The organism is Mesorhizobium sp. M1406, from assembly GCF_040317555.1.
Classification (GTDB): domain Bacteria; phylum Pseudomonadota; class Alphaproteobacteria; order Rhizobiales; family Rhizobiaceae; genus Mesorhizobium.
The window spans coordinates 1-54644 of sequence record NZ_JAMYKW010000003.1; the positions used below are offsets into that span (position 1 = coordinate 1).

Consider the following 54644-nt stretch of genomic DNA (forward strand, 5'->3'; position numbering starts at 1 on the left):
AGATCCAGGGCCGCGTTGCCCAGATCAAGCAGCAGATCGAAGAGACCACTTCGGACTACGACAAGGAGAAGCTGCAGGAACGTCTCGCGAAGCTCGCGGGCGGCGTTGCGGTGATCCGCGTCGGCGGTGCGACGGAAGTCGAAGTCAAGGAAAAGAAGGACCGCGTCGATGACGCCCTCAACGCGACCCGCGCGGCCGTCGAAGAAGGCATCGTTGCTGGTGGTGGCGTAGCCCTGCTGCGCGCTTCGGCCAACATCAAGGCCACCGGCGTCAATGCCGACCAGGCCGCCGGCATCAACATCGTTCGTCGTGCGCTGCAGGCTCCGGCCCGCCAGATCGCGGCCAACGCTGGTGCGGAAGCATCGATCGTTGCCGGCAAGATCCTTGAGAACAAGGGCGCGACCTTCGGCTACAACGCCCAGACCGGCGAATATGGCGACATGATCGCCATGGGTATCGTCGATCCGGTCAAGGTCGTTCGTACCGCTCTCCAGGACGCGGCCTCGGTCGCCGGCCTGCTGGTCACCACCGAAGCCATGATCGCGGAGGCTCCGAAGAAGGAGTCGGCTGGCGGCGGCATGCCTGGCGGCATGGGCGGCGGCGGCATGGGCGGCATGGGCGGCATGGACTTCTAAGAAGTCCATAAAGCACGCCCATGAATCCAAGTTGCTCAAGCCCGCAAGCGGGCTTGAGTGGTGGTATGGATTTCTAATCCACGCTTCCATCAGCTTTCAGCTACGGAAAGGGCGGCAGAGATGCCGCCCTTTTTGTTTGGGGCGACCTCGGTCGCCGCGCCTCTGTCAGTCGTCAGACGGCGGCATCGCGCGTTGCCTAACGGCTCGGCGCTCCGCCGAAACGGCCGAGATCATGCGTCGCTTCAACGACGTGTTTCAGCGCCACGACCCGTCGCCGCTAGACGGACTGGTGGCGGAAGACTGCGTGATCGAGAACACCACGCTGGCGCCGGACGGTGCCCGCCACGCCGGCAAGGCCGCCTGTGTCGAATTGTGATCGGCGATCGCGACGGACTCGGCACGCGCTTCGACCTCGAAGAGACCTTCGTCGCTGGCGACCGGGCGACGATCCGCTGGCGCTACCGCATGGCGGACGGCAACTCGCTGCGCGGCGTCAATTCGATGCGCGTCGCGGGCGGCCGCATCGTCGAGGGGTAGCGCCAGCCGATCCCTGACCGGTTTCTACCGGTCGGCCAGCGCCAGCTTTGCGCCGAGCATGACGAAGGCGCCGGCGAAGGTTCGGCGCATCCAGGTCAGCACCATTGGCCGCGACACGACATGGCTGCGGATCGAAGCGGCGAAGATGCCGTAGCCGACGAAAACCACGAAGGTCAAAAGCATGAAGACGGAGCTGAGCTCCAGCATCCTCGACAACGCGTTGGGCTCGGTGGTGCTGACGAATTGCGGCAGGAAGGCGAAGAAGAAGATCGACAGTTTCGGATTGAGCACGTTGACGAGGATGCCGGTGGCAATCACCTTGCATGCGGAGCGCGGCGTCACATCCTGTTCGACGCTCAGGCCACCCTTTTCCTTCAGCGTGTTCCAGGCCATGTAGAGCAGATAGGCGACGCCGAGATATTTCAGCGTCTCGAAGGCGATCGCGCTGGTGTGCAGCAGCGCCGCAAGGCCGGTGATGGCGGCGGCCATATGCGGGATGATGCCGAGCGTGCAGCCGAAGGCGGCGATGATCGAGGCCCGCGCGCCGCGCGACAGGCCGGCGCTCAGCGTGTAGAGAACCCCGGTGCCGGGCGACGCCACGACGATCAGCGACGTCAATAGAAATTCGATGCTCACGATGGTTTCCTCCGCTGCCCTGCCCGGCGCGGAGGGTATCGGGCCGGACAGTGGCGCACAAGACGGGGAGAGAATGTGATCTCCCTCTTATGGGTAGGGCAATCGCTTATGGGAGGCCGAGGCCTCGCTCTACGAGTACCCCCACCCCTAACCCCTCCCCACAAGGGGGAGGGAGACTTCCGTAGGCGCTAACATCGGCAAACTGCCGACGTTTGGACGCCAAAGGAATTGGCGAAGAGCGCGCGGCAGCATTCCCTCCTCCTTGTGGGGAGGGCTAGGGTGGGGGTCGTCTTCGCAAGAATCCACATGCGATTGCCCTGCCAATGTGGGGGAGATTGGCAGCTACACCTGCAATCCGTGCGCCCGGCGCGCCATCAGGCAATCGTCGTCGCCAGGCATGCAGGCGCGGCAGACATCGGGGCGGAGTTCATAGATGCCGCAAGCGGTCGACTTGCCGATCTCGCCGCACAGCGCCGAGCAGCGCACGCCCTCGCAGCGCATGCCGGACAGATTGGCCGCTACATATTTTTCCGGGATGCGGTCGAGCTGTGCGTCGTCCTCGGTGGAAAAGCGCGGCCACTCGGCCGAATAGGAACAGCAGGCGCCGCAGCTCTGGCAGTCGAAGGGAGCAGCGGTGCCGGGTTGCGACGACAAAAGGCTTGCGGCGGCCACCAGGGCAGACAGCCCCGGCGCGGCAGGATTTCGATCGGCGTCTTGCGGCAAGGCGCTATTTCTTCTTTGTCTTGCCCTTGGGTGAATCCGCCGGCGACTTGAAGAGATCGGTCGCGGTCTCGGCGGCCCCATCGCCTTTCGGCGCGGCAACCGGCTTGGCCGGCTTCGCGGCGGCGGCCGGGGCTGCCGGCTGGTCCTTGGTGGAGAATTTTATGGCCATGTCAGTCCTCGTCGACGAAGCGCGATGATGGTGCGCGTGGATTGCGCAGGCGGCCGATCAGCGCCGAAACCGCCGTGATGTTCATTTCCTCGGGCGACCAGTTTCTGACTTCCGCGATGTGGTGCACTGCCAGCTCGCGATGCGTGCTGCCGCTGTAGGCGGCGTCCTGATGGGTCACGCGCTCATGGGTCTTGGCGTCTTCGCGGACATATTCGATCAGGTAGTTCGGGCATTCGGCGCGACCGCGCACACCGAGCCGCACCTGGGCATCGCCATGGGCGCGTTTGCAGCGCTCCAGCTTTTCCAGCACCCGGCGCACATATTCGACCGGCTTGTTGAGGCCTTCGACCACGTCGGCGATGGTCGAGTCGGCGGCGATCAGTTTCGGAGGCACGCGCTTGGTAGCCATCAGCGTCTTCCGGCCCGTTTCGGCAAAGCGGCGAGCGCCGCGGCCGCTGCCATCTCATCAGCCTCCTTCTCCAGGCGCAATTCGCGCAGGCGCGCGGTCTTGGCTTCCCGCGCCTCGCTGACGGCATCGCGCTCGGAATTGATGCGGTTGAGCGACATCGACTGGGTTTGCGTCTTGCTGAACAAGGACACGGCCTGTTCGACTGTCTTCGAATGAGCGGTCAAAATCTTTCTCCTGTCAGGAGCCTGTGCCGATGGAGCGAGACCGGTTCTTCGATCAGGACCATGCACGAAGCAATACGGCAGCGGATTCAAATTGCTGGAGCGTCCCTTAGCACGTCCAGGCCGGCGCGCAGCGCATTTTCGGCGGCAAGACGCGCAAAATGAAAAAGGCCAGGCACCGCCTGACCTTCATGAGAGCGCCGCGCAACCAAGTGACATCCAAAAGGATGCACGGGGGATGCACGGAACGCCCTTCTCATGCGCATGACATGCCGTGGAAACTCAGGTCTCCGCGGCCATGCGCCCGAATTCGCTACTCACCGGTGCCAGTACATCCGTGGTCACCGGGAGAGCTGAATTCTTTTTTCAGGCCGCCTTCAACTGGTCGGCGGACATCTTGCCCGACTTGTTGTCGCGGACCATCTCGTAGCCGAGCTTCTGGCCCTCGACGATGTCGCGCATACCGGCGCGCTCTACGGCCGAGATGTGGACAAAAACGTCGGCAGAGCCGTCGTCAGGCTGAATAAAACCAAAACCTTTGGTGGCGTTGAACCATTTAACTGTGCCGGTGCTCATGACGAACCCTTTCCATGGCAAATATTCGTTCGACGCCATGCGGATGCACAACGTCGTTTGTCCCGATTTTTGATGTGGGAAGTTCGTCAAAGGCGCGCTCGAAAGCGCGGATAACAAAAGTCAGTCAAACAAATATCGACGAGGTGCTTGTAGACTTCTTTTGGGGTCGTGTCAATTTCTGGTTTTCCTCTCACCAAGATTCGATGCAAACGCTGTCTGGCAAGGGTCCATTCGCCCGCGGATCCGGCACTGAAACCAAGGCGCCCCCTGTTCCCTCAAAAAATAGCAGCCTTCGGGGAACCAATTTCGCGCCCGTGCATTTAAGAGTGTCAGCAGTTTCAGAGAGCGATCTCAGGGACGCTGACACACAGGACGCCTCCCGTACAATAAAACGTGCGAGGGGCGTTCTTGTATGGAGAACCGGCTGACCGGCATCCTCCCCGGCGGCGCCGAGCCGCGGCTTCCAGCCGGACCTTGCCGGCGACATCACGCGGATGCGACAGTCTCCTAGTCTTCGAAACACACTCCGGCAACCAGACCAGGGAAGAAGCTCATTCGTCCGGGCCGGGTTCCGGCCATGTCTCCTTTGCCGCTTCCGCATACCAATGGCGCATCGCCGGGGTGGCAAGAACGGCGTCGACATAGTCTCGCGTATCCGGCGCAAGCGTGCCGCCATAGGTGTCGAAGCGGGTGACGACCGGCGCATACATGGCGTCGGCCGCGGTGAAATGGCCGAACAGGAAGGGACCGCCCTTGCCGTATTGTTCCCGGCACTCGCGCCAGATCGTCTCTATGCGCTCGCGCTGTAGTTCGCCCTCGGCGTCGAGCGGCTTGTGGCCCTTCGGCCTGCGCAAATTCATCGGCCAGCCATAGCGGACCTCGCGAAAACCGGAATGCATCTCGGTCGCCACCGAGCGCGCCAGCGCGCGGGCGTCGATGTCGGCCGGCCAGAGTTTTTTCTCGGGAAACAGGTCAGCCAGGTATTCAAGGATGGCAAGGGTTTCCCAGATGATTTTGCCATTGTGATTCAAGACGGGCACCTGGCCGGTCGGCGACACTTTCGCCAGATTGGCAAAGGTCTCCGCCGTGCGCAGCCGCACGAAACCCTCCTCGAACGGGATCTCCAGATGCCTCATCGCCACCCATGGCCGCAGCGACCACGAGGAGAAGCATTTGTTGCCGATGAAGAGCGTGAATTCAGCCATTTTTCTCCCCCGCACGCACGATCACCCGGAATCTTTTGGTCGGCGCGTGTTCACAGCAGTTCTACAAAATCAGCCGGATCGCTTCTGATTGATTTGGTATCGGTGTTTGCCGCCGCCGCCATGCCTCGATTGCGTTCATCGGGTTTTCAGTTTCGCTATGACTGGGCCGATGAACGCCACCGTCTGTTGCCAATGGATGTTGCGTGGCGGAGGATCCTCTTTTCTTTCGTCGAAGTTGCGATCGCTCCATGCGCAAACGGCGATGCGGGCTCTAGGGTCGCGGACAATAAAGGCTATGATGTTCGCTTGGATAGCCAGATATTGCGGGCGTTTTGGGTGTCTAACGCCAGTACGCGAGAGAAGGTCATCGAGCAGGAATTTGGAATAGGTGCGTGCGGATAGGATGGCTCCCGCCTGTCTAAAAGTAATGCCGGGCATTGCCTTACCGCATCCCAAGCGCTCCAACGCTTCAAGTTGATACTTTGTGGCAACAATTCCGTCGTCATCACTGATTGGGACAACGATATCTGATAGGTCGGGTCCATTGACGTGCAGTTCGTTGGCGGTGGTCCCGAATAGCCAATTCCATAGACCCATCGCCGATCACCTCAGCGACGCTCGTCGAAATGATCGTCCACGGTGCTGTGCTGGTCGCGGCCGGTGAGCAAGAGAACAAAACCGAATAAAAACGCGGCACCCCTGACGATCATCACAATGTTGCTGATGGCAGGATTTGGTATCCATCGCCAGCTGGCCAACTGTATTAGCGGGGCCAGTACAAACATCCATGCTCCTCTGACGCCCTGAGCGTCGAGGCACGTCTGCGTTTTCACCCGATATTTAGTCATTCTGCACCCTCCCTTGCGTCCCAATGGAAGCAGGGATTTCACCTTGTGTCCACCGAGGCCCTAATCCATGGGGTGTGCTCGCAACGCGATCAACATCCTGCCTAGCCCGCCGGCCTTGCCGCAGGGAAGCGGCTGCGCGACCTGATCTGCTGCCCGGGCGACGCCTGGAACCTAACCGACGCCGGCTCGTTAGCCTCCCGCGGATGAATTCCTCCGAATTCGAAACTCCCAGGAGATGCGTAAAATGGTGAACAAGGATCAGGTCGCGGGCGTGGCCAAGCAGGTCAAGGGCTCGGTCAAGGAAGCCGCCGGCAAGGCAACCGGCAACAGGCAGACCCAGGCTGAAGGCACGGCCGACAAGATCGCCGGCAAGGTGCAGAAGGCCTATGGCGACGTGAAGGACAAGGCCAGGAAGGCGCTCTGATCCGACATCGAGAACGCTCTCTTATTGGGGAAAGGCGGTCGCGAAGGCCGCCTTTTTCATGTGCTCCAGCCCTTGCTGAAAGCATTGGTGAAGGCGACCTCGCCATGATCATCGGTCGCCTCGCCCAGCACCACGTCCATGCCGTCGCTGGTCACCCTGGCCAGCGCGAAACCTCCCATAAGGGCAGCCTTCGGCTTGAACAGATCGAGCCCATCCCTGCGATAGATCAGCGGCGTGTCGTGCTGGTGGCCATGGAAAATGCCGACGATATTGTAGCCCTTGAGCGCCGCCAGCAGCGCCTGCCGGTCGGCCTCGCTCCACCAATGCGGCGCGCCAGCGCCGTCATCGTCGTAGCGCCTTTTGGCGGCATCCCAGCGTTCTATCGAGAAAGTGTCCCACCCATAGTGCTGGAACAGGATGACCGGACGACCGTCCGCCGCATAGGTCGCCAGATCCTGCTTCAGCCATGGCAGGCTGCTCTCGGCACCGTGGCCGGTGTCGCCGGCAAATCGATGCGTTTGGATCAGATGCAGGCCGCCCCAGTCCCAGGAATAGCAGTCGGTATCGATATCATAGTCGGTGGCCGGCACCGGCGGCTTGAAGAACACGCCGGCGCGATGATTGACCTCGACATAATCGCGCAATTCGCGCCGGTACCAATCGACATGGCGCGGCGGCCCGTTCTGGTCGAGATCATGGTTGCCGAGCCCGACGTAGACGGGCATATGCACGCGATCAGGGCCGACGCCCTGCTGGTAGCGCTGGCTGAACTGGAGCAGTTGGGTGCCCTCGCTCGGCTGGGTGATTTGACCACCGCCATCGTCGGTGATGTCGCCGCCGACGACGAGGCCGAGCGGCGTGCCGATGCGGCCGCCCGCCGAGCGCAGGCCGGTGGCGACGCCGTTGATCTCGGCCGGCCAGTCCTTGTCGACGAGACCGTTGAGCACAGTCACGTTGCGCAGCAGGGCGGCGTCGGTCTTGCCTTCCTGCAGGCAGTTGGGGCTCAAGCCGCTCGCCATGCGGCAGGCATGGACATCGGCGATGAACAGGAAAGTGGCGTCGATGGACTGGACGCGCTGGCCGGTCTGGCTGAATGCCGGCGCGACAAAGCGCCGGCCGCGGCAAGACCCACGGCCTGCGCCAAAAAGCTGCGACGAGAAAACAATCCAGGCGAACGGCTATTCATCATGGGCTGAATTTCAGCATGGAGAGCGGCCGGCCGTCCAGCGCCTCTCCTTGCCGCCATCCATCGGCTATAGGACGATCAAGCCACTGGCGCGGTAGCTAGAGCCGGAGCGCCAAGTCAAAGCGGCGCGTTGATATCTCCCTGTCGCTGCGACATCAAACGGTTCTCGGTCGCAGCAGCACCCTGCGGCGTCGCCTGGCTGCCAGTCCGCCCTGCGATGACGACAGCGCGCTCCGCTCCAGTCCCGCCAAGCAATCCCGCAGCACGCTCGCATCCTGTGCCGTCTTGGCCATCGACATCGCCCCGGAATAGGCGGCGACCGCAAGCGCGGCGAAGCGCTCGGGATCCGTGCCCTCATCCCTTCCCGCCTGCTGATCGGCTCGCATTTTGTCGGAAATCGCCCGCCTCCACCGCGCAAAAATACCGGCAAGGGCAATCCGGAAATCGGGATCGGCAAGCGACAGTTCGTGCGCCAAATTGTTGAGCGGGCAGCCGCGCACGAAACCCTGCTGCTCCAGTTCCGCCGCCACGGCCTCGAACACCGCGCGCACGCCTTCGCGCACCGACGCAGCCGCCAGCACCGGCGCGATCCATGTCTGTTCGACCGCTGCCGCCACACGCTCCTCGATCACCGCCAGCGCCAGCGCCTTCTTGGTCGGGAAATGGTGATGCAGCGCGCCGCCGCTGACGCCCGCCGCCGCCATCAGATCGCCGAGGCTGGAGGCGTGATAGCCGCGCGCCTGGAACGCGACTTCGGCGACATCGAGCACTTTCTTGCGCATGCCGTCAGGGTCGTTGATGCGTTTTCGCGGGCGTGGTTTTGATCGAACGGTCATCTCTGCTGACATCGCCGAACTCTAGCATATTGACAAAACAGGACAACCGGTCTGTTTATAAACAGGATGATCACCCTGTTTTTGAGGAGAGTTGGATGAGCATGCCAGTGAATGCCGACCCGAAGCCCGCGGTGCTCGCCTCGCCTGTCGTCGAATTGAGGCAGTACACGCTGAAGCCCGGCCGGCGCGATACGCTCATCGACATCTTCGACGGCAGGCTGATCGAGGGCCAGGAGGACGCCGGCATGACCATCATCGGCCAGTTCCGGGATCTCGATCGCCCGGACATGTTCGTCTGGATGCGCGGCTTCGATGGCATGGACGCGCGGAAGAATGCTCTCGCAGCTTTCTATGGCGGTCCGGTCTGGGCGGCGCACAGCCACGCGGCCAACGCGACAATGATCGATTCCGACGACGTGCTGCTGCTCAAGCCCGCGTGGCCGGGCGCCGGCTTCGACCTATCGGGCGCGCGGCGGCCAAGTCTGGTCACCGATGAAAAGCCAATTCGAAACAAGCCGCCGACCGGCATCGTTGTCATCCAGATTCATCATCTACGGCCCGGCACAGAGGTTGATTTCGCCGAGCGCTTCGGGGCCGAAATAGCGCCGCTGATGACGGCACAAGGCGCACGCCTGCTCGCCGCCTTCGTCTCGGAGCATGCCGAAAACAGTTTTCCGCGCCTGCCGGTACGGGCTGATGAAAACATCTTCATGTCCGTCATGGGTTTTGCCAGCGCCGAGGCGCATGCCCGCCACAGAGCCGCCCTCGCTGCCTCGCCGGCATGGCAGGCCGCACAGCTCGGCCTGACCAAACCAACGGAGACATTGCGGCTGTCGCCCACATCGCGATCGCTGGTCGGGCTGAAATCCTAGGCTTCAAACGCTTCGATGATGGCGTTCGCGACAAGGGCTGGATCTTCCCAATGCGGGTTGTGGCCGCAGGTCTCGGCCCGGACGAAGGCGGCTTCTGGGAGCGCGCGCAGCAATGCCTGCTGGTGCACCTCGCCGAACAGCGGGTCGCACGCACCGGCGACGATCAGGGTCCGGGCCCGCACGGCCCGCGCCGCATCAGTCAGATCGGCGCGGCGGATTTCCTCAAGAATCGCGCGCCAGCGCGCTGATGGCATCGCCGAGGCGTCTTGCGCCAGGCCGGCGAGAAAGGCCGGGGGCACGCCGGGCCGGCAGGCATGCCACCAGGCATAGAACGGATCGGCCGGCGATATCGGGTCGCGCAAGGCCTGGACGCCGGCGACCAGCGGATGATCCGGCGCGAAATCGGGCTTCAACGTGCCGGCAAGGACCACCAGCCCGCCGATGAGGTCCTTGTGTCGCCCAGCCAATGCGATAGCCACCATGGCGCCCAGCGAATGGCCGACGACGACCGGCCGGTCGAGCCGTAAACTCTGGATCAGTCCGGCAATATCGTCGGCGAAATCGGCGATGCCCCAGCTCTTGCCCGCTTGCGAGGCGCCATGGCCGCGCAGATCCGGCATGATCAGCCGGCGGCCGGCCAGATGCGGCGCAAGAAGCGAAAAGCCGCGGCTGGTGTCGGTGAAGCCGTGCACCAACAGCAGCGCCGGCTCGGTGCCTGATATCTCGACATAGGCGATGTCAAGATCGCCGACAGTGACGAATTGCTTGTGGCCGGCCCAGGCGTCCTGTTCCGGCAAGGCATCCGGCACCGCCGGCCTCACAGGCCGAGCTTTTCCTTGACGGCGGCGAGGCCGGGCTTGCCGTCGAATGTGGTGACGCCGGCGAGCCAGGCATCGAGGCGGTTCTTGTTGAGCGTGATCGCCTTCAGCGCCCCGTCCTCAGGCTTCATGCCGTCATTGATCAGATAGCCCATGCCGACATTCTCGAAATCGATGTCGAAGACGAGATTCCCGAGGAATTGCGCGACGTTCGGGCATTGCTGCGGATAGCCCTTGCGCACCTGCGTCGTCACCGTCGCGGCGCCGAAGTTCGGGCCGAAGAACTTGTCGCCGCCGGTCAGATATTTGAAATCGTACATCGTGTTCATCGGGTGCGGCGCCCAGCCCTGGAAGACGATGAACTGCTTTTCCTTGATCTCATAACCGACCTCGGAGAGCATGCCGGCTTCGCTCGACTCGACCACTTGCCAGCCGTCCAGGCCAAAGGCCGGATCGGCGATGGCGTCCATCATCAATTGATTGGAGCCGGGCTCGATGCCGTACATTTTCTTGCCGAACTTGTCGGCGAACTTGTGCAGGTCGGAGATGTCCTTGACGCCTGCGTCCCAGACATAGGTCGGCACGGCGAATGTGTATTTGGCGCCTTCCAGGTTGACGCGCACATTCTCGACTGAACCGTCCTTCTTGTAGGGCTCATAATAGGTGACCATGGCCGGATCCCAGTAACCCAGGAACAGGTCGAGATCCCTGTTCTTCATGCCTTCATAGATGACGTTGATGCCAAGAACCTGGCTTTGCGGCTGATAGCCGAGCGCCTCCAGCAGGACATTGGCTACCCCCGTGGTGAAGGCAAGGTCGTTCCAGCCGGGCTCGGCCATGCGGACCGTCCTGCACTGTTCGGCCTCGGCCGCCTGGGCCGCAGGAGAGGCCAACGCCAAAACGGCAAGACAGACGCCATTTGCAAGGATGCGGAACATTTCGGTTCTCCTCATTGTCATCAAATTGACCAATTAGTCTTTTTATTGTCCCATGGGTCAATTCTTGATCTGAGCGGGCGAAAATGTCAACGTGGATTCTCAATGCATGGACCTAACCCGTGAAACTCAAGCGTCTCAGTGAGATACGCCGCAAGGAGCTGCGGCAGGCCGCCTTCGCGGTGCTGGAGAGCGAAGGCATTGCCGGTGCCACCCTGGAAAAGGTGGCGGCCCAGGCCGGAGCCTCCAAGGGGATCGTGCTGCACTATTTCCGCAACAAGCAGGAATTGTTCGAGCATGCGATGCGCGAGGCCAACGCCGTCCTGTGCCAGGCGGTGATCGCGCGGCTTCGCCGGGCGAATACGCCGATGGAGCGCCTGGATGCGGTGATCGAAGGCAATTTCGAGCAGCATCTGTTCCAGCCTCCTCTCTGTCATGCCTGGCTTTCGCTCTGCGCCGAGGTGCCGCGCGACGAGAAGATGGCCCGCATCCAGAGGGTGATCCACGCGCGCATGCGCTCGAACCTGCTGTCCGGCCTGCGCGGCCTCGCCTCGCCCACGGATGCCGACGACATCGCGCTTGGCGTCACCGCGCTGATCGACGGGCTTTGGCTGCGGCTCGGCCTGCAGCCGGGCAGCGTCTCGCGCGAACAGGCGGTCCGCCAGGTCAAGAATTATGTCGCCGGGCGGCTGGCCCTGCGGGAGCTTGCGACCGTCGGCGCGTAAACCGGTCCGGCTGGCCTGCCGGTCGCCAGCGGTCGAAGTTCATACCGTGGGATAGGCTAACGGCTTGACCGCGGCCGCCACTATACGGTGCTCTCTCGACGTGCCAAAGCTGCCTCGGAGAGTCCAATGAGACTTCACAACAAGCGCGCGCTGGTCACAGGCGGGTCGGACGGTATCGGCCTGGCGATCGCCGAGGCCTTTTCGCGCGAGGGAGCGGACGTCCTGATCGTCGGCCGTGACACCAAAAAGCTCGACGCCGCCCGCAACCGCCTCGGCGGCAGCGTCGAGACGCTGCCGGCCGACCTCGCCACCTCGGCCGGCATCGCGGCCATCGTCGAGCATGTGAAAAAATCCGGCCGGCCTGTCGATACCCTCGTCAACAATGCCGGGGTGGCTTTCCTGGTGCCCTTCGAAACTGTCAGCGAAGAGCAGTTCCAGCAATCCTTCGCGCTCAATGTGGGGGCGGTGTTCTTCCTCACCCAGGGCCTGCTGCCGCATCTGCCAGCCGGCGCATCGGTGATCAACATCTCGTCCTACTTCGCCAACAAGATGATCCCGAAGCGACCGTCGAGCCTCTATTCCCTGTCGAAAGGCGCGTTGAACTCGCTGACCAAATCGCTGGCCTTCGAACTTGGGCCGCGCAACATCCGCGTCAACGCCATCGCGCCCGGTACGGTGGACACAGCCATGCGACGCAAGACAGTCGACAATTTGCCGGCCGAGGCGAAGGCGGAACTGAAGGCCTATGTCGAGCGCAGCTATCCGCTCGGCAGAATCGGCCGCCCCGACGATCTGGCCGGCATCGCGGTCTATCTGGCAAGCGACGAGGCGGCCTGGACCAGCGGTGGTATCTTCTCCATCGACGGTGGGTATACGGCGGGGTGAGCTGCTTTTCTCCCCCTTGAGGGACCCTTGAGGGGGAGATGGCCGGCAGGCCAGAGGGGTCCCCGCGCGTGAAGCACCAGCCTCCTCCGTCGGCGATAGGAGGCCGCGCGCGGTCGAACCGACCCCCCTCTATCGCCTTCGGCGACATCTCCCCCTCGAGGGGGGAGATCACCTTCAACCGATTTGCATCCCTGCGGTCAGCAATCTCCGCTTGAAGCCGTTTGTGCAACGCGATACGCCGTTGCCGACTTCGACAAGGAGAGACCCGTGACCGCTGCAAAGACCAGAACCGAGACCGATACGTTCGGCCCGATCGAAGTCGCCGCCGACCGTTATTGGGGCGCGCAGGCGCAGCGTTCCCTTGGCAACTTCAAGATAGGCTGGGAAAAGCAGCCGGCGTCGATCGTGCGCGCGCTGGGTATCGTCAAGCGGGCGGCGGCCGAGGCCAACATGGAGCTGAAGCGGCTTGATCCTTCGATCGGCAAGACGATTGTCGAGGCAGCGCAAGAGGTCATCGACGGCAAGCTCAACGACCATTTCCCGCTGGTGGTCTGGCAGACCGGCTCTGGCACGCAGTCCAACATGAACGCCAACGAGGTGATCTCCAACCGGGCGATCGAGATGCTGGGCGGCGTCATGGGCTCGAAGAAGCCGGTGCATCCCAACGACCACGTCAATATGAGCCAGTCGTCGAACGACACCTATCCGACGGCGATGCACATCGCCTGCGCCGAACGCATCGTGCACGACCTGCTGCCGGCCCTGAGACATCTGCACAAGGCGCTCGAAGCCAAGACCAGGGCCTTCGCCCACATCATCAAGATCGGCCGCACGCACACGCAGGATGCCACACCCCTCACGCTTGGCCAGGAATTTTCGGGCTACGCGGCGCAGGTCGCTTCGTCGATCAAGCGCATCGAGCTGACGCTGCCCGGCCTGCAGGAACTGGCGCAGGGCGGCACCGCCGTCGGCACCGGCCTCAACGCGCCGGTCGGCTTCGCCGAAAGGGTGGCGGATCGCATCGCCGCAATCACCGGCATCGCCTTCGTCACCGCGCCGAACAAGTTCGAGGCGCTGGCGGCCCATGATTCCATGGTGTTCTCGCACGGCGCCATCAACGCGGCGGCGGCCGCGCTGTTCAAGATCGCCAACGACATCCGCTTCCTCGGTTCCGGTCCGCGTTCGGGCCTCGGCGAGCTGTCGCTGCCGGAAAACGAACCGGGCTCGTCGATCATGCCGGGCAAGGTCAATCCGACCCAGTGCGAGGCGATGACGCAGGTCTGCGTTCAGGTGTTCGGCAACAATGCAGCCCTCACCTTCGCCGGCAGCCAGGGCCATTTCGAGCTCAATGTCTATAACCCGCTGATGGCCTACAATTTCCTGCAGTCGGTGCAGCTGCTCGCCGACGCTTCGGTTTCCTTCACCGACAATTGCGTCGTCGGCATCGAGGCGCGGGAAGACAACATCAAGGCGGCACTCGACCGCTCGCTGATGCTGGTGACGGCGCTGGCGCCGACCATCGGCTACGACAATGCGGCAAAGATCGCCAAGACCGCGCACAAGAAGGGCACCACGCTGCGCGAGGAAGCGCTCGCGACCGGGCTTGTCAGCGAAGCCGACTATGACCGGCTTGTGCGGCCGGAGGACATGACGCATCCGGGGTAGGACAGTTCGCGAGGGGAGAATTTCCTCCCGTCGCACCCTGACCGAGGCGAATTTTGCGCAGGTCGTCCGATCACGAAAATGTAAGCGCTGTGAACAATGTGTCACCAATCTGACGGCTTTGGTGAACAGTCCGCGTGCTCTATCTCACCGGTATCAACCCTTTTCCGGAGAGAGCCACCATGTCCATCAACACTTCAGCCGCCGGTTCCGGCGCTTCCAATGCCTCAACCACCATCCTCCTCGGCCGCGTCCTGCTTGCGGCCATCTTCCTGCTTTCAGGTTTCGGCAAGCTCACCGCCATCGCCGGCACGGCCGGCTATTTCGGCAGCCTCGGCCTGCCCTTGCCGACCGTAACGGCTATCATCGTCGGCTTGATCGAGCTTCTCGGTGGTCTCGCCATCCTCGTCGGCTTCCAGACCCGGGCCGCGGCCTGGGTGCTCGCGGTTTTCACGGTCGCTACCGGCCTGGTCGCCCACACCGGCTGGGCCGACCAGATGCAGATGATCCAGTTCCTCAAGAACCTCGCCATCACTGGCGGCTTCCTGCTGCTGGCTTCATCGGGCGCCGGTGCCTACTCCATCGACGCCAAGCGCGGCTGAACCTCAAGCCTCGAAATGAAAGCGGCGCGGAATTTTCCGCGCCGCTTTTTCGTTGTCGGTGCAGACGTCTCAGCCGGTTTGATTCCTGCTACGATCCCGGCTTGGCTGTAATCGCCCGGCTCGACCGACAACGGAGGTGAACATGCCCCGCAACGCGCTGCTTCTGCTTTCCCGGCTGCTGCTCGCCGCCCTGTTCGTGCCTTCCGGTTTTCACGCGCTGAGCGACATTGCCGGCACGACGGGCTATTTCGCCGGCCTCGGCCTGCCGCTGCCGACGCTAGCCGCCTGGGGCACGGGACTGTTCGAACTCGTCGCCGGATCGCTCATCCTGGTCGGCTTCCAGACCCGGATTGCGGCGCTGATGCTGGCAGCCTTCTGCATTGTCGCCGGTTTCATCGGCCATTACGGCCAGGGTAGCGGCGACGCCATGCTCGCCTTCCTGCACCAGCAGATGCTGATGAAGGATATCGCCACATCGGGCGGCTTCCTGGCACTTGCCATGGCCGGCGCCGGCGCTTGGTCTGTCGACGGGCGTGGCGCGATTTGATATCTTTGCTTAGACGCGCCCGAGCTGATCGACCCCCACTCCGTCTCGGCTTCGCCGAGCCATCTCTCCCCCGATCGACGGGTAGAGGAAGGGCGCGAGCCTTTTGCCGCCAAACGCTGTTCCAACGAGGCTCCCTTCCTTTCCCTCCGAAGGGGGAAGGTGGCGCTGCGAAGCAGCGACGGATTGGGGGAAGCCGGTCCACAAACGCGAGGCCGCCGACGAGTGAGCACGACCGGGCAGGTCTAATACCCGCTTGAGTCAGATAAGACACGGCCTGCTATCAGGCAGCGCCTATTTCACCGACACGCTCGGACCGCCCTCGACGGCCAGCACCAGCCTGCGGTTGGTGATCCTTGCCAGTTGCGCCAGGCGGCCGGCCGGTCGTTCGCCATACAGGTCGGCCAGCGAAGCCGGCAAGACAAGCGCCAGCACGCCGTTGCCGCGCTGTTCCCATTTCAGCCTGGGCATGATGCCCGGCATCGCCGCCGTCAGCAGGTAGACGACGCGCATCATCGCCGCGAGCACGCGGGCGCGCTCCAGATAACGCGGCGGAGCCAGCGCCTTGATTTCGGGTGCGATGGCTTCGTTGAAGATGCCGTCGTGACGGTAGGCGTTGGCCATTGCCAGGAAGGCGCGACCGGGGTGGTCGACGCCGAAGAAGGACGCGTGGGCAATAATGTTGAGCGATTGCTTGCCGCGATATTCTGGATGCGCGCGCCAGCCGATGTCGGCAAGCAATGCGGCCGCGTGGCGGTAGCGCGCCTCGTCCTCGGTCTCGTCGATGCCGAAGGCGGCAAAGGTCCTGGCGGTCCAGTCGACAAGTTCATGCGCATGGGTGACGGAGCGGGAGCGCAGCCGGGCGAGTTCCTCCGAGGCCGAAATCAATGGATCCGCCTTCTGTTCGGCCTCGTCGAGCAGCGAATAGAGAAAGCCTTCGCGCACGCCGAGCGCCGAGACGATGATCTTCGACGGCTGCATCGCCGCCATGATCTCCTGCAGCACGATGGCGCCATAAGGCAGCAGAGAACGGCGGTTCTTGGAAACGCCTTCGATCCCCTTGACCTTCTCGATCTCGGCCTTGGCCACCTGCTTGAGGAAGTTCGCCGCGCTTTCGGCTGATATCTCGTAATGGTGCATGACGCCAAGCGGATAGTTGGTCATTTCCATGTGCAGGCGGGCGAGATTTCGCCAGGTGCCGCCGACGGCGTAGAAGGGCCTGCCCTGCCCGCCTTTCAAGAGCTTAGCCTTCGCGAGTTCATCACGCGCGATCTTGGCCGCCTGGGCCAGCGAGTTTTTCGCCATGTCCTGCAGGCGCAGGCCGCCCAGCGGCAGCGTTATGCCGTCACCGATTGCTTCGCCGTTGACATCGACCAGTTCGAGGCTGCCGCCGCCCAGATCGCCGGCGATGCCATTGGCTGGATGGAAGCCGGAAATGACGCCAAGCGCCGAATAATAGGCTTCCTGACGGCCGCTGATCACGCGGATCTCGGTCTTGAGGACATCTTCGGCGCGGTGGATGAAATCGGGACCGTTGATAGCCTCGCGGGCGGCGGCGGTGGCAAGCACATACATCTGTTCGGCGCCGGCCTGGTCGGAGAGCGCGCGAAAGCGGCGGAACTCTTCCATCGAACGCGTCACCGCCTCGGGGTCGAGCTTGCCGGTCGAAACGATGCCTCGGCCGAGACCGGCCAGCATCTTTTCGTTGAACAGCATGGTCGGCGAGCGCGACAGCCCCTCATAAACGACCAGACGGATCGAATTCGATCCGATGTCGATGATGGACAGCGGTCGACGGTCCTGCAACCGGCCTTGGGAATTAGACAGCATCAGCCGGACGCTGCGGCGTTCTTCTTGCGTCGCTTGAACTGCGCGATGCGCTTGGGCGCGTGCGACTTCAGCGCGTCGCCCCGTCCCGACAGGCTCGGATTGGTCATGAAATATTCCTGCGCGTTGAACGGTTCCTCGCCCTCCTCCAGCACCACGCGCCGGGAGGTTCCATCAGCCAATACGTCGAAACTTTGCTGATTGTCCATGATGTTGCCAAGCATGATCTGGCCGAGGATCTGTTCATGCACAGTTGGATTGGTGATCGGCACCATGGTCTCGACACGGCGGTCGAGATTGCGCGGCATGAGGTCCGCCGAGGAGATGTAGATGATCGCCCCGTCCGATGGCAGGCCGTGACCATTGCCGAAGCAATAGATGCGGCTGTGCTCGAGAAACCGCCCGACGATCGATTTTACACGAATGTTTTCCGAAAGGCCCGAAACCTGGGGCCGCAGGCAGCAGATGCCGCGCACGACAAGGTCGATCTCGACGCCGGCGCGGCTGGCATCATAGAGCGCGTCGATGACGATCGGGTCGACGAGCGCGTTCATCTTCATCCAGATGCGCGCCGGCTTGCCGTCCACGGCATAGGCAATCTCATCGGCAATGTGCTTCAGGATGCGGCTCCTCAGTGTGAACGGCGAGATCGCCAGACGCATTTCATCCGTCGGCTCGGCATAGCCGGTGATGAAATTGAAGAGCTGGGCGACGTCGCGTGCAATCGTCGGATCGGTGGTGAAGAAGGACAGGTCGGTGTAGATGCGCGCGGTGACCGGATGGTAGTTGCCGGTGCCGAGGTGCACGTAGTTGCGCAATTTGCCGTCCTCGCGCCGCACCACCAGCGACATCTTCGCATGCGTCTTCAGTTCGAGAAACCCGAACACGACCTGCACGCCGGCACGCTCCAGGTCGCGCGCCCAGCGGATGTTGGCTTCCTCGTCGAAGCGCGCCTTGAGCTCGACCAGCGCCGTGACCGATTTGCCGGCCTCGGCCGCATCGACCAGCGCGCGCACGATCGGGCTGTCATTGGAGGTGCGGTAAAGCGTCTGCTTGATCGCCACCACTTCCGGGTCGGCCATCGCCTGGCGCAGGAACTGCACCACCACATCGAAGGATTCATAGGGATGATGGACGACGATGTCCTTCTCGCGGATGGCGGCGAAACAGTCGCCGCCATGCTCGCGAATACGTTCGGGAAAGCGCGGATTGTAGGGCGTGAATTTGAGATCGTCGCGGGGAACGGCGACGATTTCGGAGATCTGGCTGAGCGCCAGTGGACCGGTGAGCACGCTGATGCGGCTCGACGAGACACCAAGCTCGCCGGCGACGAAATCGCGCAGTTCGCCAGGCATCAGCCTGTCGAATTCGATGCGGATGACCGAGCCGCGGCGGCGCCGCTTCAGCGCCGTCTCGAACAGGCGCACGAGATCTTCCGACTCTTCCTCGACCTCGATATCGCTGTCGCGGATGATGCGGAACGTGCCTGAGCCCTTGACCTCATAGCCAGGGAAGAGCTTGCCGATGTACAGGCCGACCGCCTCTTCCAGCGGGATGAAGCGGACATGGCGTTTGCGGTCCGGCAGACGGATGAAGCGCTTGAGCGCCACCGGCAGGCGCAGCAGCGCGCTCATCTCTTCGCCATTCTTGCGATGACGCAATTGCAGCGCCATCGAGAAGCCGAGATTGGGGATGAACGGGAACGGGTGCGCCGGGTCGATCGACAGCGGGGTCAGCACCGGAAACACCTGCTCCTGGAAATGGTCTTCCAGCCAGATTTTCTCGTCCTTGGTGAGCGCGTCGCGGGTGATGGTCTCGATGCCCTCCTTGTTGAGCAGCACGGTGAGCGCTGACAGGCTCTTCTGCTGGTCTTCCTGCAGCCGCTCGACCTCACGCAGCAGCTGTTCCAGCTGCTGTTCGGGGGTGCGCCCGTCAGGACTTTTCAGCACGATGCCTTCGCGCACCTGGCCGGCGAGGCCGGCGACGCGCACCATGAAGAACTCGTCGAGATTGGCGGCCGAGATCGACAGGAAGCGGACACGCTCCAGCAGCGGATGATTGAGGTTCAGCGATTCCTCGAGAACGCGCCGGTTGAACTGCAGCCAGGAAAACTCGCGATTGACGAAACGATCGGGATTGCCGCCTTCCGGACTTGCCGCCTCGACGTTGGTGAATTCGCTCTGCACCGGCTTCAGTTCGTTCATATTCCCGCTCTTCCACACCGTCTGCCGCCAGAGTGCCGCGCGTCCCCTTCAGGACGCGCAAAGGACGCTCTGCCACTCCAAGGCCACGCATGATCCGTTCCGAAAACCGAAGTCGGTTTTCCGGCCATGCGTTAACCGGCTTAACTTATCCTCTGACAGGCTTTTGCGACAGTTTCATTTCATCGAACTTGCAAAGAGGCCTGTTATGATCCAGATGCAGAAGAGACTGCGTTAAGGAGACGACGATGGCAGGCGGTTCCATTCCCCATTTCCAGAACGATGCGGGCTACCCGGCTATCGACATCGGCGTCAAGGAATTCATGTGCACGGGCGCCAACCCGCCATTCGATCACCCGCACGTGTTTCTCGATATGGGCGACGACAATGAAAAAGTTTGCCCCTATTGCTCGACGCTCTACCGCTATTCGCCCAAGCTGAAGGCGACGGAAACGCTGCCGGCCGGCTGCATCTATATCGACCAGGCTGCCTGATTCTTTCGCGACAAGCTCGATGAACGACATACGTTCCCGGCAAGTCCTCATCGCCGGGGCCGGCGTCGCCGGGTTGACCGCAGCGCTTGCTTTCGCCAAACGCGGCTATTCCGTGCAGGTGTTCGAACAGGCGCAGCGCCTGGAAGCGGTCGGCGCGGGCCTCCAGCTTTCTCCCAACGCGACGCGCATCCTTCGCCAGCTTGGCGTGCTCGACCGTCTGCTGCCGGCAGCAGTGCGGCCCGAGGCCGTAGTGCTGAAGGACGCCGCGACCCTCCGTGAACTGGCACGCGTGCCGCTCGGACAAGCCGCCGAGGCCCGCTGGCAAGCACCCTATCTCGTCGCCCACAGGGCCGATCTGCAGAGTGCACTGATGGCGCGTGCCAACGAGATCGCCGAGATCGAGATCGTCACTGGCGCGCGCATCGACAGTGTTGCCACGGGCACCCATGGCATCACCGCGACGGCCGAGATCGACGGCAAGACCATCACGGCCGAGGGGTTCCTGCTGGTCGGCGCCGATGGCGTCTGGTCATCGGTGGGCGGGCTTGTCGATTCGGCCAAGGGGTCGGCCTCGCCAAGAAGCCGCTTTTCCGGCGAACTGGCCTGGCGCACGACCATTGCCGCGCAGAGTGCCGCAGGGCAGGCTTTCGCGGCGATCGGCGCTCCGGACTGCGTCACCACCTTCCTGCACCCGGGCTTCCATATGGTCGCCTATCCCGTCAGCAAGGGTGACGCATTCAATCTCGTCGCCTTCACCAAGGGCGAACGCATTGCCGAAGGCTGGTCCGGCCATGCCGATCCCGGCATCCTCGCAGGCGCGGTGCGCGGCGCCGCGCCTGGCCTTGCAAGACTGGTGGAAGTGGCTGGCCCGTGGCTGACCTGGCCGCTCCATACGGTCGACCAGAAGCGACCCTGGACAACGCCGGACGGCATCGCACTGATCGGCGACGCCGCACATGCGATGACCCCGTTCGCGGCGCAAGGCGCGGCCATGGCCATCGAGGATGCGGCGACACTTGCCGGTATCATTGCCGACTCCCCTGCCCATCCGGCACGAAGCCTGCAAATCTGGGAGAACCTGCGGCGGCCGCGCGTCGCCAGGGTCGCACGCCGAGGCGCCATCAACCGCCTTGCCTGGCATGCCGCGGGTCCAGTGGCTGTCGCGCGAAATCTGTTCCTGAAAATGCGCTCGCCGGAAAAGCTCGCGGCGGATTTGGACTGGCTCTACGGCTGGCAGCCGGAGGCTGTTGTCAGGCGTTGACAGGCCGGCGGGACAGCACCCCCCTCTGTCCTGCCGGACATCTCCCCCGCAAGGGGGGAGATCAGCTGTCGCCCCTGCTTTCGCCAATCACCGACGTCGCGAAATGAAGTGAGGCGTCGCAACTGCCAATCTCCCCCCTTGCGGGGGAGATGTCCGGCAGGACAGAGGGGGGTGTGAAGGAACGCGACGCTTGCCAATTCGCGGAATGCCCCCGCTAATTATACAGCCGCATCGACAGGCCAAGCGATACAGGCAGCGGATTCCACCAGCCGGTGCGCAGGCCGGCGGTGCGCAAGGCGGCCGCCGTCCAGGTGTTGCAGCCGACCAGTGCATTGAAATGGCCGTTGGCTTCGTAAAAGCCGTCGAACCTGGAATAGGCCGCGTCCGAAACAAGGATCGGACCCTTCGGCCCCCGCTGGAAACTCGCATCGATGAAATCGAGCAGCGCCGCGAACCGATCCTCACCGATGTCGAACCCTCGCGACGTCCGGGCGCGATTCGACGATGTCACCGAAGACATCGACATGCATGACCGAAGCGTCGAGGGTCAGTGCCTTCATCACCGGCACTGCCTTCAACTCAGACCATGTCGGCGTCTCCAGATAGAAGGCGCGGCCGACCCAGCCGAAGACGATGTAGCGGACCTCAGGGGCATCCGCCGGTATGCCGGCGTCGGCCAGGAAATGGAAACGCTGGCGCACGGCATCGTTGACCGGAATGGCAATGTCCGTGTGGATCGGGTTCTTCAGCACCAGGATGCGATGCGTGTTGGCGGGTGCTGCCGCGACGGCCGGCCGCCACAGCGGGCGCGGCACGAGAGCGCCCATCGTCACAGCGAGCGCAATGACGATCAACAGAAGACCTAGAAAACGTCCCAGCCTTTTCATGAATGGCGGCCCCTGCAAACGCGTCCGGCGCAACACATCTGCCCACCTCCTGGCGGTCCATACGAAAAAAGCCCGGCCAAGGTTTCGGCCGGGCTTCTTCCGTCTGTGGAAAAACAATCAGTGCAGGATCTGCGACAGGAACAGCTTCGTGCGCTCGTGGCGCGGGTGGTCGAAGAACTCGGCCGGCGTGTTCTGCTCGACGATCTGGCCCTGATCCATGAAGATAACGCGGTTGGCGACCTTGCGGGCAAAGCCCATCTCGTGGGTGACGCACAGCATGGTCATGCCTTCTTCGGCAAGGCCAACCATGGTCTCCAGCACCTCCTTGATCATTTCCGGGTCGAGCGCCGAAGTCGGCTCATCGAACAGCATGATGCGCGGGTTCATGCACAGCGAGCGGGCGATCGCCACGCGCTGCTGCTGGCCGCCCGACAGCTGGCCGGGATATTTGTGGGCCTGTTCCGGGATCTTGACGCGCTTGAGGAAATGCATGGCGATTTCCTCGGCCTGCTTCTTCGGCGTCTTGCGCACCCAGATCGGCGCCAGCGTGCAGTTCTCGAGGATGGTCAGATGCGGGAACAGGTTGAAGTGCTGGAACACCATGCCCACCTCGCGGCGGACCTCGTCGATCTTCTTGAGATCGTTGGTCAGTTCCTTGCCGTCGACGATGATCTTGCCCTTCTGGTGCTCTTCCAGACGGTTGATGCAGCGGATCATCGTCGATTTGCCGGAGCCCGAAGGGCCGCAGATGACGATACGCTCGCCGCGCATCACTTTCAGATTGATGTCCTTCAGCACATGGAATTCGCCATACCATTTGTGCATGGCGATGATGTCGATGGCGACATCGGTGGTGGAAATCTGCATCTTGGCGGCGTTGACCTTGATCTCTTCCGCGCTAACGGCATTTTCGGTGGCCATGACAGGGTCCCCTTGTTCTTTTGTTTAGCGTTTGTGGCCGGTGTCGAGCCGACGTTCGGTGAACATTGAATAGCGCGACATGCCGAAGCAGAACAGCCAGAAGACGAAGGCCGCGAAGATCAGGCCAGACCTGGCCGTCTGCGCCGTTGCCCAGTTTGGGTCGGAGAAGTTCTGCTTCACAATGCCGAGAAGGTCGAACATCGAGATGATGATGACCAGGCTGGTGTCCTTGAACATGCCGATAAAGGTGTTGACGATGCCCGGGATCACCAATTTCAGTGCCTGCGGCATGATGATGAAATACATCTTCTGCCAATAGCCGAGGCCGAGCGAATCCGCACCTTCATACTGCCCCTTGGGGATCGCCTGCAGTCCGCCGCGCACCACTTCGGCCATATAGGCGGCGGCAAACAGCGACACGCCGATCAAAGCGCGCAGGAACTTGTCGAACGAGACGCCGGCCGGCAGGAACAGCGGCAGCATGACGCTGGCGAAGAACAACACGGTGATCAGCGGGATGCCGCGCACCGTCTCGATGAAAACGACGCACAGCGTCTTGATGATCGGCATCTTGGAACGGCGGCCGAGCGCCAGCACGATGCCCAGCGGCAGCGACACGGCAATACCGACGAAGGACAGGCTGAGCGTCACCAGCAGCCCGCCCCACAGCGAGGTTTCGACATGCGGCAGGCCGAACATGCCGCCGACCAGCAGGATGAAAGCGACGATCGGCAGTGCAAAGAACAGCAGAATCGCATTCAGGCCCTTGCGCGGCACCTTCGGGATAAGCATCGGCACCAGCAGCGCCACGAACAGGATGGCGACCAGGATCGGACGCCAGCGCTCCTCGATCGGGTAGCGCCCGAGCATGAACTGGCCGAATTTGGCATTGACGAAAGCCCAGCAGGCGCCGGTCCAGCCATCCGGCTGGACGCCGCCTTGCGCAACCGTGGCGCACACGGTCCGGTCCGGTCCGGTCCACACAGCGTTGATGAATGCCCAGTTGATGATTTGCGGCAGGATCATCGCCACCAGGGCGATGCCGACGATGGTCATAATGGTGTCGCCGGTGGAAGCGATCAGGTTCCTGCGCACCCACGCACCGAAACCCGCGACGCCGGCAGGCGCTGGCTGCGCCAGCGCCATTTCGCTGCGCACCCAGGACATATCATGTTCTTGCATGTCCTTACCTCACCTCTCCACCAGCGCCATCTTGGCGTTGAACCAGTTCATCACAAGCGAGGTCAGAAGGCTGATGGCCAGATAGATCACCATCATGATCACCACGCCCTCGACAGCCTGGCCGGTCTGGTTCAGCACCGTACCGGCGGTCGCCGTCAGGTCCGGGTAGCCGATGGCGATGGCGAGCGACGAGTTCTTGGTCAGGTTGAGATACTGGCTGGTCAGCGGCGGAATGACGATGCGCATGGCCTGCGGCACGACGACCAGCCGCAGGATCGATCCGGGCCGCAGCCCCAACGCACCGGCAGCTTCCGTCTGGCCCGTGCTGACACCCCTGATGCCGGCGCGTACGATCTCGGCAATGAAGGCGGCGGTATAGCAGGACAGCGCCAGATACAGCGACAGGAACTCGGGCCTGACCTGGAAGCCGCCGGTCAGGTTGAATGTCGATTGCTTGGGGTAATCGAAACTCAAGGGGAAGCCGCTCAGCGCATAGGCGAGCAGCGGCAGCCCGACGATCACCGCGGCGGACGTCCAAAACACCGGAAATTGCTGGCCGGTCGCCATCTGCCGCTGCCGCGCCTTGCGCGCGACGAACCACGCCATGGCGATGCCGACAAGCAGAGCGACGAAGATCAGCCACGAGCCGTCGCCCCAGACGGCGCGTGGAAAATAGAAGCCGCGCTGGTTGAGGAAGGAGCCGAACGGCAAATTGATGCTCTCGCGCGGCGGCGGCAACACGGCAAGCACGCCGGAATACCAGAAGAAGATGACCAGCAGCGGCGGGATGTTGCGGAACACCTCGACATAGACCGTGCAGATCTTCCTGATCAGCCAGTTTTGCGAAAGCCGGCCGATGCCGACAATGAAGCCGATGATTGTCGCGGTGATTATGCCGACGACGGCGACGATCACGGTGTTGAGGAAACCAACCAGGATGGCACGGCCATAGGTCGAATCCGATGAATAGGCGATGGCGCTTTCGCTTATGTCGAAGCCGGCGCGGCCCTTGAGGAAGCCGAAGCCCGACGCGATGTGCAGCCGGGTCAGATTGTCGATGACGTTGTGGGCAATCCACCAGACGCCAGCCACCAGCACGACGACGACCACCGCCTGGAAGAATACGCCCCGGACCCTCGGATCGTTGATGAAGGAACCGCGGCTGGGCTCCTCGCGAAGAACTTCCTGCGATGCCATTCGACCGTCCCCTGGAAAGAGAAACCGGGAAGCAGACGACCTGCCTCCCGGATCACATTTCGATCAGCGGATCGGCGGAGCGTACTGCAGGCCACCCTTGGTCCACAGCGCGTTGATGCCGCGCGCGATCTTCAGCGGGCTGCCCGAACCGACATTGCGTTCGAACATTTCGCCATAATTGCCCACGGCCTTGACGATGTTGACGACCCAGTCGTTGGAGACGCCGAGATCGGTACCGATCTTGGTATCGGCTTCCTGGCCAAGCACGCGCTTGATCTCCGGGCTGGGCGAGTTCTTCATTTCGTCGACATTGGCCTTGGTGATGCCAAGCTCTTCCGCCTGCAACAGTGCGAAATAGGTCCACTTGACGATGTGGTACCACTGGTCGTCGCCCTGGCGCACGGCCGGTCCGAGCGGCTCCTTGGAGATGATCTCGGGCAGCACGACGTGGTCGGCCGGCGAGCCCAGCGTCAGGCGGATGCCGTAGAGGCCCGACTGGTCGGTGGTGTAGACGTCGCAACGGCCGGCGTCATAGGCGGCGTTGACCTCTTCCAGCTTTTCGAAGACGACCGGATTGTACTCCATCTTGTTGGCCTTGAAATAGTCGGCCAGATTGAGTTCGGTGGTGGTGCCGCTCTGCACGCAGACGGCGGCGCCGGAAAGCTGCAACGCCGAATTGACGCCCGGCAGCTTCTTGGCATTGATCATGAAACCCTGGCCGTCATAGTAGGTGACGCCGATGAAATTCAGGCCAAGCGCCGTGTCGCGGTTGATGGTCCAGGTGGTGTTGCGCGACAGGATGTCGATCTCGCCGGACTGCAGCGCGGTGAACCGCTCCTTGGCGCTGAGCGGCGTGAACTTGACCTTGGTGCCGTCACCAAAGACGGCGGCCGCGACAGCGCGGCAGAAATCCGCATCGATGCCTTGCCAGTCACCCTTGTCGTCCGGCGCCGAGAAGCCGGCCAGGCCTGTCGAGACGCCGCACTGGATGAAACCCTTCGCCTTGACGGTATCGAGCGTGGCCGCCGACGCGGCCGACACCATCAACCCAAGCGTGGCGGCGCCAAGAATGCCGATAGCAATATGTTTCATGACCCACAGACCCTTTTCTCTGTTTTTCAGGGCAAACCCTGACCTTTTTCCCGTGTGAATGCAGTTCCCGTTCCGGCCCATTCCCGGAACCCCGCATCGGTAACCGACGCGCAGCCTCCCATTCACGAATGTCATCGAAGGCGATAATTCCTGTGAGGTCAAGGGAAATGACCGAAACCGAAGGAGTTTGAAAACCGATTGCCGCAAATGCCTGAATTGCAGACAAACGCGCCCGCGAATTAGTCAGCAGCGCAAATAAAGACGGCAAAGCTCATACAACGCAAATGCAGGCCGCGGCAGGCGAGATTCATCCCAGGCAATACCTCGGCGTTACTGACCCGGCGCAATGGTATCCAACGCATATTGGGCGGTTGCGAGCCAATATCGCCTTGAGACAAGGATCGTTTTCAAAGCGCCCGAAAGACGAGCCAGGTTCCGATAGCAGCCATCAACGCGCCGGAAACGCGCGGGATCAACTGCCCGGTCGGGACCGTTTTCTCCAGCAAGACAAGGATGGCGATGCCGGCGATCCAGAGCACGTTCATGACGCCGCCGACGAACAGCAGAGCCATCAGCGCCCAGCAGCAACCGAGACAATAGGCGCCATGATCGACGCCGAGCCGAAGTGCGCCGAGCGGAGCGGAGCGGAACCCGCCATGGCTGGTCAGGAACGCGATCGGCGCCTGACATTGGCGCAGGCAGACGCCCTTGATCGGCGTCCATTGATAGAGACCAGCGGCGATCAGGACGAGCCCACCGAGGATCGCGCTGTCGGTCGCCATCGAGGGATCGAGCAGGGCAAGACGGGCGAGCAGCCATTGCGCACCGGTCGCCACGATGCTGAACACGACCCAGACGGCGAGGTAGCCGGCAAAAAACCATCCCGTCGAAGCGAAAGGCCGGCCATCCGCCTGCGCCTTGCGACCGACGCCGGCATAGAGCAGCAACATCGGCGCGGCCGAAGGCGTCATCATGCCGACCATCATCACCGCCCACATCGTGAAGATGAAAGCGAAATCGGCCGATGCCCAGGCCCGGAAACCGGGCGCCACGGCGGCGCCCATATCCATGCCGCCCATGTTCGACATGTCCACTCCGGCCATGTCACTGCCCGCGCTGTCCGGCAAGGGGGAGCCGGGCATGACCATGTAGGCGGCGAGCCACAGCACGTAGGCCCAGGCGAGCACGGCAATCACGACGAGCGCGGCCGTTACGACCGCGCGGTCGCGCCGCAGCACCGCCTCGAGGGCCGTGTCGGTCATTGGATCAGGTCAATGCACGATGCCGCTCTGCGTGAGATGCAGATTGGCGAAATGGCTGTGCGAATCGGCTAGTTCGAACTTGATTGGGCCCGTCGTCTTGGTCCAGCCACGCCCGACTTCGGCGATCGCGTATTCGAAGCCGTGCGGCAGGTCGATGCGCGCCCGGTGTTCCGCGCCGGTGACCGGATTCTTGATCGGCTCGCCATGGCCGTCGGTTACGCCGTTGACGTGCAGCCGCGCGGTTCGCGCGCCGACATCGACCTTGAATTCGATCGGGGCAAAGATCGGATCGTGGAATTTCTCCAGCGTGGTCGAAAAGACCTGGAATATCGTCGCACCTGGTTCGGTATCCAGACCGCCCAATATGCGAAGCAGCGCACCACGCTGGGCCTCGGTCGCCCTCTCGTCGATAACCACAGCGGCTTCGCCCCTGCCCTCGTGTATGGCGCCGGGCCAGCGGAAAATCCCGACGAACCGCAATCCGTCGAGCTTGGTGTCGCCGTGATGGCCACTCTCGATTTCCATGCCAGCAACCGCTTCACAGAAACCGTATGTCGGCATGGCGTTGAACTGGCACGGGCAGCCATAGGCGCAGTTGCAGTTGGTGAATTCGCGCGCCTTCATTGTCCATTTGACGTCGGGCATGGCATTCCTCCCCTTGCCGCGCACACGCTTCGTGAACGCGATCCGGATCGTGGAGGACCAGAAGGACAACCGGCAACAACCATCCGGCAGCATCTGATCGAAGCAATCCGGCGATTAATATTAGCAGACGATTATATATCTTTCGCAATCGTCCACAATAGGGCGATCGGCGGAGATAGGGCTCCGAACTCAGGTTACAAAAGACCAGTTCGGTGGTGTTGGCAGTTTTTGTGCCGGCAGCTTTTCACGATAGGAATTTTTTCTTGATTCCATGACCTCAGCTATGGTACATATTCGTCCATGGTGCTGATTTGCGCCAGTGACCCGCCGCACAGGCGGGTTTTTCATTTGACGCTCCGTCAGCCAACGCGCCGGCGAAGGCTGCGAGGGAACCCGTTAGCCCGAGTTCGTTGCCCTGTCGGCGGAGACTGGCGCTGTTGCCTACAACGCACCGCCGGGGTCGCGTCACTCCCCGCATCGCCACCGTCTGCCGCGACGAATTGGCATATTCGAAGTCCATCCCCTGGCGGCCGGTGGCTGTTGCACGGTCCATGACGCCGCACTATGGCTAGCGGCTTGTCAACAAGGCGACGCGGAATGGCGAAAGACGGCAGCGAACACTTTAGCGGCGGGATGGGCATCAACACGCGGCTTGCCCATTCAGGCAACAATCCGCATGACTATTTCGGCTTCGTCAATCCGCCGGTGGTGCATGCCTCGACCGTGCTTTTTCGTGACGCGGCTTCGATGGCGGCACGCAGCCAGAAATACACCTACGGCACGCGCGGCACGCCGACGACCGATGCCCTTGCCCACGCCATAGACGCGCTGGAAGGCTCGGCCGGCACGATCGTGGTGCCATCGGGCCTGGCGGCGGTGACCGTGCCGCTGCTCGCCTTCGTGTCGGCGGGCGACCATCTGCTGATCGTCGATACCGTCTATCACCCGACCCGCAACTTCGCCGACACGATGCTGAAGCGGCTGGGCATCGAGGTCGAATACTACGCTCCCGAGGTCGGCGCCGGCATCGCGGCGTTGATCAAGTCCAACACCAAGGTGGTGTTCACGGAATCTCCAGCGTCCAATACGTTCGAGGTGCAGGACATCCCGGCCATCGTCAAGGCGGCGCACGCCGCGGGCGCCATCGTCATGATGGACAACACCTGGGCGACGCCGCTGTATTTCCGTCCACTGGACCACGGCGTCGACATCTCGATCCATGCGGCGACGAAGTACCCGGCCGGCCATTCCGACGTGCTGCTGGGCACGGTGTCGGCCAATGAGAGCTGCTGGAAGCATCTCTATGAAAGCTTCTGCACGCTTGGCTGCTGTGCCGGACCCGACGACGTCTACCAGGTGCTGCGCGGCCTGCGCACCATGGGCGTGCGCCTGGAGCATCATCAGCGCAGCACGCTCGCCATCGCCTCCTGGCTCGAAGGCCAGAAAGGCGTGGCGCGCGTGCTCCACCCTGCCCTACCCAGCCACCCGGACCACGATTTGTGGAAGCGCGACTTCTCCGGTTCGAGCGGCATCTTTTCCATCGTGCTTGCCGGCGGCGGCCAGAAGCAGCAGCACGCCTTCCTCGACGCACTGCGGATCTTCGGCCTCGGCTATTCCTGGGGCGGCTATGAGAGCCTTGCCGTGCCGGTCTGGCTCGGCGACCGCGTTGTCGCGAAAGCGCCCTATGAGGGTCCGTTGATCCGCCTGCAGATCGGCCTCGAGGATGTCGACGACCTGAAGGCCGACATTTCGCGCGGCCTGACCGCCGCGGCGGCTGCGTAGCGGAATTCTATTCCCTCAAACTGCTGTTTCCCGGATCAGTTTGGCTTTCAAATCCAATGTTGCCGCGTCATTGCGGTGCGAACAGTACACTTTCGACTTCCCCTGGAATACGGCAGAGTTTTTCGACGTCATGGCCTTCCGCCTCTTTGTTCCCATTCTTGCCGGCGCGACGCTGCGCGAGCGCCTTGTCGCCTGCATCGGCGCGACGATCGGCATTGCACTCACCGGCGTCATCGCCAGCCTTGTGCTCGGCAACGGTCCGCATGTGCCGCTGCTGGTGGCGCCGATGGGGGCGTCGGCCGTGCTCCTGTTCGCCGTCCCCGCCAGCCCGCTGGCGCAGCCATGGTCGATCATCGGCGGCAACACGATATCGGCACTGGTCGGCGTGATCGTGGCGCATTTCATCCACGAAACCGCGCTTGCCAGCGGCATCGCGGTGGCACTGGCCATCGCCGGCATGTCGTTCACGCGCTGCCTGCATCCACCGGGCGGAGCCGCCGCCCTGACCGCGGTGCTGGGAGGGCCCGCCGTCATCAGCGCCGGCTTCCTGTTCCCATTCGTGCCGGTGGCGCTGAACTCGATCCTGCTGGTGGCGCTCGGCTACGGCTTCCACAGACTGGCCCGGCGCAATTATCCGCATGTGCCGGTTGCAGCACCGACGAATAGCCATGGCACCAGCGATCCGCCTGCACAGTCGCGCGTCGGCTTCCGGTCCGAAGACATCGATGCCGCGCTTGGCGCACTCGACGAGACATTCGATATCGATCGCGGCGATCTCGACCGGCTGCTGCGGCAAGTCGAATTGCAGGCGATGGTGCGCGCGCACAAGACCGTTCTGTGTGAGGACATCATGTCGCGCGATGTAATCTCGGTCGACGCACACACCTCAGCCGAGGCGGCGCGCCAATTGCTGCTCGACCACAACATCCGCACCTTGCCGGTCGTCAACGCGGAGGCAAGGCTGGCGGGCACCGTGGGATTGCGGGAACTGACCCTTGCCTCAGGCACGGTTGGATCCGTGATATCGCCGGCGGCGACAGCCGCCGCCGATTTCGCCGCCATGGGTCTGCTGCCCGTGCTCACCAATGGCCGCAGCCATGCGGTGATCATCGTCGACGACGACGAGCGGATTCTCGGGCTGATCACCCAGACCGATCTCCTGGCGGCCACGGCGCGCCTGCAGGCTGCTGACAAGCCTTCATTGGATGCGGTAGCTTAACCCCGCCGGACCCGGAGAAAGATCTTCGGGAACCTTTTGCCGGCAACAGCGTCCAATCTCTCAATCTCAGCATGCCGAACACATCGCCGGCATGCTGAAGCAAGGACCGGGAGCATGCCGAAACGCAATCTGTGGATTGCGTTGATGCTGGCCGGCGGTATCGTCCCGGCGCAAGCTGAAACCATCCAGGTCACCATCGACAAACTGGTGTTCTCGCCGGCCGCCGTCGAGGCGAAGGTCGGCGACACGATCGAGTGGGTGAACAAGGACGCGTTCGCCCACACGGCCACTTTGAAAGGTGGCTGGGAGGTGACGATCCCGCCGAAGAAATCCGCGAGCCTGACATTGAAAGCCGCGGGATCGGTCGACTATTTCTGCCGCTTTCACCCCAATATGAAAGGCCGGCTGGTGGTGGCGCCCTGATCCGACGCCAGCGAGGCTCGCCTGGGCTCGTCAGGCCGCGCGATATGCGTCCATGTGCCCTTATGGCGCGGCTCGCGCCGCTCGATCCAGGCATCGAGCCCTTCGCGCAAATCGGCTGTCGAGGCCATGCGGGCGAACTGCTCGGCCTCGACCAGCAGGCCGTCGGCGATGCTCTGGTTGAGGCCGCGCGCCACCGCCGTGAGGATGCTCGCGATCGCCAGATCGGAGTGCCGCAGGATACGCCTGGCCAGGCCGATTGCGGCCGGCATCAAATCGCCATGCGGCACCACCTCGTTGACGAGGCCAAGTTCGAGAGCGCGCCGCGGCGGGAACCAATCGCCGGTCAAAAGCAGTTCCAGCGCCCGCTTGCGCCCTGCGAGCCTGGGCAAGCGCTGCGTTCCACCAAAAGTCGGCGGCATCGCAAGGTTGATTTCCGGCTTGGCGAACAAAGCCCGGTCGCTGGCAATGGCCAGCGGCACCGCCTCGGTGATTTCGCAGCCGCCACCAAAGGCAATGCCGTTGACGGCGGCGATGACGGGTTTGCGGAAGGCTTCCAGCCTTGCCGTCAGGCGCTGCCCGCGCATGACGAAGTCCCGCATCGCGACATCGACGCCAAGCGCCACGCTGGCCGAGAACTCGGCGATGTCGCCACCCGCCGAAAACGCCCGCTCCCCTGCTCCGGTAAGAATGACCGCCCGGACGCCGTCGTCGATTTCAATGTCGTCGAGGATCGCAAGCAGGCGATCGATCAGGGCATAGTTCAGCGCATTGAGTTTCTCCGGCCGGTTGAGGGTGAGGATGGCAATCCCATCCCTGGTCTCGTTGAGGACAAGATCGGTCATTGGCTCTTCCTTCTCCATCATGCTGATGGCCGGAAGACTATGCCCTTTGGCGCTTGTGTATATTCACTAGTCGGTATACTTAAGCTCATGCCTGACGCACAAAGCCCCACCCGCAAACGCATTGTCGATGCCGCGACCAGGCTCTTCTACGCCGAAGGAATCGGTCGCGTCAGCGTCGATGCCGTCGCCGAGGCGGCGGGTCTCACCAAGCGGACGCTCTACTACCATTTCAAGAGCAAGGACGACCTCATCGCCGCATATCTCGATGGCCGCGACCAACCCAATCTGAAGCGGATGGCCGGCTGGTTCGATGCTGCCGAAGGCGGCGCGGATCGCAAGGTCGAGGCGATCTTTACCAATCTGGCACGGGCCGCCCGCCATCCGAAATGGAAAGGATGCGGTTTCCTGCGCACGGCCGCGGAACTCGCCTCGATGCCCGGACATCCGGCGATCAAGGTCGGGTCGCGGCACAAGTTGAATTTCGAAACATGGCTGGCTGGCGAATTGTCCGATCGCGGCGTCGGGGAGCCGCAAGCCTTGGCGCGCGAGATCGTAGTCCTGATCGACGGCTCGTTTTCGATCATGCTGATCCACCGCAACCCCGATTATATCGAGGCGGCCGGCCGCGCCGCGGCGACGCTTGTGCGGGCGCGGACTTCAAGCGACTAGATCTAGAACCCAAGCGCCAGCCATGCGGTGCCGGCCGCCAGCGTTATCAGCGTCAAGGGCAAGCCTACCTTGAAGAAGGCGCCGAATGACAGCGGCGTGCCGGCGGCCCGTGCCTGTTCGGCGACGATCAAATTGGCGACCGAGCCAAGCAGCGTGAAATTGCCGGCCAGCGTCGAGCTCATGGCGACCACCAGCCAGGCGCGCTCGGGGTTTTCGAGGCCGGGAATGAAAGGCCGCAGCGCCAGCACTGCCGGGACATTGCTCATGATGTTGGAGAGCACCGCGGTGAAGCCCGACAGGCGCCAGACATCGTCCAGCCCGAGGTTCTTTGCCGAGGCGATCATGTCTGATGTAAGCAGCGTCTTTTCGGCGCCGGCGACCACAATGAACAGGCCGGCGAACATGAACAGCAGCGGACCGTCGATCTCGCGGTAGATGCGTTCCGGCTTGATGGCGCGGGTGAGCAAGAGGATCGCGCCGCCGACGAGTGCCGCCTTGGCGACGGGCACACCAGCGAAGAAGGCAATTGCCAGTCCGATGCACACCACCACCGCCTTCAGCACCTGCCGCTTGTGCATGCGGCCACGCGAGACCTCGGGCGTCAATTGGACCTTACGGGCGAATTCGGCCCGGTAGACGACGCGGATGATGACAACGACCGCGACGAGGCCGAACAGAGCAACCGGAGCGAGCGCCGCCGAAAAGGCCGGATAGGAAATGCCCGACAGCGCGCCGATGACCATGTTTTGCGGATTGCCGGTGATGGTGGCGACGCTGCCGCAATTCGACGCGGTGGCGGTGGCGATCAGATAGGGGATCGGGTTGCGCTTGATGACGCGTGTAACGTGGACGACGATCGGCGCCATGACAAGGCAGATGGCGTCGTTGACCAGGAAGGCCGACAGCACGCCGGTCAGCAGCGTCACCATCACCAAAAGCATGAAGGGCGCATGCGCGTGCTCGATGGCGATGGCGCCAAGGCCGCGAAAGGCGCCCGACACTTTCAGATGCGCCACCACGATCATCATGCCGAGCAGAAGCGTGATGGTGTCGAAATTGATCGCCCGGTAGGCGTCCTCCATGCTGAGCGCGCCGATGGCGATCATCGCGGCCCCGCCGAGCAACGCGATCCCCGCCCGGTCAAGGCGCAGGCCGGGGATGCGGCCAATGGCGACACCGGCATAAGTCAGGACAAGGATCAGCAGAGCCGCCGCGCTCATCAATGTCATGCGAAGAAGGCCCTGCTCGATTTCGTCCAGCCCCGGCAGGGCTCCGGACACCACCTTTAGCGTGATGTCGGCAAAGCGAAAGCGCCGTCTACTTCAAAGCCTTCACAAATCAGTGGGCTGTCCGAGTGCCCAAGGTTCTTGTCCGCAATTGTAAAAGGACGCGACGGTTTCTAGGGTGCGATGGCCACCCATGATCGGGCTACTCTCAATGCACCGTAGTGACGCTGGGTTGAGGCACCGGGGCGGCCGCCGCCGGATCGAAGCTGACCTGATCGCGCCCGTTCGACTTGGCCGTGTAAAGCCTTCTGTCTGCAGCGGAGAAGATTTCCTGATAGGTGATCGGGCCGGTAAAACTCGTGCCGCCGATGCTGACGGAAAGCGGGCAAGGTCTGCCACCGGGCGAAAAGTCCATCTCTTTGATACGCCGGCGGATGCTTTCGGCAACCACCCAGGATTGCGAGGGATCCACGCCGGGAAGAAACACGCCGAATTCTTCGCCGCCGATGCGGCCGACAATATCGCCGCCACGCAGTTGCCCTTTGATCGCCTGCGCTATCAGCTTGAGCGCCTGGTCGCCGCAGTCATGGCCCAGGCGGTCGTTGATCAACTTGAAGTGGTCGGCGTCGATGATCAGCAGCGCGCCCGAACGGGTCTGCTCCTGCTTGCGGGTCTGCTCGAGATAGGCCTCGACCAGCATCGAGAAGGCACCACGGTTCAGCACCGCCGTCAGGCTGTCGGTCGCGGCAATGACGCTGAGGTCGCGCTGCGCGATGGCCAACTGGCGGATCTTCCACATGAGGAAAAACAAAAACGAGCCGCCCAGCACCAAAGGCAGCATCAGGTCGGTCATCTGCGCCCGCCACACGGCCTCGCGCGACAGATAGGGGAAATTGAAAGAATCGACGAAGAACGCCACGGCAATGAAGAATGCCGTACCGGCGATGGTCACAGTGATCACCCTGCCCCAACCCGTCGGCGACAGATCAATCCTCATCGCGTTCAACTCCGTTAGTCGCCGCTACCATGACGGACCAACGCAAACAAATTGATAAGACTTTCCCTCCAATTGAATATCGGGCGGCAAGGCAACGGCCGCCGACGGCGGCCGCGCTGGCTCTCGCGATCAGAACTTCGGGCTGATGGAGGGAAATGTCAGCGGTTGGACGCCTGTTCGCCCAGCGTCTCGACAACGAAGGATGCCGCGATTAGATCGTCGGCATCCAGCCGTAGGGAGCCGTCGCCCGGCCCCATGATGGCGGCGACCTTGTGAAACGTTTTCATCTCATGGTCGGAAATTTCCGCATCCTGCATTCTCGCCCTGAGTTCAGCGATACGCCGCCCCAACGAAGGGGACGTTCCAATTTCACGTTTCGACATAGCCTGGCTTCTCCTCCCCCAACCCGCGCTTGTTTTGCCCCACCCATTCGCCGGCCCGCACATTGCCTTTTTAATAGGCACCGCGAATACAAGGCCCCGAACGCGTTATGAGAGCTAAGGTTCCAACCCTGCCAGATCACGAAATAATTCCGGAGCGCCGCGCCGAATGGGCTGCAAGTCCAGACTGGATTCCCTGCTGCATAGAGTTGCGGCGCTGACAGTCGCTGGATGCCAGGGCTTGCGGCATTGATCAGACCACCGGCACAAGTCTTTGAAATTACTGGCGATCCCGACAGGATTCGAACCTGTGACCATCGGCTTAGAAGGCCGGTGCTCTATCCAGCTGAGCTACGGGACCGCTGGCCGGCCTTTGGGCCGGCTGGATGCTTGACGCTGGCCGCCGTTCAATGCGTCCAGGGCGTTCTGCGGTCATAGCGGAAATTCTCCGCATAGGAAATCTGGCGGCGCTTGGTCTCTTTCGGCTCCTCGACGCGGTAGGCGAGTGCTTCCTTTTCGGCGTAGGCCACCGCCTCTTCGCGCGTATCGAAGGTGAGCCTGATCTGGCTTCTCATGTCTCCCGACGTCGTATAGCCCATCAGCGGGTCGATCTTCTTGCGCATCTCGGGGTCGAATTCCAGCACCCAATAGCCGGTCTTGGCCTTGCCGGACTGCATCGCGGTTTTGGCAGGGCTGAAAATGCGCGCGGACATGGCCACCTCGTTATTGTGCAAGGCAGCATCGCCACCCTTCGACCGTCATTACTGCGCAATGCGCATGGCGGCAAGGTTTTTGCACTTGCCATGCTCCACTGAAATGAATAGGCAACAGACCGTTCGGAGTGTAGCGCAGCCTGGTAGCGCATCTGGTTTGGGACCAGAGGGTCGGGAGTTCGAATCTCTCCACTCCGACCATCCACCATCCCTGGCAATGCAAATGCCCCGGCGATGGTCACCCTGCTCCGGTTCCTAGAGCACACTCTCTATGTCGGTCTTCGAAAAATCGCCGCCGACATAAAGCAGGCGGCAGGCATGCTCCTTCGCCACTTCGTAGGCGAAGCAGTCGCCGAAATTGAGTCCAGCCGGGTGGTTGCCCTCGCCCCATCGAGCATAAGCCTCGGCGATGCGGCGCGCCGAGGCCGGCGTCACCGCCACTATTTCGAAACCAAGTCCGTCGATCAGGCCTGACAACTCTTCACCGACATTGCGTCGTGCCGCGACGATCAAGGCTTCGGCCACGGTGCCGGCGGAGATCAGAACGTCATCCCCGGCTTCGAGGGCGGCGATACACAGGTTCGCATCGGGCTCATCAAGAACAATCGCCATGAGAGCCGAGGTGTCGACCGCGATCATTCGGGCAGGCCATCATCACCATAGAGGAAATCCTGGCTACGGGCAGCGGACGGTCCGGCCTTCGCCTTGGCAGCCCCTGCCGCACGCGCGGCTTCCAGGAGCACCCGGCGGCCCACCCTGTCGGGCATTGCCTTGATGGGGACCAGCCGCACCGCGGCATGGCCGTGACGGGTCAGAATGACCTCGTCGCCCGCTTCCGCACGGCGCACCAACTCGGTCAACTGCCCCTTGGCATCGGTGACAGATACTTGCATTGGTCGCTCCTTATGGACCATTCGATGGTCCATATCTCAGCAGAGAGATAGACCATCGAATGGTCCGCTTCAACAACCGAAGCAATGGAGGCTGATGATTGCCGTTGGGAATGTCCACCGCCGCGGCACCGGCGATCGCTCGATGCATTTGAAGGCAAGCTCGCCGGGCGAGAACCCAAGCGCCTCACTCCCAGGGCCTACAACCTGATTTGGAGGGCAGGCAGGACCGGGGCCAGCCGGCAAACTCATGCAATTACGTCGCACGAAGTGTTTCGCGGTTGCATGGCCGAGCAGGGTTTCGTCTCTCGCTGACCCGGCGGCGCCCTCAAATCTCGAACTCGCCTTGCCCTTCATCCATGGCGCTGATGGTTTCCGCGGCGAGCGTGCGCGTGATCGGCGTCTTGCGCTCGAGCGCGGTGCGATCCAGCCTTTCCACCACGCGCATCGCTGTCGCCAGCGAGCGCTCGATACGGCGCACCAGGTATTGCACGACATGCGGCTCGACCTCGACCTGGCGGTCGGCGAACAGCTTGGTGACGACGCCGGCAAGCAAGAGATCGTCGGGCTCATGGATCTCGACCGTCGCCGCCGCCTTCAGCCGTGAGGAAAGGTCAGGCAGCCTGACACCCCAGGCCGAGGGAAAGCGGCGCGCCGTCAGGAGCAGTGTCGAGCCGGCACCGCGCACCGCGTTGATCAGATGGAACAGGCCATGTTCATCAACCGCTCCGGTATCGACATCGTCGATCAGTGCCGCGCGGGCGCCAAGATTGGCGATGCTCTCACCGATACGCTTGGCGTCGATCGCAACCGCGTTGGCGCGTTTGCGCCATATGGATGCAAGATGTGTCTTGCCCGAACCGGCGGGACCGGCCAGCACCACCACCTGCGAAGGCCAGTCCGGCCAGCGATCGACCAGGGCTACAGCCTGGTTGTTGGTGCCGGAGACGACGAGCTCGTCGCGCGAATAGCCGGTGCCATGGCCGAGATCGAGCGGCAACTGGCGCGGCGGATCGGTTGGCTGGGCAGTCACGTCAGCGACGCGGTTGCGTGCGGTGGCCGCCGCCGCGATCGGCCGGAAGCTGTGGCACAGGCCCCGCGCCGTGACCTTTGTAAAGCGGCGATTCGAGATAGCGGGCTATGGCAAACCGCACCAGCACGGCAACGGCAGCGGAAGCCGGCACCGCGATCAACAAGCCGACGAAGCCGAACAGCGCGCCGAAGGCAAACAGCGAAAACATCAGCCACACCGGATGCAGGCCGACGCTTTTGCCGACCAGCCGCGGCTGCAGGATGTTGCCCTCGATGAACTGGCCGATGAAGAACACCACCGCGACGGCGACGATCATCGTCCAGTCCGGCCAGAACTGAACGAAGGCGACGCCGACGGCCAGCACCAGCCCGGTCAGCGAGCCGACATAGGGAATGAAGGAGATCAGCCCGGCGAACAGGCCGATGAGGATGGCGAAATTTAGCCCGGTCAGCGTCAGCCCGGTGGCATACATGGCCCCCAGCACCAGGCATAGCGTGCCCTGGCCGCGCACGAAGCCGGCAGTGGCGGTGTTGATGTCCTTGGCGATGGCGCGCACCGTCGCAACATTGTCGCGCGGCACCCAGCTGTCGATGACCGCCACCATGCGGTCCCAGTCGAGCAGCATGTAGAAGGCGACCACCGGCGTCACCACGAACAGGCTGACCACCGAGACCAGCGCCACGCCGGAACTCCAGATCGAGGTGAAGACCGTGGTGAGCAGGCCGAAGCCGGAGGTCAGCAGCGAATTCAGCCCGTCGCGCAAGCCATTGGCGTTGACACCGAACTTCTGTTCCAGCCATTTCGGATCGAAAGACGTGATCAGGCTCTGCAGTCGGGTCAGGTATTCCGGCAATTTGCCGGCGAAATCGGCCATCTGCGTCGCCAGCACCGGAATGAGGATGACGAAGGCCAGCACGAGCACGATAAGGAAGGTGATGAGGATGACCACCGTCGCCATGAAGCGCGACAGGCCGAGCCGCTGCAGCCGGTCGGCGACCGGATCGAGGAAATAGGCCAGCACCATGCCGGCGACGAACGGCAGAAGGATGCCTGAGAAGACGTAGAGGAACAGCGCCAGCAGGACGGCGCTGATCAGCCAGAAGCGGATCTGGCGGCGAAACGCCAGGGACGCAGTTTCGCCTGCCGCCGCGGCCTCGGCCGCCGCTTCGATGGATTCTTGATCAGGTGCCCGGTTTGGAGCCTTCGCCATAGCCGCTCATATGCCTCAGCCAAGCCACGAGATAGGCCGCGGCCGAAGCCACGGTCAAGACCCCGGACAGCAATATGAGGCCTGGCCTTAGCGGGTCGAGGTGAACCGACAGGGCAAGTTCGCCGAGCACCACCGAGGCCAGCACGATCTGGATGGCGGTGTTGGCCTTCGACACGAAAAGCGGCTTCATCTCGACCGGATGGGCCATGACGGTGGACAACACAACGGCGCAGACGATCAACGCGTCGCGCGACACCATGGTCACGACGAGCCAGAGCGGCAATTGCCCGATGAAGCCCATGACGACGAAGACCGAAACCAGCAGCAGCTTGTCGGCCATCGGGTCGAGATAGGCGCCGAGCGTTGACTGCTGGTTGAACCGGCGGGCGATAAAACCGTCGACGCCGTCGGAAATGCCGGCAACGAGGAACCCAGCAAAGGCCCAGTCCCAGCGCGCCTGCAGCATTGCCAGCACCACCGCCGGCACCAGAACAAAGCGCAGGATGGTGATCAGATTGGGGATGGTCAAATGCGTGCCTGTTGGGTTTGCTTGCCGATAAATGATGGAGACGAAGGAGGATCGCAAGGGAGAAGCGCCAGACATGGCAAAGGTCTGTGTGAACCCCTATGCCCTGCCGGCCATCTCGACATGCGATGTCCCTAACCTTCACGGAAAAGGTGCGGTCGCTGGACAGCGAAGTACCGCGACCTGGGCTCGCGGCGACAACTTCTTTGGTCAGACCGCAGATGCCTCAAGGATGGAAATGGGTCCTTGGGTCTGAATCACTCGTTCAAGGCGTAGCCCAGCGACGTCGAACAAGCTTGCATATTGGACCCGCGTTCTTTCCAGGCCGCCGGTGACGGCGAGCATGACCACGTCGATACCCTTGATCTGGTTCGGTTCGTCACCTGGCGGCACGAGCGTCTCGGCCACAAGCACCTTGCCGTCCGGCAGCATTGCCTTGCGGCAATTCCGCAGGATCTCCACGGCACGCCCATCATCCCAATCGTGAACGACCTTCTTGATGACGTAGACGTCCCCGGTGGGAACACTTTCAAAGAAATTACCGGCGACAAATTCGGTACGCGGCAGGTCGCCTCCGGCACCCTGACGTGCTGCCGCGACGCCCGAAGGCAGATCGAAAAGCACGCCGTCCAGATGAGGGTTGCGAGCCAGGATCGCCGAGAGAAGCTGGCCATGTCCGCCGCCAACGTCGACGATCCGCGTGAACGGCTTGAAATCATAGGCTTCGGCAACGGCCTCGTTACTGCCCTGGCTCAGGGCGACCATGGCACGCTGAAACAAGGCAGCCTGCTCCGGATGTTCCGACAGCCAGTCAAACCTTGGGCTCCCGAACACCTTGTCGAAGGCCGGCTTTCCGGTGCGGACAGAATGCAGCAGCTGCTCGAAGGCAAGATAGGCCTCGCTGTTGATCATACGGATGAAGTCACGGGGACCCGGCCGATCGGAGCGCAGCACCGCACCAACCTCCGTCAACTCGAAATGACGGGGCAGCACTTCCCTAAACACCCCTTCAGGCGCGAGAAGTCGCATTACACGATAAAGCGAGTCAGCATCCGATTGAGTGGCAGCCGCCAGTTCATCTACCGACCGCTCGCTGGCAGCCAGGAGATCGGGGATGCCGAGTTCGATAATGACGCGCAGCGCCTGTGACACGGCGAATCCGAAGCCTAGTCTCATGATCTGTTGCGAAGGATTGAGCATGGCTTGTCCCCCAATGCCTGATGCATGGCAACAGAGCACCAACAACAACTACATACAAGGATGCAAAGGGGTGAGGCGAAAATGGAGACGCGAGGTTTTGCCTCCGATGAGAAACGAGGGCGGAGGAGATTTTGCACAAGGGGCGCCATCGCCTCGTTTTTATCGGGGTAAAAGCCAACCATTCTGTCGTCATCCTTGCGAGGCGCAGCCGTTCATGCGAAGAGCCCGCAAACGAGCAGGAAAATTGCGATGAGCAAGCGCGACACAAGCCAGCCCGAAACGGGCCAGCCCAAAACGAGCAAGCGCAGGAACGGGCTCACCTATGCCGAGGCCGGCGTCGATATCGACGCGGGCAATCTCATGGTCGAGAAGATCAAGCCGCTGGTGCGCGCGACGCGCCGGCCGGGCGCCGACGGCGAGATCGGCGGCTTCGGCGGCCTGTTCGACCTCAAGGCCGCCGGCTTCACGGATCCGGTGCTGGTGGCGGCCAATGACGGCGTCGGCACCAAGCTCAAGATCGCCATCGATGCCGGCAAGCACGACACGATCGGTATCGATCTCGTCGCCATGTGCGTCAACGACATCGTCGTTCAAGGTGCCGAACCGCTGTTCTTCCTCGACTATTTCGCCACCGGCAAGCTCGATCCCGATCAGGGTGCCGCGATCGTCGGCGGCATCGCCGAGGGCTGCCGCCAGGCCGGCTGCGCGCTGATCGGCGGCGAGACGGCCGAGATGCCCGGCATGTATCATGGCAACGACTACGACCTTGCCGGCTTCGCGGTGGGCGCGGCGGAACGCGGCCAGCTCTTGCCCACCGACGACATCGTCGAGGGCGACGTGCTGCTGGGCCTCGCTTCCTCGGGCCTGCATTCGAACGGATATTCGCTGGTGCGCCGCATCGTCGCCGTCAGCGGCCTGGCCTGGGGCGATCCGGCGCCGTTCAACGACGAGGCCACCCTGGCAGAGGCGCTGCTCGAGCCGACCCGCATCTACGTCAAGTCGATCCTCAAGGCCATCCGCAACACGCATGGCATCAAGGCGCTCGCCCACATCACCGGCGGCGGCTTCCCGGAAAACATTCCGCGCGTGCTGCCCAAGGATTTTTCGGCCGAGCTCGACCTCGAGGTGATCGACGTCCCTCCAGTGTTCTCGTGGCTGGCCAAGATCGGTGGCGTCGCGCCGGAAGAGATGATGCGCACCTTCAATTGCGGCATCGGCATGATTTTGGCGGTCGCGTCCGGCCAGGCGGCGCAGGTCGCCGCCGTGCTGCAGGAGGCCGGCGAGACGGTGACGCCGATCGGCCGCATCGTGCCGCGCCGAGATGCCGGCGTGATCTATCGGGGCTCGATCAGCCTATGAGCGTACAGAGGAAACGTACCGTTGTCCTGATCTCGGGGCGCGGCTCCAACATGACCGCGCTGATCGCGGCGGCCAGCGATCCGGCCTTCCCGGCCGAGATCGTCGGCGTCATTTCCGACAACGCCGACGCCGCCGGCCTCGGCATAGCCAGGGCGCGCGGCATCGCCACGCAGGTCATCTCGCGCGCCGACCATGGCAGCAAGCAGGCGCATGATGCCGCCATCGACGCGGCGCTCGTGGCATTCAATGCCGAGATCGTGGCGCTGGCCGGCTACATGCGCATCCTCACCCCCGGCTTCGTCCAGAAATGGCAGGGCCGCATGATCAACATCCACCCTGCCCTGCTGCCGGCTTTCAAGGGGCTCGATACTCATGCGCGCGCACTCGCCGCCGGGGTGCGCATCCATGGCTGCACCGTGCATTTCGTCACCTCCGAGATGGATGACGGCCCGATCATCGCCCAGGCGGCCGTGCCGGTGATGGTTGGCGACAATGCGGATACATTGGCTGCCCGCGTGCTGAAGACCGAGCACCGGCTCTATCCGCTGGCGCTGGGGCTGGTCGCCGAAGGCAAGGCGCGCATGGAGGCCGGCCGCACCATACTCGCCCACTTTGCCGACGATGCCGACAACAGCACCTCGGTGGTGATGGCCCCCGACCCGCTGCGCGAGGAAGCCGACCTCGAGCACCTGGCGCGCATCACGCCGTGAGCCGAGAGCGTGGCGATGAAACAGCTTCTCCTGCTTCGCCACGCCAAATCGAGTTGGGACGATCCGGCACTCGATGATTTCGACCGTCCACTCACCGACCGCGGATTGAAGGCGGCACACTTGATGGGGCGCGAGCTGGCGGCGCGCGACTGGCTGCCGGAACTGGCGCTGGTGTCGCCGGCACTGCGCGCCCGCGACACCTGGCGGCTGGTGGCGGCGGAACTGCCTGCCCATGCCCAGGTCGCACTCCCCGACGCGCTCTACGACGCTTCGGCGGCGGATATTCTAAGCCAGATTCATCAGGTCGACCCGTCGGGCGGCAGCTTGCTCGTGATCGGCCACAATCCGGGCTTGGAAGATCTGGCCAACCAGCTTGCCGGGCCACGGTCGGAGGCCAAGGCGCGCAAGAAGCTCGAGGAAAAATTCCCGACGGCAGCCCTCGCGCGCTTCGTCTTCGAGGGCGACTGGTCGGGTCTGTCCTGCGCCCGGCTGACACATTGTCTGCGGCCGAAGGATCTGGGCTAGGATCCAGGCGCGGCAGACCAAGCCTGCCATGCAGCGGACCCCGGCCAATCCGATTTTATTTTTGGGCGAGAACTGTTTGTTGCCGACGGCGAGGATTGGCTGCTTGAACCAGCGCCCCCGGCTGGCGCTACTCCGCGCAAAAAACAAGAGCGGCGGGCCAAGCCCACCGCTCTTTGTAGTCAGACTTGGTAGTCAAGACTAGCCTAGATTAGCGGCCCCAGATGCCTTGGCCAGACTCAGCCGGCACCTTGGCGTTGGCGTCGCCCTGTGCCTTCGAGGGCTTCAGGATGGAGCCGGTGTGCGAGGTGTCGATGTTGAAAGTCGACTGGCTCGAAGGCGACTGGTTGGGAACCGGCTGGTTGGCATTGTAAGAGCCGTAATTGTCGCTGCCGGCAAAAGCAGTGCCCGTGGCGACGAGCATGGCGGCGGCGGTAAGAGCGATCTTGGTCATTTTGCTTACTCCAGTATTTCTTTGTTCTGTCCGTCTAGTGGCGTGCCCTTGGGAGGAATTTCGCGTCGCTCGGACCACCCCGAGATGGGTTTGCCCCGCCACGGATTCCAATCACGAAGATGTTCCACGGATCGTGCGATTTCAGCCCTTGAAATTCGACAAACAGCCTCCGCGGTCATAATTTTATTCATCAAAATCAGATTGTTGGCAGAAACCCCCACCGCCGGGCGCGACCGTTCACCGAGCCGGCGTTCACCACATGCTGCACGGTCCGTCAACAGAAGACGAACCGACCGGTTCGATTTGTGCGAAGGCGCCGCCGCCTGAACCTCGGGATCTCCAGCATTTGCCTTGCGGATGGATCGATATTATCGCTGGTGCACGATCATCAATCGGGCGCGACCTGGCTGTGCCAGTCGAAGAAACGGATGGAAATCCGGGTGAACCGCACCCCAGGACAGCGATAGAGATGCGGCTGCTGCTCGTCGAAGACAATCGCGACCTGGCCGACTGGCTGGGCAAGACCCTGCGTCAGGCGAACTATGTGGTGGACGTCGTCCATGATGGCGAGGATGTCGAGCATGCCCTGGCCGCCGGCGACCACGCGCTTGTCATCCTCGACCTGGCATTGCCGCGCATGGGCGGGCTAGAGGTGCTGCGCATGTTGCGGGCGCGCGGCAACCGTGTGCCGGTGATCGTGCTGACCGCCAATGCCAGCCTCGACGGCCGCGTCAAGGGCCTCAATGAAGGCGCTGACGACTATCTGGCAAAGCCGTTCCAGATCGAGGAGCTGGAGGCTCGCATCCGCGTGCAGTTGCGTCGCGCCAATGATCGCACCGCGCCCGTCGTTGCCTGCGGCGATCTCGTCTTCGACACCAATACCCGGCTGTTTTCGCTCGCTGGCGAGACGTTGGCGCTGACGCCGCGCGAACACGCAGTGCTGGAGCAATTGATGGTCAAGGCCGGGCGCACGGTGAGCAAGGCGGCGTTGTCGGCCGCGATCTATGATTTCGAGACCGACGCCGACCCCAGCGCCATCGAGATCTATGTGCACCGTGTACGCAAGAAGCTCGAAGGATCTCGTGTCCAGATCGCCACCTTGCGTGGCCTCGGCTATCTCTTGCGTCATGACGATTTGGCGCCATGAGGACCAGCAGCCTCCGTTTGCAGTTGCTGGCCTGGGTGGTGCTGCCGCTCGCCGGGCTCGCCACCATCAACCTGTGGACCAGCCACCGCAGCGCGCAGGCGACCGCCGATCTGGTCACGGACCGGATGCTGTTGGGTTCGGCGCGCGCCATCGCCGAGCAGGTCGCCATCGTCGACGGCGTGCTCGACGCCACGGTGCCGCCGGCGGCGATCGAGATGTTCGACACCGGCGATCGCGACAGCGTCTATTATCGTGTCGAGACGGCTGGCGGGCGTTTGCTGACCGGCTACCCCGACCTGCCCGAGGTTCCGAGGCAGCCCAGCATGGAAGCGGTCTATCGCGACCACGCGCTGCGGTTGCTGACATTCAGCCATGCGGTGGTCGGCGCCGGCGCTGACTCGCCAATATCCGTCACCGTTGGTGTCACGCTGGCCGGGCATGATGCCATGGTGAAACGGCTGTGGCTCAGCGCCTTTGCCCAGCAACTGGCGCTGGTGGCCATTGCCGGCATCTTCGTGCTGCTTGGCCTGCGTCGCGGCCTGGCACCGCTGATCCGGCTGCGCGACGCGGTGCGCTCTCCAGGCCGCAGCGATCTCGATCCGGTCGAAGTGCCGGGGGCGCAAAGCGAGATTCAGCCGCTGATCGATGCGTTGAACGCCTACATGGAGCGGGTGCGCGCGCAGATGGCGGCGCAACGCCGCTTCATCGCGAACGCGGCGCACCAGTTGCGCACACCGCTGGCGCTGCTGTCGACACAGGCGAGCTACGCGCTTCGCGAAAGTGCTGCGGAGGCGCGACAGGAAGCCCTGGTGGCGCTGCAGGCAAGCTCCGGCAAGCTGGCGCGGCTGGCCGAACAGTTGCTGACGCTATCGCGAGCCGAACCCGGTAGCCGGCGGCCGCGCGCCGACCGCATCGACCTGACCGACGCCGCCCGGCACGTGCTGGAAACCCAGGCGCCGGCGGCGATCGCTCGCAGGATCGATCTCGGCCTCGAGGAGGCTGGCCCCGTACCGGTCATCGGCGACGGCACCATGCTGCGCGAGATGATCGTCAATCTTGTCGACAATGCGCTTCGCTACTCGGCAGCCGGCGGCAGCGTCACGGTGAAGCTGGCGGTCATCGACGGCAAAGCCGTGCTGACGGTCGCCGATGATGGGCCCGGCATTCCGGCGGACGAGCGAGACCATGTGTTCGAACGCTTCTACCGCATTGCCGGTTCGACCGAGGAAGGCAGCGGGCTTGGCCTCGCCATCGTACGCGAGGTCGTCGAAAATGCCGGCGGACGCGTCACCCTTGGAGATGGCGCGACCGGTGGCCTGGTGGTTGAGGTAAAGTTGCCTTTGGCCTGATCGCGGCATGCCGAAGTGGATCAGGTCCCCTGCTCGTTGAACGGCGCCGGCCGCCATTTGACGACATAGTTCTCGAAGCGGGTGATGATGAACTCCACCACCAGCGCCATCACCGCCAGGATGATCATGGCGGCAAAGACACCATTGGCGTTGAAGGCGCCCTGCGCCGTCGAGATCAGCAGGCCCATGCCTTGCTTGGCGCCGAGGAATTCGCCGACCACCGCGCCGACCAGGGCAAAGCCGAAGCTGACATGCAGGCTGGCCAGGATCCAGCTCATCGCCGACGGGATGATGACGGTGCGGGTGATCTGGAATGGCGAAGCGCCGAGGATCTGGGCGTTGGCGATCATCGCCCGGTCGGCCTCGCGCACGCCCTGGAAGGCGTTGGCGAAAACGACGAAGAACACCATTACCACGGCGAGCGCCACCTTGGAGGCCATGCCGAGGCCGAGCGCGATGATGAACACCGAGCCCAGCACGACGCGCGGCACCGAGTTGGCGATCTTGATGTAGATCGAAAAGACGTCCGCCAGCAGCCGGTTGCGGCCGAGGATGATGCCCGCGGCGATGCCTCCGACGGCGCCGATGACGAAGCCGAGGAAGGTTTCCTCGAGTGTCACATAGATCTGCACCCAGAGCGGCCCTTGCGACGTGCCCTCGGTGACCCACACCCAGATCTGGTCCCAGATACCGGACGGGCTGGCGAAGAAGAACGGATCGATGATGTCGTGGTCGGCGCCGAGTTCCCATAGGCCGAGGAAGACGACCAGGATAGCCAGGCGCAGGCCGATGACCAGCGCATGCCGGCGGCGCAGCCGTGCTTTCGCCCGGCCTTCGGCAACGGCGATGGAGGCATCGCGGACGGCGGCCTGGGAAGTGGTGGGAGATATGGCGGTCATGGCAGCGTCTCCTCTCAGAGCAATTCCAGGAAAAGTGCCAAGCGGTTTTCCGTCCGGAATTGCGAAAAACAAAACCATTGGAGCGGGTCGGCGACCCGCTTCAATGGCCGGTTTGCAAGGTGCGGCTCTGGCCGAGCTGCACTTCCTCGCGCAGGTCGTTCCAGATCACCTTGGCGATCTCGACGAATTTCGGGTCGTAGCGAATGTCGGCCATGACGCGCGGACGCGGCAGGTCGATGTGGTAGACGCTCTTGACCGTGCCCGGCCCGGCCGTCAGCACATAGACCTTATCGGCCAGTGCCACTGCCTCCTCCAGGTCGTGAGTGACGAACACGACGGAAGACTTCTGCTGCGACCACAGACCCAGCAGCTCGTCCTGCATGGCGGTGCGCGTCTGCATGTCGAGCGCGCTGAACGGCTCGTCCATCAGCAGGATCTTGGGCTGGTTGATGAAGGTCTGGGCGAGCGCGACGCGCTTGCGCATGCCGCCGGACAGCTGGTGCGGATAGTGCTTTTCGAAGCGGCCGAGGCCGACACGGGCGATCCAGTCACGCGCCCGCTCATAGGCCTGCGCCTTTGGCATGCCGCGATAGAGCGGGCCGGCGGCGACATTGTCGATGACGCAGCGCCAGGGAAACAGCGCGTCAGCCTGGAAGACGAAGCCAATGTCGCGGCTGATATCGGTGACGGGACTGCCCATGACACGGACATCGCCGGTCGTCGGGCGCAGCAGCCCGGTGACGAGATTGAGCGTCGTCGACTTGCCGCAGCCGGTCGGCCCGACGACGCAAGCGAATTCGCCGCGCGCCACTGTCATGGTGAAATCGCGGATCGCCGTCATCATGTGGCCGTCCGGCGTGACGAAGCGCAATGTCACGTCGTCGATGGCGATCGCGGCGTCAGCTGGCGGCGCGGCCTGAGACAGCCTCTTGGCCGCCATGGGTTGCAGTTGCATGGCACACTCCTGTCGCAATGGGGCAAGGGAGCCCACGGCGCGGCCGCGGGTCTCCTGGTGGTCCGGCAAGGGCCGTGCCGCTGCCGGTTACATTCAAGCAAGCGGCGCAAGCCGTTGTTCTTCAACGAGCAGAGATGGAAGCCCCTGCCCGTCGGGCGACGCTACTTGGCGGCGTCGACGAACGCCGTCGTGTAGGTCTTCGACAGGTCGATCTGCTTGCCCTGCAGGCTCTTGGAGAATGTCGAGAGGACCTTGAGCACGGTTGGCGGGCCGTCGGCCGGCATGCGGCCGTCCGGCGTGAACATCGCCTTGCCGCCGGCCAGCCCCTGCACGTAGAGATCCCTGTTGCCGGCGTAGTAGTCCTTCGGCATCTTGTCGGCGATCTCCCCGGCCGAATGCGTGGCGATGAACTTCATCGTCATGACGAAGGCATTGGCGAGCTTCTGTGCCTCATCCTTGTGGTCTTCGAGCCAGGCGGACTGGACGTAGAAGGACGCCGCCGGATAGGGGCCGCCCAGCGCTTCCTTGGTCTTTTCAGGCGTGCGCATGTCGACCAGGACACTGGCCTCACCTGTCTTCAGCAATTGGGAAATCGTCGGCTCGGTGGTCATGCCGGCCTGGATCTGATCCTGCTTGACGGCGGCAATGAAGGTGTTGCCGGCGCCGACCGGCAGCAGCGTATAGTCGCCAGGCTTCAGGCCGTTGCGCACGGCCAGATACTGACTGAGGAAATCGGTCGACGAGCCGAGGCCGGTGACGCCGAGCGTGGCGCCCTTGAAGTCGGCCGGCGATTTGATTTCGGGATGCTTGGCGGAGACCAGCTCGACCTCGCCCGGCGCTTGGCTGAACTGGACGATCGACTGGATGTATTTGCCCTTCGACTGCAGGTCGACGGTGTGGTCGTAAAAACCAACGACGCCCTGCACGGCGCCGGCCAGCAGTTCATTCTCGGCCTCGACGCCGGCGCGCGAGTTGACCAGCTCGACATCGAGCCCCTGGTCCTTGAAGTAGCCGAGCTGCTGGGTGAGCACGGCCGGCAGATAGATTTGCTTCTCCATACCGCCGACGATGATGGTGATCTTGTCGGCCGCCGATGCCGCCGTGGCACTCGTTGCGGCGATGGCCAACGCCAGCGTCGCTGAACGCAAGGCGTACTTCGAGATGATACCTGTCACGAAACTTCCTCCACCTGGGCGGCGCGCCGACAGGCTGCGCCGCATTTCCTCCTCACCGGCCACCAAGGGCCGGTCACGCGGTGAACACCGCGGCCCCGTCATGGCATGCCCAAGCTTTCAGCTGGCTTTCAGCGGTTCGATGAGCGGAATAGATGAAATCGGGCGGGATTGCTCATCACGAGGCGTTGAACCCAAGCACGTCGCGCATGTCATATTCGCCGGGCGGTCGGCCCCTCACCCAGAGTGCGGCGGCGATGGCGCCGCGCGCGAACATGACACGGTCCTGCGCCGAATGCGACAGGGTCACGGTCTCGCCCTCGGCGCAGAAGCCGACGCTGTGTTCGCCGATGATGCTGCCGCCACGCATCACCGCGAAGCCGATCTCGCCGGCTGGACGCGGGCCGGTGACGCCGTCGCGGACCCGCCTTGCGACCGTCTCCAGGTCGATGCCGCGCCCGCCGGCGGCGGCTTGCCCGAGCATCAGCGCCGTCCCCGACGGCGCATCGATCTTGTGGCGATGATGCGCCTCGACAATCTCGACATCCCAGTCGTCGGACTCGAGCGCTTTCGCCGCCCGCTCGACCAGCCCGACCAGCATATTGAGCCCAAGCGAAAAGCTGCCGGAGCGCACGATGGCGATGGTTTTCGCGGCATCGGCGATAGCAGCCAACTCAGCGGCACTGAATCCCGTCGAGCCAATGACCAGGGCCGGCCCGCCTCGCTCGGCGCAAACCCTGGCCAGGTCGGCCGAGGCAGCCGGCGCGGTGAAATCGATCACGACATCGGCCATGGCAAGCGCCTCGTCGCGGCTCACCAGACCTTCGCCGACAATCCCCGACCGGTGGAAACGAGCGGCTAGCGCCAGCCGCGCATCGGCCTGCACGGCGTCAACCATCTGACGACCCATGCGGCCCAGCGCGCCCGCGAGGGCTATCCTGGTCGGTGGTTGGGGCATGGCGCTATCCCAGAAACTATTTCCACATGCCGCGCATGCGCGCGCCGATGTCGACGCGCACCTCCGGCCGGGCCGCCCTGCCCTGCGCCGCTTGCGCGGTCGGCCACGATACCTGTTGGAATGCCGCAAGGATCGAAGCCGGGATGAAGCGGGTGCGCGAAGCATAGAGATGGCGGTCGCCGCGCGCCGCCTGGCCGTGCGGAAAGAAGCGTTGCGGCATGACCAGGTTGAGATTGTCCTTGGCCCGCGTCATCGCCACGTAGAGCAGCCGGCGCTCCTCGTCGATATCTTCCTTGGTGCCGACGCCGAGATCAGCCGGAATGCAGCCGTCGACCGTGTTGAGCACGAAGACATTCTTCCATTCCTGGCCCTTGGCCGAATGGATGGTCGACAGGATCAGATAGTCCTCGTCGCGATGCGGCGGCCCGGCCTGGTCGCTGGTCGCGTCCGGCGGATCGAGCGTCAGTTCGGTGAGAAACCGTTCGCGCGAGGCGTAACCCGACCCGATCTGCTCGAGCTGCAAAAGGTCGGCACGGCGCGTCGTAGCATCCTCGTGGATGCGTTCCAGATGCGGCTCGTACCACAGCCTGATCTGTTCGAGATCGGCAGGCCATTTGGCGCCGGCCCGCAGGCCGGAATAGAGCGAGACGAAGCCCGGCCAGTCATCGGCCGCGCGTTGCGGCGGGCGCCAGCCGGCCAGGCCCATCGCTTCGTCGAGCGCCGTCGTCATCGTCTCGACGATCTGCGCGGCGGCCGAAGGGCCGATGCCCGGCATCAGTTGCAGCACGCGGAAGCCGGCGACGCGGTCGCGCGGGTTTTCGGCAAAGCGCAGCACCGCCAGCACATCCTTGACATGGGCGGCATCGAGGAACTTCAGGCCGCCGAACTTGACGAAGGGGATGTTGCGGCGGGTCAGTTCGATCTCCAGCGGTCCGCTGTGATGCGAGGCGCGAAACAGCACCGCCTGGGATTTCAGTGCCGTGCCGGCCTCGCGCTCGGCCAGGATGGTGTCGCAGACGAAATTGGCCTGCTCGACCTCGTCGCGCACGGTCACCAGTTTTGGTCTGTCGGTTGATTTGCGCTCGGACCACAGGTTTTTGGTGAAGCGCTCCGAGGCCTCGCCGATCACCGCATTGGCGGCGGCCAGAATGGTTTCGGTCGAGCGATAGTTGCGCTCCAGCATCACCACGTCGGCGGCCCGCGCGAACTGTTTTGGGAAGTCGAGGATGTTGCGAACCTCGGCGGCACGGAACGAATAGATCGACTGGGCATCGTCGCCCACCACCGTCAGCCCAGCGCCGTCGGGTTTTAGCGCCAGCAGGATCGAGGACTGCAAGCGGTTGGTGTCCTGATACTCATCGACCAGCACATGGTCGAAACGTCCGCCCAGATGGGCCGCTATTTCAGGTTCGGCCGTCATCTGCGCCCAGTAGAGCAGCAAATCGTCGTAATCGAGCACGTTTTGCGCCTGTTTGGCCTCGACATAACCGGCGAACAGCAGTTTCAGCTGCTCGGCCCAGCCGGCGCACCAGGGAAAGGCAGACCCCAATACTTCGTTAAGCGGCGCCTGCGCATTGACGGCACGCGAATAGATGGCAAGGCAGGTGCCCTTGGTGGGAAAGCGCGCTTCCGTTTTCGAGAAGCCGAGCTCGTGCCGCACCAGGTTCATCAAGTCGGCGGAATCCTCGCGGTCATGAATGGTGAAGGCCGGGTCGAGGCCAATCTCCAGCGCATAGTCGCGCAGCAGCCGCGCGCCAATGCCGTGAAAGGTGCCGGCCCAGGTCAGCGCGTCGGTGATCACCGCGGCGTCGCGGCCGAGCACTTCGCCGGCGATGCGCTCGACGCGCCTGGCCATTTCGGAAGCGGCGCGGCGCGAAAAGGTCATCAACAGGATGCGGCGCGGATCCGCCCCCTTGACGATCAGGTGGGCGACGCGGTGAGCCAGCGTGTTGGTCTTGCCGGAGCCTGCGCCGGCGATGACCAGCAGCGGGCCAGCGATCTGGCCGTCGCCATGCTCGACGGCCTGGCGCTGGGCATCGTTCAGCCGCGCGAGATAGGCAGGCTGGACGGTTGGTTCCCGAAAGGTCGAATCAGCGGCGGCGAGGTTCATCGCCCATCAAGCATCGTTTCTGCTTTGTTCGCAACGTCAATGCGAGGCAGACCGAGCCCCACGGACCGAGGAAACGGATCGCCCCTAGCGCCCGGGATCGACACCCATGGCGGCTGACTGCCGTCGTAAGGCCTCGCGATCATGTTGCGGCGGTGGCAGAAGCAGCGGATCGACTGTATCGGGCACGTCCTCGACCATCTTCCTGGCGATTCGATAGGCGACATAAGCCAAAGCGCCGGCGACAAGCAGACGGAACATGGTTGCAACACTCCATTGGAGCAGGACCAACCGAGGAAACGGCATTTGGTTCCCTTGCCGATCATCGAGGCGCGCGATCAAAGTTCGAGGGCGGCGATGACTTCGATTGCGCTTCCCCGATGCATTCTCAAGGCGCCGCGGGCGGAACTAGGCGTTGCGAGTTTGTGTCCTGCCTCATGCCGCCTGTGGCGTCCGGAGCTGAGGTCACCGTCAGCTCACGCTCCGGTTCGGCAGGCTCTTGGGGAAGAAGGCCGGCGCCGCTTGGGAGGAAGAATGAAGCGCCGGCCAAGCGGATAATTAGGTCCGCCGCACAGCAGAAGGTAGCTGAGTCTTTCCCCGGCGTCATCGGGCGATCGTCTTCGTTAAAAACGTACCCTCGCGGGCCTGTCACCCGTGTGTCTTGACCATCATCCCGGCAATCTCCTTGAGGAGTTTTGCCGCCACGCCGGCGGTCAGATTGGCGATGTCGCGAGACGGGTTTGGTTCAACGATATCGGCGGCCACGATCGAGGCAGAACGGATCGCCGACGACATCAGCTACCGACGAAACCGAAGGAAGGCGGCCGAAATCCTGCCGGTATGATTTGGCGCGAAAGGAACTGAGATCTCAGCCTGCCGCGCGCAGCCAGACCTTGTTGTCGTGGAAGGCGGCACCGCCATAGGGTGCCGGCGCATCGGCGCCGGTCAACACGTTGATGCCTTCGCCACGCTCATGCGCGCTGTTTGGCCAGATGCCTTCGGCGATGACCACGCCGCGCTTGATGCCGTCGAACAGTTTTGCGTGCAGCACGACCTCGCCACGCTGATTGCCGACCTCGACGCGATCGCCGTCGGCCAGTCCATGTGCCGCGGCATCGTCGGGGTGCAGCAAGAGTTCCGGCCGGCCTTCCCTGGCCTTCGATACCGGTGTCTCCGAGAATGTAGAGTTGAGGAAATTGCGCGCCGGCGACGTCGCCAGCCGGAACGGATGCGCCTCGTCGGCGACCTCGATCAGATCGACATGATCAGGGAATTCCGGCAGCCGCTCCACCGGCCCGAACAGCCCCATGCTTCTCGGCGGCCTGTTGGGCGCCGCCTGCCCGGTCCAGTCGGCGCGGAAGCGAAATTTTCCATCCGCATGGCCAAATCCCTTGATGAAATGCGCGGTCTCGAAATCCGGCTGCAGGTCGACCCATTTGTCTTCCTTCAAGCTGTCGAAGCTGCCCAGCCCGCGCTTGCCCAGGA

The 54644-nt window shown here is 63.2% G+C and carries 63 protein-coding genes, 2 tRNA genes and 1 pseudogene (1 of these 66 running past the window's edge); 23 read left to right on the forward strand and 43 right to left on the reverse strand.

Translation table 11 applies throughout. The features are described 5' to 3' along the window. The 3 genes from NKH03_RS03920 to NKH03_RS34990 all read left to right on the forward strand — a co-directional run. A partial coding sequence (locus NKH03_RS03920; protein ID WP_352967210.1) for a TCP-1/cpn60 chaperonin family protein occupies positions 1–635 on the forward strand: 635 nt, incomplete at its 5' end. A gap of 232 nt (positions 636–867) precedes the next feature. Then, positions 868–1011, forward strand: a complete 144-nt coding sequence (locus NKH03_RS34985; protein WP_502913479.1) for a nuclear transport factor 2 family protein — start codon at positions 868–870, stop codon at positions 1009–1011. After that, on the forward strand, positions 1008–1172 hold the full coding sequence (locus NKH03_RS34990) for a nuclear transport factor 2 family protein (RefSeq protein ID WP_502913480.1): 165 nt from the start codon (positions 1008–1010) through the stop codon (positions 1170–1172). The genes NKH03_RS34985 and NKH03_RS34990 overlap by 4 nt, the downstream gene beginning before the upstream one ends. A gap of 24 nt (positions 1173–1196) precedes the next feature. Here the strand turns inward: NKH03_RS34990 and NKH03_RS03930 are convergent, their stop codons facing one another. From NKH03_RS03930 to NKH03_RS03970, 9 genes are all read right to left on the reverse strand, one after another. Further along, positions 1197–1808 (reverse strand): LysE family translocator, encoded by a 612-nt coding sequence (locus NKH03_RS03930; RefSeq protein ID WP_352967211.1) that lies wholly within the window; start codon positions 1806–1808, stop codon positions 1197–1199. Positions 1809–2150: 342 nt separating this feature from the next. Beyond that, the gene (locus tag NKH03_RS03935; RefSeq protein ID WP_352967212.1) at positions 2151–2531 is read right to left on the reverse strand and encodes a YkgJ family cysteine cluster protein; all 381 of its coding nucleotides are present in this window, start codon (positions 2529–2531) and stop codon (positions 2151–2153) included. Positions 2532–2535: 4 nt separating this feature from the next. Next, positions 2536–2700: a hypothetical protein gene (locus NKH03_RS03940; RefSeq protein ID WP_352873860.1), complete on the reverse strand. Its 165-nt coding sequence runs from the start codon at positions 2698–2700 to the stop codon at positions 2536–2538. 1 nt (position 2701) lies between these two features. Next, positions 2702–3109: a hypothetical protein gene (locus NKH03_RS03945; RefSeq protein WP_056593642.1), complete on the reverse strand. Its 408-nt coding sequence runs from the start codon at positions 3107–3109 to the stop codon at positions 2702–2704. After that, positions 3109–3333, reverse strand: coding sequence for a hypothetical protein (locus tag NKH03_RS03950; RefSeq protein ID WP_352873859.1), 225 nt, complete (start codon positions 3331–3333; stop codon positions 3109–3111). The genes NKH03_RS03945 and NKH03_RS03950 overlap by 1 nt, the downstream gene beginning before the upstream one ends. A 363-nt stretch (positions 3334–3696) precedes the next feature. Continuing rightward, complete coding sequence (locus NKH03_RS03955) at positions 3697–3906, reverse strand: cold-shock protein (protein WP_010915421.1); 210 nt, start codon at positions 3904–3906, stop codon at positions 3697–3699. A 551-nt stretch (positions 3907–4457) separates the two neighbouring features. Further along, positions 4458–5111 (reverse strand): glutathione S-transferase family protein, encoded by a 654-nt coding sequence (locus NKH03_RS03960; RefSeq protein ID WP_352967213.1) that lies wholly within the window; start codon positions 5109–5111, stop codon positions 4458–4460. A 135-nt stretch (positions 5112–5246) separates the two neighbouring features. Next, positions 5247–5708, reverse strand: a complete 462-nt coding sequence (locus NKH03_RS03965) for a hypothetical protein (RefSeq protein ID WP_352967214.1) — start codon at positions 5706–5708, stop codon at positions 5247–5249. Positions 5709–5719: 11 nt separating this feature from the next. Continuing rightward, a complete protein-coding gene (locus NKH03_RS03970; RefSeq protein WP_352967215.1) occupies positions 5720–5896 on the reverse strand; it encodes a hypothetical protein in 177 nt (58 codons plus the stop codon). Positions 5897–6194: 298 nt separating this feature from the next. Between NKH03_RS03970 and NKH03_RS03975 the strand changes: the two genes are divergently transcribed. Further along, a complete protein-coding gene (locus NKH03_RS03975) occupies positions 6195–6383 on the forward strand; it encodes a CsbD family protein (protein ID WP_352967216.1) in 189 nt (62 codons plus the stop codon). Positions 6384–6439: 56 nt separating this feature from the next. Here NKH03_RS03975 and NKH03_RS03980 read toward each other — a convergent pair whose 3' ends face one another. Next, a complete protein-coding gene (locus NKH03_RS03980; protein WP_502913481.1) occupies positions 6440–7390 on the reverse strand; it encodes a metallophosphoesterase in 951 nt (316 codons plus the stop codon). Between the two features lie 21 nt (positions 7391–7411). On the opposite strand from NKH03_RS03980, the gene NKH03_RS34995 reads away from it, so the two are divergent. Then, positions 7412–7579 carry a hypothetical protein gene (locus NKH03_RS34995; protein ID WP_502913482.1) on the forward strand — a complete coding sequence of 56 codons (168 nt, stop codon included), beginning with the start codon at positions 7412–7414 and terminating at the stop codon, positions 7577–7579. A 145-nt stretch (positions 7580–7724) separates the two neighbouring features. Here the strand turns inward: NKH03_RS34995 and NKH03_RS03985 are convergent, their stop codons facing one another. Continuing rightward, positions 7725–8405 carry a TetR/AcrR family transcriptional regulator gene (locus NKH03_RS03985; RefSeq protein ID WP_352967218.1) on the reverse strand — a complete coding sequence of 227 codons (681 nt, stop codon included), beginning with the start codon at positions 8403–8405 and terminating at the stop codon, positions 7725–7727. 95 nt (positions 8406–8500) lie between these two features. Here NKH03_RS03985 and NKH03_RS03990 point away from each other — a divergent pair, with 95 nt between their 5' ends. After that, positions 8501–9277, forward strand: a complete 777-nt coding sequence (locus NKH03_RS03990; RefSeq protein WP_352967220.1) for an NIPSNAP family protein — start codon at positions 8501–8503, stop codon at positions 9275–9277. On the opposite strand, the gene NKH03_RS03995 is transcribed toward NKH03_RS03990, so the two are convergent. Further along, positions 9274–10098 (reverse strand): alpha/beta fold hydrolase, encoded by an 825-nt coding sequence (locus tag NKH03_RS03995; RefSeq protein ID WP_352967221.1) that lies wholly within the window; start codon positions 10096–10098, stop codon positions 9274–9276. The two genes, NKH03_RS03990 and NKH03_RS03995, sit on opposite strands and share 4 nt — an antisense overlap. Further along, positions 10095–11033, reverse strand: coding sequence for a choline ABC transporter substrate-binding protein (choX, locus tag NKH03_RS04000; protein WP_352967222.1), 939 nt, complete (start codon positions 11031–11033; stop codon positions 10095–10097). The genes NKH03_RS03995 and choX overlap by 4 nt, the downstream gene beginning before the upstream one ends. A gap of 119 nt (positions 11034–11152) precedes the next feature. On the opposite strand from choX, the gene betI reads away from it, so the two are divergent. From betI to NKH03_RS04025, 5 genes are all read left to right on the forward strand, one after another. Beyond that, entirely contained in the window at positions 11153–11755 is a 603-nt protein-coding gene (gene betI / locus NKH03_RS04005) for a choline-binding transcriptional repressor BetI (protein WP_352967224.1), read from the forward strand. 126 nt (positions 11756–11881) lie between these two features. Then, positions 11882–12640 (forward strand): SDR family NAD(P)-dependent oxidoreductase, encoded by a 759-nt coding sequence (locus tag NKH03_RS04010; protein WP_352967226.1) that lies wholly within the window; start codon positions 11882–11884, stop codon positions 12638–12640. 267 nt (positions 12641–12907) lie between these two features. Then, positions 12908–14305: a class II fumarate hydratase gene (gene fumC, locus NKH03_RS04015; protein WP_352967227.1), complete on the forward strand. Its 1398-nt coding sequence runs from the start codon at positions 12908–12910 to the stop codon at positions 14303–14305. A 179-nt stretch (positions 14306–14484) separates the two neighbouring features. Then, positions 14485–14904: a DoxX family protein gene (locus NKH03_RS04020; RefSeq protein ID WP_352873920.1), complete on the forward strand. Its 420-nt coding sequence runs from the start codon at positions 14485–14487 to the stop codon at positions 14902–14904. Between the two features lie 142 nt (positions 14905–15046). Further along, complete coding sequence (locus tag NKH03_RS04025; RefSeq protein WP_352967229.1) at positions 15047–15451, forward strand: DoxX family protein; 405 nt, start codon at positions 15047–15049, stop codon at positions 15449–15451. Between the two features lie 291 nt (positions 15452–15742). On the opposite strand, the gene ppx is transcribed toward NKH03_RS04025, so the two are convergent. Continuing rightward, the gene (ppx, locus tag NKH03_RS04030) at positions 15743–17278 is read right to left on the reverse strand and encodes an exopolyphosphatase (protein ID WP_352967230.1); all 1536 of its coding nucleotides are present in this window, start codon (positions 17276–17278) and stop codon (positions 15743–15745) included. Further along, on the reverse strand, positions 17278–19479 hold the full coding sequence (locus NKH03_RS04035) for an RNA degradosome polyphosphate kinase (RefSeq protein WP_352967232.1): 2202 nt from the start codon (positions 19477–19479) through the stop codon (positions 17278–17280). The genes ppx and NKH03_RS04035 overlap by 1 nt, the downstream gene beginning before the upstream one ends. Before the next feature lie 245 nt (positions 19480–19724). On the opposite strand from NKH03_RS04035, the gene NKH03_RS04040 reads away from it, so the two are divergent. Continuing rightward, positions 19725–19970 carry a zinc-finger domain-containing protein gene (locus NKH03_RS04040; RefSeq protein WP_023761953.1) on the forward strand — a complete coding sequence of 82 codons (246 nt, stop codon included), beginning with the start codon at positions 19725–19727 and terminating at the stop codon, positions 19968–19970. A gap of 19 nt (positions 19971–19989) precedes the next feature. Further along, positions 19990–21231, forward strand: a complete 1242-nt coding sequence (locus NKH03_RS04045) for an FAD-dependent monooxygenase (protein WP_352967233.1) — start codon at positions 19990–19992, stop codon at positions 21229–21231. A gap of 214 nt (positions 21232–21445) precedes the next feature. Here the strand turns inward: NKH03_RS04045 and NKH03_RS04050 are convergent. The 7 genes and pseudogenes from NKH03_RS04050 to NKH03_RS04080 form a co-directional block, all read right to left on the reverse strand. Continuing rightward, positions 21446–22118: pseudogene (locus NKH03_RS04050) on the reverse strand (TIGR02117 family protein). 117 nt (positions 22119–22235) lie between these two features. Beyond that, entirely contained in the window at positions 22236–22985 is a 750-nt protein-coding gene (locus NKH03_RS04055) for an amino acid ABC transporter ATP-binding protein (RefSeq protein ID WP_031260969.1), read from the reverse strand. 78 nt (positions 22986–23063) lie between these two features. Then, on the reverse strand, positions 23064–24221 hold the full coding sequence (locus tag NKH03_RS04060) for an amino acid ABC transporter permease (protein WP_352967235.1): 1158 nt from the start codon (positions 24219–24221) through the stop codon (positions 23064–23066). Positions 24222–24230: 9 nt separating this feature from the next. Continuing rightward, complete coding sequence (locus tag NKH03_RS04065; RefSeq protein ID WP_352967237.1) at positions 24231–25418, reverse strand: amino acid ABC transporter permease; 1188 nt, start codon at positions 25416–25418, stop codon at positions 24231–24233. Positions 25419–25481: 63 nt separating this feature from the next. After that, the gene (locus NKH03_RS04070; protein ID WP_352882614.1) at positions 25482–26510 is read right to left on the reverse strand and encodes an amino acid ABC transporter substrate-binding protein; all 1029 of its coding nucleotides are present in this window, start codon (positions 26508–26510) and stop codon (positions 25482–25484) included. A gap of 407 nt (positions 26511–26917) precedes the next feature. Next, positions 26918–27772, reverse strand: a complete 855-nt coding sequence (locus tag NKH03_RS04075; protein ID WP_352967238.1) for a DUF2182 domain-containing protein — start codon at positions 27770–27772, stop codon at positions 26918–26920. 9 nt (positions 27773–27781) lie between these two features. Beyond that, on the reverse strand, positions 27782–28417 hold the full coding sequence (locus NKH03_RS04080; protein WP_352967239.1) for a DUF1326 domain-containing protein: 636 nt from the start codon (positions 28415–28417) through the stop codon (positions 27782–27784). 597 nt (positions 28418–29014) lie between these two features. Between NKH03_RS04080 and NKH03_RS04085 the strand changes: the two genes are divergently transcribed. The 3 genes from NKH03_RS04085 to NKH03_RS04095 all read left to right on the forward strand — a co-directional run bounded on the left by NKH03_RS04085 (position 29015) and on the right by NKH03_RS04095 (position 31841). Next, positions 29015–30199, forward strand: a complete 1185-nt coding sequence (locus NKH03_RS04085; protein WP_352882611.1) for a cystathionine beta-lyase — start codon at positions 29015–29017, stop codon at positions 30197–30199. Positions 30200–30329: 130 nt separating this feature from the next. Next, positions 30330–31418 (forward strand): HPP family protein, encoded by a 1089-nt coding sequence (locus NKH03_RS04090; RefSeq protein ID WP_352967241.1) that lies wholly within the window; start codon positions 30330–30332, stop codon positions 31416–31418. A gap of 114 nt (positions 31419–31532) precedes the next feature. Then, positions 31533–31841: a cupredoxin domain-containing protein gene (locus NKH03_RS04095; protein ID WP_352882609.1), complete on the forward strand. Its 309-nt coding sequence runs from the start codon at positions 31533–31535 to the stop codon at positions 31839–31841. Here NKH03_RS04095 and NKH03_RS04100 read toward each other — a convergent pair. Further along, positions 31802–32683, reverse strand: a complete 882-nt coding sequence (locus NKH03_RS04100) for a crotonase/enoyl-CoA hydratase family protein (protein WP_352882607.1) — start codon at positions 32681–32683, stop codon at positions 31802–31804. The two genes, NKH03_RS04095 and NKH03_RS04100, sit on opposite strands and share 40 nt — an antisense overlap. An 87-nt stretch (positions 32684–32770) precedes the next feature. Here NKH03_RS04100 and NKH03_RS04105 point away from each other — a divergent pair, with 87 nt between their 5' ends. Next, positions 32771–33352: a TetR/AcrR family transcriptional regulator gene (locus NKH03_RS04105; protein ID WP_352882606.1), complete on the forward strand. Its 582-nt coding sequence runs from the start codon at positions 32771–32773 to the stop codon at positions 33350–33352. Between the two features lie 2 nt (positions 33353–33354). Here NKH03_RS04105 and NKH03_RS04110 read toward each other — a convergent pair whose 3' ends face one another. From NKH03_RS04110 to NKH03_RS04130, 5 genes are all read right to left on the reverse strand, one after another. Continuing rightward, positions 33355–34581, reverse strand: coding sequence for an anion transporter (locus NKH03_RS04110; protein ID WP_352967243.1), 1227 nt, complete (start codon positions 34579–34581; stop codon positions 33355–33357). A gap of 205 nt (positions 34582–34786) precedes the next feature. After that, positions 34787–35575: a GGDEF domain-containing protein gene (locus NKH03_RS04115; RefSeq protein ID WP_352967244.1), complete on the reverse strand. Its 789-nt coding sequence runs from the start codon at positions 35573–35575 to the stop codon at positions 34787–34789. 158 nt (positions 35576–35733) lie between these two features. Next, positions 35734–35958 carry a hypothetical protein gene (locus NKH03_RS04120; protein WP_352868015.1) on the reverse strand — a complete coding sequence of 75 codons (225 nt, stop codon included), beginning with the start codon at positions 35956–35958 and terminating at the stop codon, positions 35734–35736. A gap of 281 nt (positions 35959–36239) precedes the next feature. Continuing rightward, positions 36240–36316, reverse strand: a tRNA-Arg gene (locus NKH03_RS04125). A gap of 46 nt (positions 36317–36362) precedes the next feature. Next, the gene (locus tag NKH03_RS04130) at positions 36363–36668 is read right to left on the reverse strand and encodes an ETC complex I subunit (protein WP_056587179.1); all 306 of its coding nucleotides are present in this window, start codon (positions 36666–36668) and stop codon (positions 36363–36365) included. A gap of 124 nt (positions 36669–36792) precedes the next feature. Here NKH03_RS04130 and NKH03_RS04135 point away from each other — a divergent pair. Further along, positions 36793–36869 (forward strand) — tRNA-Pro (locus NKH03_RS04135). Positions 36870–36923: 54 nt separating this feature from the next. Here the strand turns inward: NKH03_RS04135 and NKH03_RS04140 are convergent. The 6 genes from NKH03_RS04140 to NKH03_RS04165 all read right to left on the reverse strand — a co-directional run bounded on the left by NKH03_RS04140 (position 36924) and on the right by NKH03_RS04165 (position 41527). Beyond that, a complete protein-coding gene (locus tag NKH03_RS04140; protein WP_352868017.1) occupies positions 36924–37307 on the reverse strand; it encodes a type II toxin-antitoxin system VapC family toxin in 384 nt (127 codons plus the stop codon). Then, positions 37304–37561, reverse strand: coding sequence for a type II toxin-antitoxin system Phd/YefM family antitoxin (locus NKH03_RS04145; RefSeq protein WP_352967245.1), 258 nt, complete (start codon positions 37559–37561; stop codon positions 37304–37306). Before NKH03_RS04145 ends, NKH03_RS04140 begins: the two co-directional genes overlap by 4 nt. 325 nt (positions 37562–37886) lie before the next feature. Then, positions 37887–38591 carry a DnaA regulatory inactivator HdaA gene (gene hdaA, locus NKH03_RS04150; RefSeq protein WP_352967246.1) on the reverse strand — a complete coding sequence of 235 codons (705 nt, stop codon included), beginning with the start codon at positions 38589–38591 and terminating at the stop codon, positions 37887–37889. Position 38592: 1 nt separating this feature from the next. Then, complete coding sequence (locus tag NKH03_RS04155; RefSeq protein ID WP_352868023.1) at positions 38593–39801, reverse strand: AI-2E family transporter; 1209 nt, start codon at positions 39799–39801, stop codon at positions 38593–38595. Next, the gene (locus NKH03_RS04160; RefSeq protein WP_352967247.1) at positions 39773–40330 is read right to left on the reverse strand and encodes a CDP-alcohol phosphatidyltransferase family protein; all 558 of its coding nucleotides are present in this window, start codon (positions 40328–40330) and stop codon (positions 39773–39775) included. Before NKH03_RS04160 ends, NKH03_RS04155 begins: the two co-directional genes overlap by 29 nt. Positions 40331–40537: 207 nt before the next feature. Beyond that, positions 40538–41527: a methyltransferase gene (locus tag NKH03_RS04165; protein ID WP_352967248.1), complete on the reverse strand. Its 990-nt coding sequence runs from the start codon at positions 41525–41527 to the stop codon at positions 40538–40540. Positions 41528–41776: 249 nt separating this feature from the next. Here NKH03_RS04165 and purM point away from each other — a divergent pair, with 249 nt between their 5' ends. The 3 genes from purM to NKH03_RS04180 are packed head-to-tail and all read left to right on the forward strand — an operon-like array spanning position 41777 to position 44121. Continuing rightward, a complete protein-coding gene (gene purM / locus NKH03_RS04170; protein WP_352967249.1) occupies positions 41777–42886 on the forward strand; it encodes a phosphoribosylformylglycinamidine cyclo-ligase in 1110 nt (369 codons plus the stop codon). After that, entirely contained in the window at positions 42883–43596 is a 714-nt protein-coding gene (purN, locus tag NKH03_RS04175) for a phosphoribosylglycinamide formyltransferase (RefSeq protein ID WP_352967251.1), read from the forward strand. The genes purM and purN overlap by 4 nt, the downstream gene beginning before the upstream one ends. Positions 43597–43611: 15 nt before the next feature. Continuing rightward, positions 43612–44121 carry a SixA phosphatase family protein gene (locus NKH03_RS04180; RefSeq protein WP_352967252.1) on the forward strand — a complete coding sequence of 170 codons (510 nt, stop codon included), beginning with the start codon at positions 43612–43614 and terminating at the stop codon, positions 44119–44121. A 208-nt stretch (positions 44122–44329) separates the two neighbouring features. On the opposite strand, the gene NKH03_RS04185 is transcribed toward NKH03_RS04180, so the two are convergent. Continuing rightward, positions 44330–44572 carry a DUF680 domain-containing protein gene (locus NKH03_RS04185; RefSeq protein ID WP_352882590.1) on the reverse strand — a complete coding sequence of 81 codons (243 nt, stop codon included), beginning with the start codon at positions 44570–44572 and terminating at the stop codon, positions 44330–44332. Between the two features lie 469 nt (positions 44573–45041). Here NKH03_RS04185 and NKH03_RS04190 point away from each other — a divergent pair, with 469 nt between their 5' ends. Together NKH03_RS04190 and NKH03_RS04195 are read left to right on the forward strand one after the other, a co-directional pair. Then, positions 45042–45719: a response regulator gene (locus NKH03_RS04190; RefSeq protein ID WP_352868038.1), complete on the forward strand. Its 678-nt coding sequence runs from the start codon at positions 45042–45044 to the stop codon at positions 45717–45719. After that, a complete protein-coding gene (locus NKH03_RS04195) occupies positions 45716–47068 on the forward strand; it encodes a sensor histidine kinase (protein ID WP_352967253.1) in 1353 nt (450 codons plus the stop codon). The genes NKH03_RS04190 and NKH03_RS04195 overlap by 4 nt, the downstream gene beginning before the upstream one ends. A 20-nt stretch (positions 47069–47088) precedes the next feature. Here the strand turns inward: NKH03_RS04195 and NKH03_RS04200 are convergent, their stop codons facing one another. The 8 genes from NKH03_RS04200 to NKH03_RS04235 all read right to left on the reverse strand — a co-directional run. Beyond that, a complete protein-coding gene (locus tag NKH03_RS04200) occupies positions 47089–47967 on the reverse strand; it encodes an ABC transporter permease (protein ID WP_352967254.1) in 879 nt (292 codons plus the stop codon). Positions 47968–48067: 100 nt separating this feature from the next. Further along, positions 48068–48922 carry an ABC transporter ATP-binding protein gene (locus NKH03_RS04205; protein WP_352967256.1) on the reverse strand — a complete coding sequence of 285 codons (855 nt, stop codon included), beginning with the start codon at positions 48920–48922 and terminating at the stop codon, positions 48068–48070. Between the two features lie 161 nt (positions 48923–49083). Beyond that, positions 49084–50070, reverse strand: coding sequence for an ABC transporter substrate-binding protein (locus tag NKH03_RS04210; protein WP_502913485.1), 987 nt, complete (start codon positions 50068–50070; stop codon positions 49084–49086). Positions 50071–50272: 202 nt separating this feature from the next. Next, complete coding sequence (gene dapB, locus NKH03_RS04215; protein WP_352967257.1) at positions 50273–51052, reverse strand: 4-hydroxy-tetrahydrodipicolinate reductase; 780 nt, start codon at positions 51050–51052, stop codon at positions 50273–50275. A 16-nt stretch (positions 51053–51068) separates the two neighbouring features. Next, on the reverse strand, positions 51069–53162 hold the full coding sequence (locus NKH03_RS04220; protein WP_352967258.1) for an ATP-dependent helicase: 2094 nt from the start codon (positions 53160–53162) through the stop codon (positions 51069–51071). An 84-nt stretch (positions 53163–53246) separates the two neighbouring features. Further along, a complete protein-coding gene (locus NKH03_RS04225; protein ID WP_352868052.1) occupies positions 53247–53420 on the reverse strand; it encodes a hypothetical protein in 174 nt (57 codons plus the stop codon). Positions 53421–53807: 387 nt separating this feature from the next. Then, complete coding sequence (locus tag NKH03_RS04230; protein ID WP_352967259.1) at positions 53808–53954, reverse strand: arginase family protein; 147 nt, start codon at positions 53952–53954, stop codon at positions 53808–53810. A gap of 73 nt (positions 53955–54027) precedes the next feature. Beyond that, a protein-coding gene (locus tag NKH03_RS04235; RefSeq protein WP_352967260.1) for a molybdopterin-containing oxidoreductase family protein crosses the window boundary here: on the reverse strand, positions 54028–54644 show its 3' end. Its footprint extends 1492 nt past the window's final position; only the last 617 of its 2109 coding nucleotides appear in the window; the start codon falls outside the window, past its right edge; the stop codon is at positions 54028–54030.

Excerpts from the sequence above, each read along its gene's own strand:
- NKH03_RS04085 (WP_352882611.1), top strand. The coding sequence starts at position 29,015 with ATGGCGAAAGACGGCAGCGAACACTTTAGCGGCGGGATGGGCATCAAC.
- NKH03_RS04025 (WP_352967229.1), top strand. The coding sequence starts at position 15,047 with ATGCCCCGCAACGCGCTGCTTCTGCTTTCCCGGCTGCTGCTCGCCGCC.
- NKH03_RS03970 (WP_352967215.1), bottom strand. The coding sequence starts at position 5,896 with ATGTTTGTACTGGCCCCGCTAATACAGTTGGCCAGCTGGCGATGGATA.
- NKH03_RS04230 (WP_352967259.1), bottom strand. The coding sequence starts at position 53,954 with ATGTCGTCGGCGATCCGTTCTGCCTCGATCGTGGCCGCCGATATCGTT.
- NKH03_RS04055 (WP_031260969.1), bottom strand. The coding sequence starts at position 22,985 with ATGCAGATTTCCACCACCGATGTCGCCATCGACATCATCGCCATGCAC.
- NKH03_RS04110 (WP_352967243.1), bottom strand. The coding sequence starts at position 34,581 with ATGACATTGATGAGCGCGGCGGCTCTGCTGATCCTTGTCCTGACTTAT.
- NKH03_RS04155 (WP_352868023.1), bottom strand. The coding sequence starts at position 39,801 with ATGGCGAAGGCTCCAAACCGGGCACCTGATCAAGAATCCATCGAAGCG.
- NKH03_RS04095 (WP_352882609.1), top strand. The coding sequence starts at position 31,533 with ATGCCGAAACGCAATCTGTGGATTGCGTTGATGCTGGCCGGCGGTATC.
- NKH03_RS04145 (WP_352967245.1), bottom strand. The coding sequence starts at position 37,561 with ATGCAAGTATCTGTCACCGATGCCAAGGGGCAGTTGACCGAGTTGGTG.
- NKH03_RS03945 (WP_056593642.1), bottom strand. The coding sequence starts at position 3,109 with ATGGCTACCAAGCGCGTGCCTCCGAAACTGATCGCCGCCGACTCGACC.
- NKH03_RS04100 (WP_352882607.1), bottom strand. The coding sequence starts at position 32,683 with ATGACCGATCTTGTCCTCAACGAGACCAGGGATGGGATTGCCATCCTC.
- purM (WP_352967249.1), top strand. The coding sequence starts at position 41,777 with ATGAGCAAGCGCGACACAAGCCAGCCCGAAACGGGCCAGCCCAAAACG.
- NKH03_RS03960 (WP_352967213.1), bottom strand. The coding sequence starts at position 5,111 with ATGGCTGAATTCACGCTCTTCATCGGCAACAAATGCTTCTCCTCGTGG.
- NKH03_RS04130 (WP_056587179.1), bottom strand. The coding sequence starts at position 36,668 with ATGTCCGCGCGCATTTTCAGCCCTGCCAAAACCGCGATGCAGTCCGGC.
- NKH03_RS03990 (WP_352967220.1), top strand. The coding sequence starts at position 8,501 with ATGAGCATGCCAGTGAATGCCGACCCGAAGCCCGCGGTGCTCGCCTCG.
- NKH03_RS04080 (WP_352967239.1), bottom strand. The coding sequence starts at position 28,417 with ATGCCCGACGTCAAATGGACAATGAAGGCGCGCGAATTCACCAACTGC.
- NKH03_RS04010 (WP_352967226.1), top strand. The coding sequence starts at position 11,882 with ATGAGACTTCACAACAAGCGCGCGCTGGTCACAGGCGGGTCGGACGGT.
- purN (WP_352967251.1), top strand. The coding sequence starts at position 42,883 with ATGAGCGTACAGAGGAAACGTACCGTTGTCCTGATCTCGGGGCGCGGC.
- NKH03_RS04190 (WP_352868038.1), top strand. The coding sequence starts at position 45,042 with ATGCGGCTGCTGCTCGTCGAAGACAATCGCGACCTGGCCGACTGGCTG.
- NKH03_RS03975 (WP_352967216.1), top strand. The coding sequence starts at position 6,195 with ATGCGTAAAATGGTGAACAAGGATCAGGTCGCGGGCGTGGCCAAGCAG.
- NKH03_RS03985 (WP_352967218.1), bottom strand. The coding sequence starts at position 8,405 with ATGACCGTTCGATCAAAACCACGCCCGCGAAAACGCATCAACGACCCT.
- NKH03_RS04070 (WP_352882614.1), bottom strand. The coding sequence starts at position 26,510 with ATGAAACATATTGCTATCGGCATTCTTGGCGCCGCCACGCTTGGGTTG.
- NKH03_RS04165 (WP_352967248.1), bottom strand. The coding sequence starts at position 41,527 with ATGCTCAATCCTTCGCAACAGATCATGAGACTAGGCTTCGGATTCGCC.
- NKH03_RS04035 (WP_352967232.1), bottom strand. The coding sequence starts at position 19,479 with ATGAACGAACTGAAGCCGGTGCAGAGCGAATTCACCAACGTCGAGGCG.
- NKH03_RS04220 (WP_352967258.1), bottom strand. The coding sequence starts at position 53,162 with ATGAACCTCGCCGCCGCTGATTCGACCTTTCGGGAACCAACCGTCCAG.
- NKH03_RS03965 (WP_352967214.1), bottom strand. The coding sequence starts at position 5,708 with ATGGGTCTATGGAATTGGCTATTCGGGACCACCGCCAACGAACTGCAC.
- NKH03_RS03955 (WP_010915421.1), bottom strand. The coding sequence starts at position 3,906 with ATGAGCACCGGCACAGTTAAATGGTTCAACGCCACCAAAGGTTTTGGT.
- NKH03_RS34995 (WP_502913482.1), top strand. The coding sequence starts at position 7,412 with ATGGACATCGGCGATGAACAGGAAAGTGGCGTCGATGGACTGGACGCG.
- NKH03_RS04195 (WP_352967253.1), top strand. The coding sequence starts at position 45,716 with ATGAGGACCAGCAGCCTCCGTTTGCAGTTGCTGGCCTGGGTGGTGCTG.
- NKH03_RS04120 (WP_352868015.1), bottom strand. The coding sequence starts at position 35,958 with ATGTCGAAACGTGAAATTGGAACGTCCCCTTCGTTGGGGCGGCGTATC.
- NKH03_RS04020 (WP_352873920.1), top strand. The coding sequence starts at position 14,485 with ATGTCCATCAACACTTCAGCCGCCGGTTCCGGCGCTTCCAATGCCTCA.
- NKH03_RS04090 (WP_352967241.1), top strand. The coding sequence starts at position 30,330 with ATGGCCTTCCGCCTCTTTGTTCCCATTCTTGCCGGCGCGACGCTGCGC.
- NKH03_RS04205 (WP_352967256.1), bottom strand. The coding sequence starts at position 48,922 with ATGCAACTGCAACCCATGGCGGCCAAGAGGCTGTCTCAGGCCGCGCCG.
- choX (WP_352967222.1), bottom strand. The coding sequence starts at position 11,033 with ATGTTCCGCATCCTTGCAAATGGCGTCTGTCTTGCCGTTTTGGCGTTG.
- NKH03_RS04115 (WP_352967244.1), bottom strand. The coding sequence starts at position 35,575 with ATGAGGATTGATCTGTCGCCGACGGGTTGGGGCAGGGTGATCACTGTG.
- NKH03_RS04200 (WP_352967254.1), bottom strand. The coding sequence starts at position 47,967 with ATGACCGCCATATCTCCCACCACTTCCCAGGCCGCCGTCCGCGATGCC.
- NKH03_RS04065 (WP_352967237.1), bottom strand. The coding sequence starts at position 25,418 with ATGGCATCGCAGGAAGTTCTTCGCGAGGAGCCCAGCCGCGGTTCCTTC.
- NKH03_RS34985 (WP_502913479.1), top strand. The coding sequence starts at position 868 with ATGCGTCGCTTCAACGACGTGTTTCAGCGCCACGACCCGTCGCCGCTA.
- NKH03_RS04075 (WP_352967238.1), bottom strand. The coding sequence starts at position 27,772 with ATGACCGACACGGCCCTCGAGGCGGTGCTGCGGCGCGACCGCGCGGTC.
- NKH03_RS03940 (WP_352873860.1), bottom strand. The coding sequence starts at position 2,700 with ATGGCCATAAAATTCTCCACCAAGGACCAGCCGGCAGCCCCGGCCGCC.
- NKH03_RS04105 (WP_352882606.1), top strand. The coding sequence starts at position 32,771 with ATGCCTGACGCACAAAGCCCCACCCGCAAACGCATTGTCGATGCCGCG.
- dapB (WP_352967257.1), bottom strand. The coding sequence starts at position 51,052 with ATGCCCCAACCACCGACCAGGATAGCCCTCGCGGGCGCGCTGGGCCGC.
- NKH03_RS04045 (WP_352967233.1), top strand. The coding sequence starts at position 19,990 with ATGAACGACATACGTTCCCGGCAAGTCCTCATCGCCGGGGCCGGCGTC.
- NKH03_RS04180 (WP_352967252.1), top strand. The coding sequence starts at position 43,612 with ATGAAACAGCTTCTCCTGCTTCGCCACGCCAAATCGAGTTGGGACGAT.
- NKH03_RS04040 (WP_023761953.1), top strand. The coding sequence starts at position 19,725 with ATGGCAGGCGGTTCCATTCCCCATTTCCAGAACGATGCGGGCTACCCG.
- ppx (WP_352967230.1), bottom strand. The coding sequence starts at position 17,278 with ATGCTGTCTAATTCCCAAGGCCGGTTGCAGGACCGTCGACCGCTGTCC.
- NKH03_RS04060 (WP_352967235.1), bottom strand. The coding sequence starts at position 24,221 with ATGCAAGAACATGATATGTCCTGGGTGCGCAGCGAAATGGCGCTGGCG.
- NKH03_RS04185 (WP_352882590.1), bottom strand. The coding sequence starts at position 44,572 with ATGACCAAGATCGCTCTTACCGCCGCCGCCATGCTCGTCGCCACGGGC.
- NKH03_RS04140 (WP_352868017.1), bottom strand. The coding sequence starts at position 37,307 with ATGATCGCGGTCGACACCTCGGCTCTCATGGCGATTGTTCTTGATGAG.
- NKH03_RS04225 (WP_352868052.1), bottom strand. The coding sequence starts at position 53,420 with ATGTTCCGTCTGCTTGTCGCCGGCGCTTTGGCTTATGTCGCCTATCGA.